The sequence below is a fragment of the Burkholderia lata genome (genome assembly GCF_902499025.1).
In the GTDB taxonomy this organism is placed as follows: Bacteria; Pseudomonadota; Gammaproteobacteria; order Burkholderiales; family Burkholderiaceae; genus Burkholderia; species Burkholderia lata_C.
Genome location: NZ_CABVPW010000004.1, coordinates 227,366 through 284,312, shown reverse-complemented (window position 1 = coordinate 284,312; position 56,947 = coordinate 227,366). Strand labels below are relative to the sequence as shown.

Annotated in this window: 48 protein-coding genes (2 of these 48 cut by a window edge); 16 read left to right on the top strand and 32 right to left on the bottom strand. The window is 68.7% G+C overall.

Features of this window, described 5'->3' with window-relative positions; translation table 11 throughout:
- The 13 genes from tssG to tssJ form a co-directional block, all read right to left on the bottom strand.
- On the bottom strand, positions 1-203 hold the 5' portion of the coding sequence (gene tssG, locus BDI24065_RS06070) for a type VI secretion system baseplate subunit TssG (RefSeq protein WP_254609692.1). Its footprint begins 883 nt before the window's first position; the window shows 203 of its 1,086 coding nt (coding positions 1-203); it begins with the start codon at positions 201-203; its stop codon lies off the left edge, out of view.
- A gap of 8 nt (positions 204-211) precedes the next feature.
- Complete coding sequence (gene tssF, locus BDI24065_RS06065; protein ID WP_175030451.1) at positions 212-2,083, bottom strand: type VI secretion system baseplate subunit TssF; 1,872 nt, start codon at positions 2,081-2,083, stop codon at positions 212-214.
- Between the two features lie 4 nt (positions 2,084-2,087).
- Positions 2,088-2,636 (bottom strand): type VI secretion system baseplate subunit TssE, encoded by a 549-nt coding sequence (gene tssE / locus BDI24065_RS06060; RefSeq protein ID WP_175030450.1) that lies wholly within the window; start codon positions 2,634-2,636, stop codon positions 2,088-2,090.
- Between the two features lie 16 nt (positions 2,637-2,652).
- A complete protein-coding gene (locus BDI24065_RS06055) occupies positions 2,653-3,144 on the bottom strand; it encodes an Hcp family type VI secretion system effector (RefSeq protein ID WP_175030449.1) in 492 nt (163 codons plus the stop codon).
- 71 nt (positions 3,145-3,215) lie between these two features.
- A complete protein-coding gene (gene tssC / locus BDI24065_RS06050; protein WP_175030448.1) occupies positions 3,216-4,724 on the bottom strand; it encodes a type VI secretion system contractile sheath large subunit in 1,509 nt (502 codons plus the stop codon).
- On the bottom strand, positions 4,717-5,271 hold the full coding sequence (gene tssB, locus BDI24065_RS06045) for a type VI secretion system contractile sheath small subunit (RefSeq protein WP_174958369.1): 555 nt from the start codon (positions 5,269-5,271) through the stop codon (positions 4,717-4,719). Before tssB ends, tssC begins: the two co-directional genes overlap by 8 nt.
- 73 nt (positions 5,272-5,344) lie before the next feature.
- On the bottom strand, positions 5,345-6,460 hold the full coding sequence (tssA, locus tag BDI24065_RS06040) for a type VI secretion system protein TssA (RefSeq protein WP_254609691.1): 1,116 nt from the start codon (positions 6,458-6,460) through the stop codon (positions 5,345-5,347).
- Positions 6,447-8,789, bottom strand: a complete 2,343-nt coding sequence (locus BDI24065_RS06035; RefSeq protein ID WP_175030447.1) for a serine/threonine-protein kinase — start codon at positions 8,787-8,789, stop codon at positions 6,447-6,449. Before BDI24065_RS06035 ends, tssA begins: the two co-directional genes overlap by 14 nt.
- A 72-nt stretch (positions 8,790-8,861) precedes the next feature.
- Positions 8,862-9,557 carry a type VI secretion system-associated protein TagF gene (gene tagF, locus BDI24065_RS06030; RefSeq protein ID WP_175030446.1) on the bottom strand — a complete coding sequence of 232 codons (696 nt, stop codon included), beginning with the start codon at positions 9,555-9,557 and terminating at the stop codon, positions 8,862-8,864.
- A complete protein-coding gene (gene tssM / locus BDI24065_RS06025) occupies positions 9,539-13,165 on the bottom strand; it encodes a type VI secretion system membrane subunit TssM (protein WP_175030445.1) in 3,627 nt (1,208 codons plus the stop codon). Before tssM ends, tagF begins: the two co-directional genes overlap by 19 nt.
- A 2-nt stretch (positions 13,166-13,167) precedes the next feature.
- A complete protein-coding gene (locus tag BDI24065_RS06020) occupies positions 13,168-14,490 on the bottom strand; it encodes a DotU family type VI secretion system protein (RefSeq protein WP_175030444.1) in 1,323 nt (440 codons plus the stop codon).
- Between the two features lie 15 nt (positions 14,491-14,505).
- A complete protein-coding gene (gene tssK / locus BDI24065_RS06015) occupies positions 14,506-15,918 on the bottom strand; it encodes a type VI secretion system baseplate subunit TssK (protein WP_175030443.1) in 1,413 nt (470 codons plus the stop codon).
- Entirely contained in the window at positions 15,915-16,430 is a 516-nt protein-coding gene (tssJ, locus tag BDI24065_RS06010; protein WP_175030442.1) for a type VI secretion system lipoprotein TssJ, read from the bottom strand. Before tssJ ends, tssK begins: the two co-directional genes overlap by 4 nt.
- Positions 16,431-17,060: 630 nt before the next feature.
- Between tssJ and BDI24065_RS06005 the strand changes: the two genes are divergently transcribed.
- Together BDI24065_RS06005 and tagH are read left to right on the top strand one after the other, a co-directional pair.
- Positions 17,061-17,447, top strand: a complete 387-nt coding sequence (locus BDI24065_RS06005; RefSeq protein WP_175030486.1) for a TssQ family T6SS-associated lipoprotein — start codon at positions 17,061-17,063, stop codon at positions 17,445-17,447.
- 44 nt (positions 17,448-17,491) lie between these two features.
- Positions 17,492-18,940 (top strand): type VI secretion system-associated FHA domain protein TagH, encoded by a 1,449-nt coding sequence (tagH, locus tag BDI24065_RS06000; protein WP_175030441.1) that lies wholly within the window; start codon positions 17,492-17,494, stop codon positions 18,938-18,940.
- Positions 18,941-19,025: 85 nt separating this feature from the next.
- Here the strand turns inward: tagH and BDI24065_RS05995 are convergent, their stop codons facing one another.
- The 8 genes from BDI24065_RS05995 to BDI24065_RS05960 form a co-directional block, all read right to left on the bottom strand.
- Entirely contained in the window at positions 19,026-20,504 is a 1,479-nt protein-coding gene (locus BDI24065_RS05995; protein ID WP_175030440.1) for a sensor domain-containing diguanylate cyclase, read from the bottom strand.
- A 397-nt stretch (positions 20,505-20,901) separates the two neighbouring features.
- Complete coding sequence (locus BDI24065_RS05990) at positions 20,902-22,347, bottom strand: NAD-dependent succinate-semialdehyde dehydrogenase (RefSeq protein ID WP_175030439.1); 1,446 nt, start codon at positions 22,345-22,347, stop codon at positions 20,902-20,904.
- Positions 22,348-22,498: 151 nt separating this feature from the next.
- Positions 22,499-23,797 carry a cytochrome c gene (locus tag BDI24065_RS05985; protein ID WP_175030438.1) on the bottom strand — a complete coding sequence of 433 codons (1,299 nt, stop codon included), beginning with the start codon at positions 23,795-23,797 and terminating at the stop codon, positions 22,499-22,501.
- Between the two features lie 15 nt (positions 23,798-23,812).
- Complete coding sequence (locus BDI24065_RS05980) at positions 23,813-26,035, bottom strand: xanthine dehydrogenase family protein molybdopterin-binding subunit (protein ID WP_175030437.1); 2,223 nt, start codon at positions 26,033-26,035, stop codon at positions 23,813-23,815.
- Between the two features lies 1 nt (position 26,036).
- Entirely contained in the window at positions 26,037-26,492 is a 456-nt protein-coding gene (locus tag BDI24065_RS05975; RefSeq protein WP_043183740.1) for a (2Fe-2S)-binding protein, read from the bottom strand.
- A 143-nt stretch (positions 26,493-26,635) separates the two neighbouring features.
- A complete protein-coding gene (locus BDI24065_RS05970) occupies positions 26,636-26,935 on the bottom strand; it encodes a putative quinol monooxygenase (protein ID WP_175030436.1) in 300 nt (99 codons plus the stop codon).
- Between the two features lie 107 nt (positions 26,936-27,042).
- Positions 27,043-28,101, bottom strand: a complete 1,059-nt coding sequence (locus BDI24065_RS05965; RefSeq protein ID WP_175030435.1) for an NADP-dependent oxidoreductase — start codon at positions 28,099-28,101, stop codon at positions 27,043-27,045.
- A gap of 234 nt (positions 28,102-28,335) precedes the next feature.
- Complete coding sequence (locus tag BDI24065_RS05960) at positions 28,336-28,956, bottom strand: TetR/AcrR family transcriptional regulator (protein ID WP_175030434.1); 621 nt, start codon at positions 28,954-28,956, stop codon at positions 28,336-28,338.
- A gap of 307 nt (positions 28,957-29,263) precedes the next feature.
- On the opposite strand from BDI24065_RS05960, the gene BDI24065_RS05955 reads away from it, so the two are divergent.
- Positions 29,264-30,835 carry a hypothetical protein gene (locus BDI24065_RS05955; RefSeq protein WP_175030433.1) on the top strand — a complete coding sequence of 524 codons (1,572 nt, stop codon included), beginning with the start codon at positions 29,264-29,266 and terminating at the stop codon, positions 30,833-30,835.
- A 117-nt stretch (positions 30,836-30,952) separates the two neighbouring features.
- Here the strand turns inward: BDI24065_RS05955 and BDI24065_RS05950 are convergent, their stop codons facing one another.
- Complete coding sequence (locus BDI24065_RS05950) at positions 30,953-31,972, bottom strand: DNA-binding protein (RefSeq protein ID WP_175030432.1); 1,020 nt, start codon at positions 31,970-31,972, stop codon at positions 30,953-30,955.
- 309 nt (positions 31,973-32,281) lie between these two features.
- On the opposite strand from BDI24065_RS05950, the gene BDI24065_RS05945 reads away from it, so the two are divergent.
- The 4 genes from BDI24065_RS05945 (at position 32,282) to BDI24065_RS05930 (ending at position 35,180) form a co-directional block, all read left to right on the top strand.
- The gene (locus BDI24065_RS05945) at positions 32,282-33,739 is read left to right on the top strand and encodes a sensor histidine kinase (protein WP_175030431.1); all 1,458 of its coding nucleotides are present in this window, start codon (positions 32,282-32,284) and stop codon (positions 33,737-33,739) included.
- Positions 33,736-34,383, top strand: a complete 648-nt coding sequence (locus tag BDI24065_RS05940; protein WP_175030430.1) for a response regulator — start codon at positions 33,736-33,738, stop codon at positions 34,381-34,383. Before BDI24065_RS05945 ends, BDI24065_RS05940 begins: the two co-directional genes overlap by 4 nt.
- Positions 34,384-34,590: 207 nt before the next feature.
- Positions 34,591-34,962 (top strand): DUF4156 domain-containing protein, encoded by a 372-nt coding sequence (locus tag BDI24065_RS05935; protein WP_175030429.1) that lies wholly within the window; start codon positions 34,591-34,593, stop codon positions 34,960-34,962.
- 2 nt (positions 34,963-34,964) lie between these two features.
- Positions 34,965-35,180, top strand: coding sequence for a hypothetical protein (locus BDI24065_RS05930; protein ID WP_254609689.1), 216 nt, complete (start codon positions 34,965-34,967; stop codon positions 35,178-35,180).
- A 15-nt stretch (positions 35,181-35,195) separates the two neighbouring features.
- Here the strand turns inward: BDI24065_RS05930 and BDI24065_RS05925 are convergent, their stop codons facing one another.
- The 4 genes from BDI24065_RS05925 to BDI24065_RS05910 all read right to left on the bottom strand — a co-directional run bounded on the left by BDI24065_RS05925 (position 35,196) and on the right by BDI24065_RS05910 (position 39,740).
- Positions 35,196-36,524, bottom strand: a complete 1,329-nt coding sequence (locus tag BDI24065_RS05925) for an MFS transporter (RefSeq protein WP_175030428.1) — start codon at positions 36,522-36,524, stop codon at positions 35,196-35,198.
- A 66-nt stretch (positions 36,525-36,590) separates the two neighbouring features.
- Positions 36,591-37,478, bottom strand: a complete 888-nt coding sequence (locus tag BDI24065_RS05920; RefSeq protein ID WP_175030427.1) for an isocitrate lyase/PEP mutase family protein — start codon at positions 37,476-37,478, stop codon at positions 36,591-36,593.
- Between the two features lie 8 nt (positions 37,479-37,486).
- A complete protein-coding gene (locus BDI24065_RS05915) occupies positions 37,487-38,377 on the bottom strand; it encodes an amidohydrolase family protein (protein ID WP_175030426.1) in 891 nt (296 codons plus the stop codon).
- Between the two features lie 67 nt (positions 38,378-38,444).
- Positions 38,445-39,740: an MFS transporter gene (locus BDI24065_RS05910; protein ID WP_175030425.1), complete on the bottom strand. Its 1,296-nt coding sequence runs from the start codon at positions 39,738-39,740 to the stop codon at positions 38,445-38,447.
- 123 nt (positions 39,741-39,863) lie between these two features.
- On the opposite strand from BDI24065_RS05910, the gene BDI24065_RS05905 reads away from it, so the two are divergent.
- Positions 39,864-40,760 (top strand): LysR family transcriptional regulator, encoded by an 897-nt coding sequence (locus BDI24065_RS05905; protein ID WP_175030424.1) that lies wholly within the window; start codon positions 39,864-39,866, stop codon positions 40,758-40,760.
- Positions 40,761-40,853: 93 nt separating this feature from the next.
- Positions 40,854-41,519, top strand: coding sequence for a cation diffusion facilitator family transporter (locus BDI24065_RS05900; RefSeq protein ID WP_175030423.1), 666 nt, complete (start codon positions 40,854-40,856; stop codon positions 41,517-41,519).
- A gap of 196 nt (positions 41,520-41,715) precedes the next feature.
- Here the strand turns inward: BDI24065_RS05900 and BDI24065_RS05895 are convergent, their stop codons facing one another.
- Positions 41,716-42,906: a helix-turn-helix transcriptional regulator gene (locus tag BDI24065_RS05895; protein ID WP_175030422.1), complete on the bottom strand. Its 1,191-nt coding sequence runs from the start codon at positions 42,904-42,906 to the stop codon at positions 41,716-41,718.
- A gap of 281 nt (positions 42,907-43,187) precedes the next feature.
- On the opposite strand from BDI24065_RS05895, the gene BDI24065_RS05890 reads away from it, so the two are divergent.
- The 3 genes from BDI24065_RS05890 to BDI24065_RS05880 all read left to right on the top strand — a co-directional run bounded on the left by BDI24065_RS05890 (position 43,188) and on the right by BDI24065_RS05880 (position 46,733).
- On the top strand, positions 43,188-44,126 hold the full coding sequence (locus BDI24065_RS05890; RefSeq protein WP_175030421.1) for an alpha/beta hydrolase: 939 nt from the start codon (positions 43,188-43,190) through the stop codon (positions 44,124-44,126).
- On the top strand, positions 44,123-45,247 hold the full coding sequence (gene ribBA, locus BDI24065_RS05885) for a bifunctional 3,4-dihydroxy-2-butanone-4-phosphate synthase/GTP cyclohydrolase II (protein WP_175030420.1): 1,125 nt from the start codon (positions 44,123-44,125) through the stop codon (positions 45,245-45,247). Before BDI24065_RS05890 ends, ribBA begins: the two co-directional genes overlap by 4 nt.
- 250 nt (positions 45,248-45,497) lie before the next feature.
- Complete coding sequence (locus BDI24065_RS05880; protein WP_175030419.1) at positions 45,498-46,733, top strand: NADH:flavin oxidoreductase; 1,236 nt, start codon at positions 45,498-45,500, stop codon at positions 46,731-46,733.
- Positions 46,734-46,870: 137 nt separating this feature from the next.
- Here BDI24065_RS05880 and BDI24065_RS05875 read toward each other — a convergent pair whose 3' ends face one another.
- Complete coding sequence (locus BDI24065_RS05875; RefSeq protein WP_175030418.1) at positions 46,871-47,998, bottom strand: 4-hydroxyphenylpyruvate dioxygenase family protein; 1,128 nt, start codon at positions 47,996-47,998, stop codon at positions 46,871-46,873.
- Positions 47,999-48,354: 356 nt separating this feature from the next.
- Here BDI24065_RS05875 and shiA point away from each other — a divergent pair, with 356 nt between their 5' ends.
- Both shiA and BDI24065_RS05865 read left to right on the top strand, forming a co-directional pair.
- Positions 48,355-49,662 carry a shikimate transporter gene (gene shiA, locus BDI24065_RS05870; protein WP_175030417.1) on the top strand — a complete coding sequence of 436 codons (1,308 nt, stop codon included), beginning with the start codon at positions 48,355-48,357 and terminating at the stop codon, positions 49,660-49,662.
- A gap of 217 nt (positions 49,663-49,879) precedes the next feature.
- Positions 49,880-51,181 carry a UDP-N-acetylglucosamine 1-carboxyvinyltransferase gene (locus tag BDI24065_RS05865; RefSeq protein ID WP_175030416.1) on the top strand — a complete coding sequence of 434 codons (1,302 nt, stop codon included), beginning with the start codon at positions 49,880-49,882 and terminating at the stop codon, positions 51,179-51,181.
- Positions 51,182-51,267: 86 nt separating this feature from the next.
- Here BDI24065_RS05865 and BDI24065_RS05860 read toward each other — a convergent pair whose 3' ends face one another.
- Positions 51,268-51,879, bottom strand: coding sequence for a hypothetical protein (locus tag BDI24065_RS05860; RefSeq protein WP_175030415.1), 612 nt, complete (start codon positions 51,877-51,879; stop codon positions 51,268-51,270).
- Between the two features lie 269 nt (positions 51,880-52,148).
- Here BDI24065_RS05860 and BDI24065_RS05855 point away from each other — a divergent pair, with 269 nt between their 5' ends.
- The gene (locus BDI24065_RS05855; protein WP_175030414.1) at positions 52,149-52,532 is read left to right on the top strand and encodes a nuclear transport factor 2 family protein; all 384 of its coding nucleotides are present in this window, start codon (positions 52,149-52,151) and stop codon (positions 52,530-52,532) included.
- Positions 52,533-52,600: 68 nt separating this feature from the next.
- On the opposite strand, the gene BDI24065_RS05850 is transcribed toward BDI24065_RS05855, so the two are convergent.
- The gene (locus BDI24065_RS05850) at positions 52,601-53,542 is read right to left on the bottom strand and encodes an energy transducer TonB family protein (RefSeq protein WP_175030413.1); all 942 of its coding nucleotides are present in this window, start codon (positions 53,540-53,542) and stop codon (positions 52,601-52,603) included.
- 128 nt (positions 53,543-53,670) lie between these two features.
- Between BDI24065_RS05850 and BDI24065_RS05845 the strand changes: the two genes are divergently transcribed.
- A complete protein-coding gene (locus BDI24065_RS05845; protein ID WP_174935308.1) occupies positions 53,671-54,441 on the top strand; it encodes an IclR family transcriptional regulator domain-containing protein in 771 nt (256 codons plus the stop codon).
- A gap of 105 nt (positions 54,442-54,546) precedes the next feature.
- On the opposite strand, the gene BDI24065_RS05840 is transcribed toward BDI24065_RS05845, so the two are convergent.
- Both BDI24065_RS05840 and BDI24065_RS05835 read right to left on the bottom strand, forming a co-directional pair.
- Complete coding sequence (locus tag BDI24065_RS05840; RefSeq protein ID WP_175030412.1) at positions 54,547-56,847, bottom strand: ATP-dependent DNA helicase; 2,301 nt, start codon at positions 56,845-56,847, stop codon at positions 54,547-54,549.
- Positions 56,844-56,947: the final stretch of a VRR-NUC domain-containing protein gene (locus BDI24065_RS05835; protein WP_175030411.1), read on the bottom strand. It continues 1,591 nt past the right edge of the window; the window shows 104 of its 1,695 coding nt (coding positions 1,592-1,695); its start codon lies beyond the right edge, outside the window; it ends in the stop codon at positions 56,844-56,846. The genes BDI24065_RS05840 and BDI24065_RS05835 overlap by 4 nt, the downstream gene beginning before the upstream one ends.

Here is a 56,947-nt window from a genome sequence, read left to right as displayed (position 1 = left end):
AACGCGAGCGACGGCTGCTGCCCGAGCCGCACCGGCTCGTCGCGCGGCCGCGTGGCATGGCCGAGCGGCGCGCGGCCGGGCGACAGCGCATCGAGCCAGCGCAGCGCCTGGAACAGGTCGTAACCGTGCGGCGCGGCACGAAGGCGTGCCCACCACGCGTCGCGGCGTGCGGCTTCGGCGGCGGGCCCGGCACCCGATGACATGTCGCGCTTCATATCGCGGGCCGCCTGCCGATGCGCGCCGGCCAGTGTGCGAGCGTGCCGCGCTGCGCGCTGGTCAGCACGCATTCGGCGAACGCGTTGATCGACACGTGGCGCGCGAAGAACTGTTCGAGCACCGCGCCGAGCAGGAACGGGCTGTCGCCGGAGAATGCATGATCGTCGACGGTCACGTCGACCTGCACGCCGCGCCCGAACATCAGCGGGCCGGACGCCGGCAGCCGGCGGAACACCGGCGAGAACGCCACGCGCAGCACGCCGTCGATCTGCCGGCGCATCGCGGCATCGGCCGGGTCGGCATGCAGGCCGAGCAGTTCGCGCAGCGCATGCGCGCCCTCGTCGTCGTCGAGATCGGTCAGCGTGTGGCGCGCCAGCCCGAGATGGCGGATCAGCCGCCACGCGGTTTGCGCATCGGCGATCGGCGGCCGCGGGCGCGACGGGCCGCGGATCGCGACGATGCTTTCGACCGGGGCCGACACGCGCAGCGTGAACGTGTTCGCATCGCCGGGCGGCTGCAGCAGCACGAGATCGCGGTTCGTGCACAGCGTGTCGGCCGCCAGGTAGCGCATCGTCTCGTCGTACGGCGCGCACTGGCTGTCGACGAGCGACACGTAGGCCTCGCTGCCGACGTAGCCGGTGCGCGTACCGTTCGCGCGCGCCTGCGCGGAGACGAGCCGCGGTTCGCGCCGCACCGTGTAGTACGCGCCGTGGTTGCCGTCGTCACTCGCGAACGACGCATGAAACGGCCGGAATTCGCGCGACTGGCCGTCGTCGCGCTGCTCGCTCGCGAGCCGCTGCACCGCATAGACCTCGTAGTCGAGCGGCCGGCTGCGATCGACGACGACATGGTGTTCGCGCGCGCCCGGCTGCAGCGGAATGCGATCGGCGCGGCGCGCGAACAGGTTCACGGCCGGCGTGCAGTTCAGCGCGAGGTGTTTCGCGCTGACGGCTGCTTCGAGCGCCGCATCGTGGCGGTCGAACAGCACGGTCAATTCGAACTCGTCGCCGGTTGCGCGCGCAAGCGCGGCGCGCAGCCCGCCGATGCTGAAGAACAGGAAGCGCGCCGGAAACGCGAAATACTCGCGCAGCAATCGGTAGCCGTGGAAGCTGCGGCCGTCGTCGGGCAGGATCGCCTGTGCGGGATCGAAGCCCTCGTGGACGATCTCGTCGGCGTCGAGCGTATGCAGCCAGCGCGGCGGCTGTGCCGGATCGTGGCACACGACGCCGAGCGCATGCGCGGCGACCAGTTCGAGCAGGTGCAGCGCGTCGCGCTCGGGGCCCGCGAGATGGAACGTCAGCCGGTCGAGCGGCAACTGGGAGAGTCTGGCACCGCCGCGCGCCTTCAGCCGGATGCGCAGCGCGCCGCGCACGTCCTGCCGCGCAGCGACCGCGCCGCGCGGCAGCCACGACGGCGCGCCGGTGACGGTCGCATCGGTCAGTTCGAGCGGCCACAGCGTCAGGTCGTGCGCGGTGCGGAATTCGCACGCGGTCTGCTCGGACGCGGCCGGCCGCGCACGCAGCGCGGTGCCGGCCGGCAGCCGCCAGCCTTGCGCGAGGCTGCCTTCGTTCAGCAGCGGCGCGAACCGCACGATCGCCATCGACGGCAGCGGCGCGATATAGCCGGGATACACGGCATCGAGGAGCGCCTGCGTGAAGCGCGGAAACTCGGCGTCCATCTTGAGCTGCACGCGCGCGGTGAGGAAGCTGAAGCCTTCGAGCAGCCGCTCGACATACGGGTCGGGCGGCCCCGATTCGTTGAGCCGCAGCCGCGCCGCGACTTTCGGGAACTGCTGCGCGAATTCGCCGCCGAGCTCGCGCAGGTACGCGAGCTCGCGGTTGTAGTAGTCGAGCAGGCGCGTATCCATCGCGTCAGGCCCCCGCCACGGATTGCAGCGACATCGCGCCCGTCTCGAGATCGAGGTCGGAGCGCAGCACGAATTCGAGCGGATGCGGGATCGACCACAGCGTGCCGCGAATCTCGAACAGCAGCACGTTGTGGCGCCGTTCGCCGGCCCGGCCGCCAGCCGCATCGATCACGCTGCGGACGTCGACGCTGTCGGGCGCGATGCGCGGCTCGAAGCGGATGATCGCGTCGCGGATCGACGCCTCGACCGACATCCGCTCGACGCCCGACATCGGCTTGCCGACGAGCGGCCGCATCCCGTAGTTGAGCACCGACGCCTGCGCGTGCGCGAACGCCGACCAGTCGACGAAGCCGTCCTCGGCGTTGCGCGTGTTGAGCAGCCACGCGAGATCGCGCAGCACGGCCGCGCGCAGGCGTTCGGTGCCGATCCACTGCGCGCCGGGCGCTTCGGCGGCGCGCTGCGGCGTGTCGTCGGTGAGGCGGTCGAGCAGCGCGGGCTGGAGCCGGTCGCGCAGGCTGCCCTCCCGGCCGTCGCGGGTTCGCGGGTCGTCCATGGTCATCTCCGCGCCGTCACATCTCGGTGTTTTCCTTGATGTTCCAGCCGACGGTCACCTCCGCGCCCTTGCCGCCGTTGTCGTTCTGCTGCCAGTACTGCTTCTTCACCTTCGCGGCCTGGAAGCCGTAGTGCATCATCAGCCGGTCGGCGACGTCGCCCGGATCGATGCCCGCGACCTGCGCGGACGTGACGAGCACCTCCTGCAGCGTCACGCGCATGAACTCGACCTGCGAGCCGCCCGTCTTGCACGCGGAGATCTCGACCGTCGAAAGGTGCTTGCCGTTCGCGCAGTTCTTGATGATCGCGGGCGCGCCCTTGTCCATGTACGCGGCGACGACGAGATCGTTGAAGCTCGCCTTGCCCGCGTTGCCGCCGCTGCCGCTCGCCATCGCGCCCGGCTGGCTCGCGCCCCACGTGAACGACTGGATGTCGGTCCAGCCCTTGTGCTGTGCGTCCGCCGATTCGCCGGTCACGCCGTCCACCTTCATAAACATTGCCACGCCCATTGCCGTCTCCGTTTCAGTGCGATGTCAGGATGAATGCCGCGTTGAATGCCGATCGTTGCTTGCTTTGCCGCTCACTCGTTGGCCGCCTTCGCGGTCGGCAGCCGCGAGATGAGCCGCAGCGACACGGTGAGCCCCTCGAGCTGGTAGTGCGGCCGCAGGAAGAATTTCGACGTGTAGTAGCCGGGGTTGTCCTCGACTTCGTCGACCACCACCTGCGCGGCCGCGAGCGGCTTGCGCGCCTTGGTTTCCTGCGACGAGTTGATGGGGTCGCCGTCGACGTAGTTCATGATCCAGTCGTTCAGCCAGCGCTCCATGTCGTCGCGTTCGCGGAACGAGCCGATCTTGTCGCGCACGATGCACTTCAGGTAGTGCGCGAAGCGGCAGCACGCGAACAGGTACGGCAGGCGGCCGGACAGCCGTGCGTTCGCGGTCGCGTCGGGATCGTGGTACTCGGCCGGCTGGTACAGCGACTGCGCGCCGATGAATGCCGCGAAATCCGAATTCTTCCGGTGCACGAACGGCATGAAACCGTTCTTGGCAAGTTCGGCCTCGCGGCGGTCGCTGATCGCGATCTCGGTCGGGCATTTCTGGTCGACGCCGCCGTCGTCGGTCGGGAACGTGTGACTCGGCAGCCCTTCGACCGCCCCGCCCGATTCGACACCGCGGATCGACGAACACCAGCCGAACTGCTTGAACGAGCGGTTGATGTTCGCGGCCATCGCGTATGCCGAGTTCGCCCACGTGTAGCGGTCGTGGTTCGCGGAGTCGGTGTCTTCCTCGAAGTCGAATTCGTCGACCGGGTTGGTGCGCGCGCCGTACGGCAGCCGCGCGAGAAAACGCGGCATCGCGAGGCCGATGTAGCGCGAATCCTCCGACTGCCGCAGGCTGCGCCACGCCGCGTATTCGGTGTTCTGGAAGATCTTCGTCAGGTCGCGCGGGTTCGACAGCTCCTGCCACGAATCCATCTGCATCAGCTCCGGCGATGCGCCGGCGATGAACGGCGCGTGCGCGGCCGCCGCGATCTTCGACAGCTCGCCGAGCATCTCGACGTCGGGCGGGCTGTGGTTGAAATGGAAGTCGCCGACCAGGCAGCCGAACGGCTCGCCGCCGAACTGCCCGTATTCCTCTTCGTAGATCTTGCGGAACAGCGGGCTCTGGTCCCACGCGACGCCCTTGTAGCGCTTCAGCATCCGCGCGACCTCGTTGCGCGACGCCGGCAGCGCCTTGATCTTCAGCAGCTCGTCGGTCTCGGTGTGCGTGACGAGGTAATGCAGCCCGCGCCACGCGCCTTCTAGCGTCTGGAATTCGTTGTGATGCAGGATCTGGTTGATCTGCTCGGACAGCTTGCGGTCGATCTCCGCGATGATCTGCTTCACGCTGCCGTACGCATCGGTCGTCATGCCGACCGTATGTTCGAGCGCCTGCTGCGCGAGTGTGCGCACCGCGCGCTCGACCGACTCGCGCGCCTCGGCCGTCTTCGGCTTGAACTCCTTCTGCAGCAGCGCGGCGAATTCGTCGTGCGCGACGGCCGGTTGCGCGGGCTCGCGTGTGTCCGCGCGGGATTGGACGGGATCATTCATCGCGGGCCTCCGGTTGGGTCGCGTCGCTGCCCTGTGCGGGCTCGTGCGGGTTGCGCACAAGCGTCTTCAGCAAGTCGGGATCGTTGATCGCGCGCTCGATCAGCTGCTCGGCGCCGTGCTTGCCGTCCATGTACGACAGCAGGTTCGACAGCTCGGTGCGCGCCTCCAGCAGCCGGCGCAGCGCGTCGACGTTGCGCGCGATCGCGGCCGGCGAGAAATCGTCGATCTGCTCGAACGTCATGTCGACGTTGAGCATCCCCTCGCCGGTCAGCGTGTTCGGCACCTGGAACGCGACGCGCGGCGCGACCGACTTCATCCGCTCGTCGAAGTTATCGACGTCGATCTCGAGGAACTTGCGCTCCGGTAGATCCGGCAACGGCTCGGCGCGCTTGCCCGCCAGGTCCGAAATCACGCCCATCACGAACGGCAACTGCACCTTGCGTTCGGCGCCGTAGGTCTCGACGTCATACTCGATCTGCACGCGCGGCGCCCGATTGCGCGCGATGAACTTCTGTCCGCTGCCTGCCGCCTTGGTTCTGTCCGTCATCGTCCACTCCTTCACATCGATCAGGTTGCGCAGTCCGTCGGCGTCGCCCGCATGGCGGCGCCATTCGTTCGTGTCACTCGCTCCGCTCGCCGCTCAGCAGGTCCAGCTTCGGCAGGCTCTCCGGCGCGAGATCGCGGATGATTTCGTAGAAGTCGAGCGCGAGCAGCCGCTGCGCGCGCCTCAGCAGCAACGGCGCCGGGTGGCTCGGCTCGTGCTGCTCGAAATAGCGGCACATCTTGTCGAGACCGATGCGCACGTCGTCGCGGCTCGTGACCTCGGCATCGCGCCACGCGTGCGCATTCGGCATCGCTGCCGCTGGGGTTGCGGCGATGCCCGGCTGCGATGCATCGCCGGGCGTGGCCTGCTGCCCGTCGGGCGAAACCGGTCGCGGCTCGGGCAGCGGCACTTCGCGCACGATCCGCTGCAGCGCCTTCTCGGCATCGCCTTCGTCGGGCGCCCATTCGCGGCCCAGCTTGTCCGTCACGCCTGCGCGGATCGCATCCAGCGCGTGCAGTGCCGCGCGCGCCGCGTCGAGCGGCGTCGTGCCGTCGCTGCGCGCGGCCGACAGCGCAGCCAGCAGGCTTTCGCGGCTGCCCGCCACGGGGCTGCCGGTATCGTCGCGGCCGTCGAGCAGCCGTTCCGCGTCGCGCACGCTCGGCCCGCCGTCGAACAGCGGCTGGCGGCGCGCCGCGCGCGCGCAGTCGTGCGCACCGGCCACCTCGGCGAGCGCGTTCATCCGCAGCGTCGGGTCCGGTTCGCCGTCCGCGTCGAGCCGCGGATGCAGGTCGTCCCAGCGGCGCTCGAGCAGGTTCGCGACGAGCGCGAGCGCGTCCGCATAGCCGGGAATGCCGTGCTGCTCGGTCCAGCTTCGCGCGAGACAGGCGATGACGCGCAGGTCCTTCGTGCGGGCGGACAGCGCCAGCGCGAGCCGCTCGACCGCACGCCAGTCGGGCGCTTCGGCCGGGATCACGGTGTCACCGTATTGCTGCTCGGCGCGGGGCGTCGCGCGCTCCTGCAGTTGCAGGAACTCGGCGTCGTATTCGAGGTTCGCGCCGCACGGTGCATCGGGTGCGACCTCCGCGAGCAGCTGGCCGATCAGGCCGGCGCGCGGGGTCGCCGGCAGGCCGGGCGGCACCGCGGCATATGCGGCGGCGGCCAGCGCCGCCTGGCTGACGTCATTCGAATGCATAGTCGATGTTGACCGGTTTGCTGCCGAAGTCGATCGCCACGGTGCGGTGCAACGGCGGCAGCGAGCCGTTGCGGATCTCGATCACGTAGACGCCCGGCGTCAGCGATACGGAGCGCAGCGGCGGGCTTGCACCGCGCCGCGCGCCGTTCACGTAGACGTCGCCCCATGGCCGCACGTTGAAACGCACCTGCACGGTTTCCTGCACCTTCGGCGCACGCGGCTGTTGTTCGGCAGGCAGCACGTTCACGGCGGCGATGGCCGTCTGGGTTTCCGGCGGGGGCTTTGGCGCCGGCGCCGGTGTCGTCACCGTCGGTACGGCCGATTCCGACCGTGGCACGTTGACGACGCGTTCCGACGCATCGAGGCTGCCGGCGGGCGCGATGGCCGAACGGGAGCCGGCCGACGACGGAGCCGGGTTCGTCACGGTGGTCGCAACCTGCGGCGCGGGCGTGGCGGCCTCGGCGGGCGGCGTGCTGGCCGGCTCGGCTGCGACGGGTGGCGGCGGAACCTGCGCGGACGATCCGGCCGGCAGGCTGGACGGCGGCACGACGGTCGGTGTCGGCCCCTGCTGGGCCAGCGTGGCAGCCGGCGTGCTCGCGGGCGGTGGCGTGCCGGCCTGCGGCTGGCTCGCGACGGGCGCGGGCTCGTCGGCGACGCGGGCGGGACGCAACAGATACGTCGCCGCGAGGCCGACCGCGATCAGCGCGACGAGCGCGCTGCCGACGTAGACCGGCAGCCGGCGGTTGCGCGACCGGGCGGCGGCCTGGCTGGGTTGCCCGCCGGTCGGCACGGATGCGCCGCCCGAGGACGAAGCCGATGCGGCGGCATACGGGGCGGTCGTACCGGCGTTACCGGCAGCTGCAGAGGTGTTCGCATTCCCGGAACCCGCTGTACCTCGCGCACCGACGTCGGCGTCGGTACGGGTGGATCGCGTACCGGCTTCGTCGTATATGTCAGCTCTTGCAGCGGGCGTTTCGTTCGCGCGTTCGACGTTTCCGTTCGGCGCGTCGGAATCGACCGGTTTCACCGCCGATTGAGATGCATGCGATGCAGACGCGGCGAGCGAGCCCGCAGCCGCAACGGCCGCGCCTTGCGCGGCTATTTGGGCCGTCGAACGCGCATCGGCTTCCGGCCTGGCGCCGGACACACCAGGCGATGCGGACGCCGTATCCGTGGGCGCAGACCCATGGTCCGCGCCGGCGGGCGTCGATGCCCGCCCATCCGGCGCAGCGTTGCCCGCAGCGGCCCCGCCCGCGCCGATCGAAGCCGCAGCGGCAGCCGACGCCGTGCCGGATGCAGCAGAAGCCTCACGCTTCCCTTCCCCGCTCCTGCCTGCTTCCGTCATCGGCGTCACGACCGCCGCGCCATACCCGCCACCCGTCCCGACGTCCCGCAACCCGAGCTCCGCCGCGAACGCCGCGACCGATTCCGGCCGGTCCGGAATCCGCAACTGCAGCGCATGATCGACGGCCGCGAGAAACGCCGGGCTGTACACCTCGCCGGCCGGCAGTTCGCGCGACGCGAGCGGCCGGTACGTGTCCTTGATGCTGCGCACGACGGCCGCGGGCGGCAATTCACCGGTGATCATCGCGTGCATCACCGCGCCGAGCGCATAGAGATCGGTCCACGGCCCCTGGCTGAACGCGGGATCGTCGGTGTATTGCTCGATCGGCGCGTAGCCGGGCTTGATCATCATCGCGCCGTCGTCGACCAGGTCGCCGATCCGTTTGCGCGCCGCACCGAAGTCGAGCAGGATCGCGCTGCCGTTCGGGCGGATCAGCACGTTGTCGAGCGCGACGTCGCGATGGAAGCATTGCGCGCGATGCAGCGTGTCGAGCGCGCCGAGCAGCGCGCCGACGATGTTGCGCAACTGCGTTTCGCTGATCCGCATCCCGCCGTCGAGCAGCTGCTTGAGCGTGCGGCCTTCGTAGAACGGCATCACCATGTACGCGGTGCCGTGGCTTTCCCAGAAATGCAGGACCTTGACGAGGCCCGGATGGTCGAATTGCGCGAGCAGGCGTGCCTCGTTGAGGAACGCGCCGCGCCCGGCGTCGAAGGCCTGCGCGAACCGCTCGGAGCGCAGCGAGACCGTGTAGTCGCCGCCGCGCGTGGCCAGCATCGACGGCATGTACTCCTTGATCGCGACCGCACGCCGCAACGTGCGGTCGAATGCGCGATAGACGATCCCGAAGCCGCCGATGCCCAGCACCTCGTCGAGCTGCAGTTCGCCCAGGCGATGGCCGAGCGGCAGCGGCCGCACCGTGAATTCGGATGCGTCGCCGCGTGTCGCCGTGTCGTGCTCGTTGTCTCTCGATCCAGCGTCCTTCATCTCCACCACCTCTCGAAACCGCGTCCTGTCCGCCCGCCGCGCCCGACGGCCCGCCCTCCCTCTGCCGGGCCGCTAGCTGCCGCCGAACAGCGTCAGGAACAGCGCGTTGTCGGGCGTGCCCGTATGCGCATGCGTGCGCAGCGGCGATCCGTCCGCGCGGTTGGTCCACCAGAAACTGGTGCCGCCGTGCGGATCGAAGTAACCTGACAGCCCCGGCCACGCGGCCGGGGCCGGCCGTTCCGGCGGCGGCGCCGGCATGCCGTCGACGATGTCCGCGTACGTGTCGTCGCCCGGCGTGAGCCGCACGCGCTCCAGCATCTGCTCGAGATCGCCCGGCGCGCGTGCATGGCGGATCGCGTCGAGCAGCGCCTGGCCCACCTGCCAGTAGAACGTGTCGGCGGCATCCGGCAGCTCGTTCCAGTAATCGGCCGCGCGCATCGGCAGCGTGACGATCACCGGGTAGTAGCGCCCCACGCGGTCGCAGCTCGGCGCGAGGCAGCCCGGCTGCACGCACGACGCGCCGGCGCCCGCCGGAATCAGGAAATTCCAGACCGGCGCGACCGTGTAGTGGCGCTCGATCTCATCCGCGCCGCGCTGGCGCATCGCGGCCATGCCCTGCTGGAGCCAGCGCTCCCACCACAGCGCGAGCGCATGCGGCAGCCGGCTGTTCACGAAGTCGCCGGCGCCGGGAATCTTCCCGTACCAGGCCGGCGCATCGCCGTCGGTACGCGTGAACGGCGGTGTCGGGCTCATGGCTTCGGAGGGCATGTAAAGGACTCCATCTGGGGCAGCCTGAACGGGTTGCGGACACTGCCCGCATTCACTTGCAGCACGATCGGTTTGCCGTCGACCGTGAACCGCGCAATCATCTGGTCGGAGCCGCGCCCGGCGGACACGGCCGCGCGGTCGAACAGCCGGTGCAGCGCCCACGGCCCGTCGGTCGTGAAGCCGTCGGTCGCGCCGGCCTGCCCCGATACCTGCAGCCGCACCTGGTTGCTGCCGCGCGGGCCCGGCCAGTCCACCGCGCTCTGCACGAGCGGGCCGTGCGCGTAGCGGACGATCTGCCCGTCGACGTCGAGCACCATCTCCGTGATCGACGGGTCCATTTCGAGCGGCTGGACCTGCACCTTCAGCTGCGCGGTACGCGCGCCGCCGCCGAAATAGACGTCGCGGATCACCGCCGCCTTTTCGAACGACGCAAGCATCGCGGCGGCCGAGGGATCGGCGTCCGCATTGCGGTTCGCGAAGCGCCACGGGTGCGACGTCGTATCGACGATCGACTGCAGGTTCTTCTGGAAGAAGTCGTCCATCAGGCCGCCGGGCGCGAACATCTGCGCGAAATCCGCCGGCGCGACGTCGTGCGACGCGCCGCGCGCGAACGGATAGCGGCCCGCGATCGCCTGCCGGCAGAAGTCGCCGACGTTTGCACCCGCCCGCGTCGCGACGCTGCGCTGCTCGACGGTCGCGACGCTGCCGTTCGCGACGTTCGACAGGTCGTCGAGCACCTCGCGGAACGGCGTCGGCAGGCGGCCGGCCTGCGCGCGCAGCTTGGCAGGCGCGTCGGACGGCGGCGGTTGCGCGCCGCTCCGCAGCGCGTCGTCGGTGGCCGTCAGGTACGTGTACAGCGCGTCGATCGACTTCAGCACCTCGTTGAACGCCTGGGCCTGGTCGCCGCTGCCCGGCGCGAACGCGCGCAGCCCGGCGAAATGGCTGTCGACGACCTGCTCGGCGCTCGCGGGGGCCGCCGCGGACGCGCTCGAGTTGCTGCCCTGGCCCGCGAAGATCTGCGACAGCGAGCTGCGCGCCTCGTCGACCTTGTCCTGCGCACGCGCCGCGAGATTGCGCGCCCCGCCCGGCGCATCGCCGAGCGCCGTGTCCCGCGCGAGCGCCACCATCAGCCGGGTGAGCGGCGAATCGGCGGAGGACAATGCCCGCGCCACCTGGATGCTCTGCGCGAGCGTCGCGGTGCGTTGCAGCTTGATGTCGGCGAGATAGTCGTCCCAGATCTTCAGGTAGTCGTTCAGGTAGAGCTGGCGGATATCTCGGGCCCACGCGGCCGCGTCGTTCGGCCCGGGAATCTCGGACAGCCCGAGGTTCAGCACCCACACTTCCTCGCGCCCGTACGCTTCGACCTCGCCGGCCAGGCGCGGCGCGAACACGTTGCGATAGCCGTTGCGCGTATAGAGCCCCGGCACGCCTTCCGACAACGGCTTGCCGCTCTGGCGGCGGAACACCAGCGACGCGTCGGGGCCGACCGCGCGCGCGACGCTGAAGTCGAACGCGGAAGTGGCCGGCCGCAGCGTGAGCGTGAGCTGACGGTACAGCCGCTGCGAGAACGGCACCTGCCGCAGCCGGTCGCGCACGTCGGCCACGAGCCGCTCGTTCATCGGATACGGCGAAACCGCGACACGGTTGCCGAACAGCGCGGCGAGATGCGCACGCAAAGCGGAGCGTTCGGCCGGCGAGAAATCGGGCGGCAGCGCGCGTTCCATTTCGAGGTCGACGACGGCCTGCACGAACGCGGGATCGTAGTGCGCGCTGTCGTACAGCATCAGGTACGCCTTCAGCGCCGCATACGCGTATTCGGTCTCGTCGGGCCGTGCGTCGCGCAGCGCGGCCTCCATCCGGCTCGCCGCGATCGGCAGCAGCACGTCCTCGAGCGCGCGCCGGTACACGGCGTCGACGGCTTCGTCGATCTTTTCGCCCTGGAACAGCCCCCACCGATACGCGAGCGGCGGATGCTGCAGGTCGACGCCGCCCGCATTCGCGAGGTTGCCGAGCGCGTCGAGCACGGGCAGCAAGCGGGCGACGTCACCTGCATCGGAAAATTTCGCCCCGGCGATCTGTGCATCGACGGCCGGTACGCGCGCGGCGATCTGGTCGAGATACGCGCGATTGTTCGAATAACTGCGCAGCCACGCGAACAGCGCGGCCACGCACACCAGCGCGAGCAGCACGTAGCCGGCGATCTGCAGCACGCGCCGCTTCTGATGCCAGCGCAGGTCGCTGCCGGCGAGCGCGGCTTCGCGGAAGATGTGCTCCTGCAGCAGCGACTTCAGGAAGAAGCTGCGCCCGGTCGAGCCGACCTGCGCGACCGGCGGCACGCCCTCGATCTTCAGGAAGCGCTTGATGCCGCTCATCACGCGATCGAACGCGGTGCCCTCCTGCGTGCCGCTCGTCAGGTAGACGCCGCGCAGCATCGGCATCGGCTCGTAGCTCGACACGGAAAACACTTCGGCGACGAACTGGCCGAGCATGTCCTGCAGGTCGGCGATCTGCTGCGGCAGCAGGTACGTCATCTCGCGCTGGCGCGCGTCGGTCTGTGCGGCGAGCAGTTCGGGCAGCCCGTCGTTCAGCCGCTGGTGCAGCAGCCGGTATTCGCGATCGAATGCCGCGCGCAGGTCGAAGCCCGGCGCTTCGCTTTGCGCGAGCGGGAACGTGAACCCCCACACCTGCGCGCATTCCGTGCGGCCGTAGCTGCTGAAATACTCGGCAAAGCCCGCAAGCAGGTCGGCTTTCGTCACGAGCAGGTACACCGGAAAACGAATGCCGAGCTGCGCGCGCAGTTCGAGCAGCCGCTTGCGCAGCACCATCGCGTGCTGCGTGCGTTCGGCCTCCGACGCGCCGAGCAGGTCGGCCACGCTGATCGTCAGCATCGCGCCGTTCAGCGGCTGGCGCGTGCGGTATTTCTTCAGCAGGTCGACGAAGCCTTTCCACTCGGCCTCGTCGAGCGCGCGGTTGCCCTCGTGCGTCGTATAGCGGCCGGCCGTGTCGATCAGCACCGCGTCGTTCGTGAACCACCAGTCGCAATGCCGCGTGCCGCCCACGCCGCGAATCGCCGCGCGGCCGAACTGCTCGGCGAGCGGAAAGCTGAGCCCGGAATTCACGAGCGCAGTGGTCTTGCCCGAGCCCGGCGCGCCGATGAACACGTACCACGGCAACTGATACAGATACTGGCGCGACATCCGGTCGAACCACTGCGTCACGCCCTTGCGCGCGGTGTCGGCCTGCCCGAAGCGGACCTTCTTCAGCAGCGTCGCGGCTTCGTCGAAGCGGCTGCGCAACTCGTCGAGCTGCGCTTTCGCCGGATCGTCGGCGGTGGCCGGCCCGGGAGCGGCCTCGCGCAGCTGGTTCAGCAACTGCGCGTTGAGCCGGCCGGCGCGCCAGCTGTGCCACGCGACGCGTGCGCCCCACGCGATGAACAGCACTGCGATCGTGAGCCCGCGCGCCCAGCCGCTTTCGAGCGGCCGGACCTCGGCGAACGCGAACAGCGGGCCCGCGAGCCACACGAAGCAGGCGAGCACGACGAGACCCGCGAAGGTCCAGATCTCCCGCGACGGCAACGGCCGGACGAAACGCGCGACAGCCTGGTTCATGGTCAGTTGGCTCCCTGCGTGACGCTCGCGCCGACGGCGGCGCTGCCCGGCGCCGGCAGCAGCGTGATCTCGACGCGCCGGTTCAGTGCGCGGTTCGCGGGCGAATCGTTCGGCGCGACCGGGTCGAGCGTGCCGCGCCCTTCCGCCGCGAGCCGTTCCGGATGGTCGAGCCGCGCGGCGATCATCCCGCGCACGGCTTCCGCGCGTTCGCGCGACAGGTCCCAGTTCGACGCGAAGCGCGCCGTATGCACGGGTGTGTCGTCGGTATAGCCGGTCACGCGCACGTTGCCGGGCACCTTGTTCAGCGCATCGGCCACGCGCGCGAGCACCGGCACGTAGCGGTCGATCACCGACGTCGAGCCGGACTTGAACAACCCGTCGCCGCGCAGCACGATCACGCTGCGATCGGCGTCGTCGCGCACCGACACGAGGCCGGCCGCGATCTCCGGCTCCAGGAACTTCGCGATCCGCGGCGCCTGCGCCGGGCGCGGCGGCGCCTGCGCGGGCTGCAGCTTCGGCACGTGCAGCGCGTCGATCGACGCGAACAGCCGATCCGAATGCCCGGCGAGCGCGATCCGCAGCCCGACGAACACGCCGAAGCCGATCAGCAGCGCGAGCGCCACGCATACCCACAGCGGCACGACGAACCGGCGCGCGACATCGCGCGTGACGACGTCGCGCCAGTGCGGCGACAGCGCCGGTTCGAATTCGCCGCGCACCGAGCGGATCGTCAGCGCGAGCTGGTGGCGCAGCGCGTCGAGCTGCGCATGGCCGTTGTCGAGCACGCGATAGCGGCCCTCGAAGCCGAGCGCGAGACAGAAATACAACAGCTCGAGCAGGTCGAGATGCTGGCGCGGCTGCTGTGACAGGCGCTCCAGCAGGTGGAAGAATTTCTCGCCGCCCCAGGTCTCGTTGTGAAACGACACGAGCAGGCTGTGCGACGACCACACGCTGCCGCCCCACGGCGTCAGCGCGGCCGCCTCGTCGAGCGCCGTGCACAGGCAGTAGCGCGCGCCGATGATCGCTTCCGACGGCACGCCGGCCTCCTGCGCCCGTGCTTCGAACTGCCGGATCTCGACGACCAGATGCTCGCGCAACCAGGCCGGATTCGGGTGATGGACGGTCGAGCGGATCTGCGGCACCAGGTTCAGCAATGGATTCGCCGCCGCGACGAGCGGGTTCGTGCCGCTCGCGGCCCAGCGCCCGGGGCGCGGCTGCGTCGCGGTCGGACCGGTCGCGCCCGCCGTGGCCGGATGCATGCCGCCCGGATTCGGCGGCACGAATCCGCCGGCGCCCGGAGAGATCGAATCGGAGGAGGAATTCATCGCGTCGCCCCGCCCTTATCCGCGTATCGCCCAGAACTCCATCGAGAGCCCAGGGAATTCACCGGCGAAATGGAAAGCGAGACCGCCGGAGCGCGCCAGTTGCTTCCACAGGTCGCTGCCCTTGTCGATCTCGAAGTACGTATGGCCCGCGTGATACGGGATCTGTCGCGGCGCGACCGGCAACTGGCGCATCGTGATCCCCGGCAACTGCAGCTGCACGAGGTCGCGGATCCGCTCGACCGGCCCGAGCTTCGCCTGTGCGGGGAAACGCGTGCGCAGGCTGTCGGCCGGCACGTCCGCGCGCACGGCGAGCACGAAGCCGGCCGTGTCGCGCAGCGCCGGGTCGGCCAGCGTCGCGACGCGGATGCCGTTGCCCGCATCGCGCAGCTCGATCTGGATCGCGTTCTGCTCGAGCACCGTCGACAGCGACCGGCGCAGCTCGGTCATCAGCTCCGCGAAGCTCGTGCGCAGGTCGTCGTGCACGTAGACCGCGAGCGACTGCGGGCGCCGGCCGGCTGCCGTGAACGTGCTCAGGTCGCACGCGAGCTTGAGCCAGTCGCAGAACAACGTCTCCGGATGCGTCGACACGTGCTGTTGCGCGTGCCAGGTCAGCGCGAGATAGCGGTTCACGAGCTGCAGCAGCAGGAAATCCGCGACTTCCGACACGCCGCCGCGGCCAGGCTCCGACAGCCGTGCCGCGAGCGCTTCGCTGCGTTGCGTGAGCAGCCCGTGCAGCTCGCGCGCATAGGCCAGCAGCACGGCGTCGTGCTGCGCGACGAGGCGCGGCGGAATGTAGCCGTCGTCGACGAGCAGCCGCGCGTCGGTGCGCCGCTCGACGATCCGCGCGACGCCGAGCGCGTGCCAGTCGCCGGTCAGCTCGGCTTCGAGCATCAGCCGCACGTTCAGGCGGCCCGTCTGCAGCAGCGCGGGGCCGAGCGCGACTGCGTTCGCGTCGGCCACTTCGTATTCGCGCACGACGTAGCGCGCGACATCGGCACCGCCGTTCACGCCGTTCGCCCCCTTCGCGGCATTGCCGCCGCCTGCGCCTGCACCGAACGACACCTCCTCGCCGCCGCCGCGCCACAGCGGCAGCGCGAGCACGACGAGCTGGTCCTTCGCATCGGCCGGCACGTCGAGCGGTTCGGGGAGATCGTCCGGATGGGACAGGTCGAACGGCGTGCCGTCCCGCATCACGCCCGACGCGGTGCGCAGCGCGACCTTGCCGAGCGCCAGTTGCTCGCGATCGAGCGCCAGCGTGTCGAAGCCCCAGTAGAAGCCTTGCAGCGGCAGGCAGCGCAGCGCGACGTAGCGCTCCCAGTGCCGTTCGAGCTGCTGGAAATGCTGCGGCCGCAGGAACATCCCCTCGGTCCACACCACCCGCTGGCGGAGCGCCGCGACCGGCGTCGCGGACATCGTCGGTTCGGTCATGGGCGCCCCTTCGCATCGTTCAGCGCGATGCCGCCGTTGCGGACTGCAATCGACAGCTTCAGTTCGCCCGGCGACGTCTGCCAGAACTTGTAGAGATTGAGCTGCTTCGCGCGCGGCAGCGGCACCGTCAGCCGCCAGCGGTTCTTTTCGAGCATCCGGTATTCGGCGACCACGCCGATCGCGCCGGCCTCGACGTTGCCGCGATAGTGCAGCGTGCGCGATTCGCCCGGCCGCAGGATCACGCGGTCGGTGCCGAGTAGGTCCCCGCCGAGCACGTTCTCCGGCTTGTCCTGCAGCGAGAAGAAATCCGCGCTGTCGAACGACGACGACGCGCGAAGCTGGAACACCTTCAGCACGATCGGCGAAGGCTTGCGGTTCATGTCCGGGTTGACGTCGGGCGCAACGTCAACCGTGATCGCATACGGCACCGCCGCGGCGTGCTCCGTCGCGCCGCATCCCGGCAACAGCACCACGCATCCCCATACGATGAAACTGCTCGACCGCCATTGCATATTCCACCCTCGCCACCCAATAGCCTCGCGCCGGTTTTCAACTTCGAAACCGGATGACCTGATTGAAAAAGGGACAATTAATTGATCGGTAATTGTGTAGCCTGCATATCCATCCATTGCAATCCGTATCGGCAAATTGTTCTTGTAAAAAGCCGGGTCATATCAATCAGGGTTTTTGAAAGTCGCTTTGGTGAAATGATGGGTAATTGAATTGTGGTTGGTAAATTAATGGCAAAAGTTAATCCGACCGGTGCGCCTGGGCGGCCCGGTTCTATGGCGTGGACACCTGTCGGATGGGCGCGGGGCGCACGCCGGCCGGCCGCCGGGCAAGGGACGCTCGCGACGCTGGTGGTGTGCCAGGCTATTCGTTTCGCACGAACGGATGGTCCCGTTTTTCGTGCATTGACGTGCGCTGACCAAACAACTGATGAATCCGAAAAACACAGCGAACTATAGGCCGTTTTTCCGGTTTCACAAGCACTGAAATTCGTAGTCGATTCTGCATTCAGGTAGAAGCGGATTGGCTAAATGAAACAAAACGTAACAGCCGGTTTGGTGCCGATGATTGGCACTAGAATCCAACAGCGCTTGTGTGCCACCTTCCAATTACGCCAATTTTTAATTTCAATAATGAAAGGTCGTTCATCGCTCGTTCTTTTCCTCGGCGCATGGTTGCTGGGGGCCGGCGGGTGCAGTACGTCCCCGCCACAGTCGGCTGCACGCACGACGATCGATAGCGCGCGCGCTGCGTACGACAGCGGCGACTACGGGCGCACGATCGCGCTGCTGAGCCACGCGAAGGAGATCGACGGCGCCGACACCGACACGCAGGTGGCCGCGCACAAGCTCCTCGCGTTCAGCTATTGCGTGACGAACCGCATCACGCCGTGCCGCGCCGAGTTCTCGAAAATTCTCGACCTCAACCCGCGCTTCGACTTGTCCCCTGCCGAGAAGGGGCATCCGATCTGGGGGCCCGCGTTCGAATTCGCGCGCCGCAGGCATGCGTCGTCATCCTGAACGAACCGGCTGCCACGCGAGCGCTTCACCGAGCGACGTATGACATGCAACTGATCGTGATCGAACATGCCGGCGAGCCGGTCGAAAACGACTCCTACGACGCCGTCGTGTTTCATCCGCCCGGCGGCACCATCGGCCGGGCCAGCGACAACCATCTCGTGTTGCGCGACGACACGCGGCAGATTTCACGGCTGCAGGCGCTGCTGCAGGTGGGCGACGACGCGTGCCTGCTGAAGAACCTGAGCAGCGTCTCGACGATCGAGGTGAACCGCGAACCGGTCGGCTATGCGCAGGAGCGCCCGCTCAACACCGGCGACATCATCCGCATCGGGCCGTACGTGCTGCGCGCCGAACGTGACGACGGCGGCGATGGCGACGATGCACCGGTCATCGACATGGCGACCGATACCGGCAGGCCCGTCGATACGCCGGCGCAGCCGCGAGCTTCAGCGGCGCCCGCGCAAGCATCGCCGTCACGTATCGATACGAAAGGCGCCGGCAACCGGCTGTGGGGGCTCCTGCAGGATCGTCTCGCTCCGCGCGGCAAGGCGGCGGACGGCGGTACGCGGCCGGGTGGCCCCGCCCGTGCCGATGCGCCGCAGCCGGCGAACCGCGCGGCGCAGGCCGACCCGCCCTCGCCGTCGCAGCGCGACCTGAACCAGCTGTCGATCGATCCGCTCGACCTGTTCGCGCAGTCGGCGGGCGATATCGGCGCGTCGGGCACGGCGCCGCAAGCCGCTCGCGGCTACGCGGATCGCGAAGCGTCGTTTGCGACGCAGGCGGATCATGCGCCCGAATGGACGCAGCACGTGCGCGTGCAGCCGGCCGCCGCGCGCACCGCCGATACGCAGCCGCCCGACGAACCGGCGCCGCACGCGACGCGTGCGCCGACGCCCGATGAACTGCTGAACGCGTTCTTCGAAGGCGCGGGGCTCGATACGGCCGCCGAATCGCATCAGTGGTCGGCCGAACAGCTGTACATCGCGGGCCAGTTGCTGGCGCTGTTCGCGAACGGCACGGTCGAGCTGCTGTCGTCGCGCAGCATCCTGAAGCGCGAGGTGAAGGCGCACATGACGATGCTGCTCGATCGCGAGAACAACCCGCTGAAGCTGCTGCCGGATGGCGGCGCCGTGCTGCGGCAGATGTTCGGGCTGCCGCTGCCGGGCTTCATGTCGCCGCAGAGCGCGGTCAGCGACGCATTTCAGGATCTGCATGCGCACCAGATCGGCATGGTCGCCGGCATGCGCGCCGCGTTGATGGACCTGCTGACGCGCTTTTCGCCGCAACGGCTGCGCGAGCGGGACGATGCGATGCGCTGGTACGAGAAGCGCGTGCCTGCGCTGTACAAGGCGAGGATGTGGGATCGCTACGCGGCGACCCATCGCGACACGGTGTTCGCGATCGAGGACGATTTCGCGTCGGTGTTCGGCAAGGCGTTCCTGGCGGCATACGACGCGGAAGTGGAAAGCTATCGCGGCAGCGGCCGGCACTGAGCCCGGAGCCCCGAGCCCCGAGCCCCGAGTGGCGTGCGCGCCATCGCCCGCCATCGGCATCAGGCGACACGCGCCGGCGATCGCGTCAGGCTCCCGTTTCGTGCGAGGCGACCTTGTTTCGCCCCGTTTCCTTCGCCTGATACAGCGCCTCGTCGGCCGCCTTGATCACCGACTCGACCTCCCCTTCCTGTTCGGGCACCCAGCTGGCCACGCCGATGCTCGCGGTGACGCGCCCGAATTCGCTTTCCGCGTGTTCGATCGCGAGCCCGTCGATGGCCGCGCGAATCCGTTCGGCGATCTCGGTCGCGCCCGTCGTCGGCGTGTCGGGCAGGATCACGACGAATTCCTCGCCGCCATAGCGGGCCGCGGTATCCGCGGGGCGCCGGATGTTGTCGCCGATGCACCGTGCAACCGCGGCCAGCGCATCGTCGCCGGCCTGGTGGCCATACGTGTCGTTGTAGGACTTGAAACGGTCGACGTCGACGAACAGCAGCGAAAACACCGAATGGGCCCGGCGTGCGCGGCGCCATTCCAGATCCAGCACTTCCCCGAACGAGCGGCGATTGTTGAGCCCGGTGAGGCCATCGGTGCGCGCGAGCATCACCAGCTCGGATTCGGCCCGCATCCTGCGCCGCAGCTGGGTGCCCAGCAGGAACGACAGCACGATGAACGCCGCGCCGAAGGTCGCCACCAGCGCGCCGATCGTGATCGCCCGGCGCCGCCATGCGGCATAGATGTCCTGCTCCGCTTCGGCGACCATGATGATCAGCGGCAGGTGCGGCAGCGTCTTGAAGTAGTACAGGCGGCGCACGTGGTCGATCGTCGAGGTGTCGAGGAACGAGCCTTCCGGCGCCGTCAGGAAATGACGAAACGTCGCCGCCTGGCTGATGTCGCGACCGATGGTATGCACGTCGTACGGCTGGCGCATGAACATGACGCCGTCCTGGCCGATCAGCGAAATCGCACCGTGCGAGCCGAGCGCGAGGCCGGCGAACAGCGTGTGGAAATACTCGAGATTGACCGCGATCATCACGATGCCGCCGAACGAGCCGTCCGGATTCGACACGCGGCGCGTCAGCGCCATGCTGAGCGAGCCGCCGCGCAGGCGTGACGCATAGGGATCGCTGATGTAGAGCCCGGCGTTCGGATTGTCGCGGTGAACCGTAAAGTACTTGCGGTCGCCGAAGTTGCCCTGTCGCGGCGCGTCGTTCGCCGAATCGAGGATGATGTTGCCGGCCGCATCCAGTACGAGCATCGAGCCGAGAAATTTCGCCGTCATCGCGTGATCGAACAGGACGCCGCGCCGCAATGCCGGCGACGCCGCCATGACGTCCGGCCGCTGCAGGCCCTGGATCACCGCTTCCAGCGACAGGCCGTACAGCTCGATATTGCGTTCGATGTCGCGCTCGGCGACGAGCGCCAGATTCCGCGACGTATCGCGCGCGCGCTCGAGCGCGTCGTGACGGCTCTGAAACAACTGCAACACGCAGAGGCCCATCAGCGCGCACGCTATCAAGGTCCCCGCCAGCACAACGTAGTACGGCGCTGCCGACCGCGGATGCATCCGTTTCCTCTCAGGTTGGGCCGACGCTGATGCACCGGTTGTTATGGTTTCGTATGAATAACCTATACCAAAAAGTGTGGCGCGCGGGTACGAGGTGCTGTCCGTACTTGTCAGATGGCTGACGACGTGAGCTGAGCGGTGTCGAGCGGATCATGTGCCGTTCGAGCGGGCATCGGGTGCCGGCATCGATTCACCGAGGGGCGCGGCGTGTGTCGTTGCCGATGACCGAATTGAAACAATCCATGTGCAGTGGTACGCACATTGAAATGCCGGGCGGGTTGCCGTTCGAATGGACGGCGGGAGGGAAAAACCGGCGCGAGACCAGGCGTATCGCCCGGCCCGCGCCGATCGCAAGCACGGCGCCAACGGCGCCGCGCACGCGATCGATCGACGACCGTCAGACGGCCATCACCGTCACCGACTTCGTGACGAGGTACGGCTCGAGCGCTTCCGGCCCGCCTTCCGACCCGTAGCCCGAATCCTTCACGCCGCCGAACGGCATTTCCGGCCACGGCGTTGCCGGCTGGTTGATCCACAGCATCCCGACTTCGAGGCGCTGCGTGAGCAGGTGCACGTTCGCGAACGAACGCGTGAACGCGTAGCCGGCCAGACCGAACGGCAAACGGTTCGCTTCCGCGATCGCGTCTTCGAGCTTGTCGAAACCGCGGACAGCCGCGACCGGGCCGAACGGTTCGTTGTTGAACACGTCCGCTTCGAGCGGCACGTTCGCGATCACGGTCGGCGCGAAGAAGTTGCCTTCCGAGCCGATCCGCTCGCCGCCGGTTTCGATGCTCGCGCCAACCTTGCGCGCGTTGTCGACGACCGACGCCATCGCGGTCAGCCGGCGCGGGTTCGCGAGCGCGCCGAGCGTCGTGCCTTCCTCGAGGCCGTTGCCGACCTTCAGCCCTTCGGCATGCTTGACCAGCGCGCGCGTGAATTCGTCGCGGATGCTGTTGTGCACGAGAAAGCGCGTCGGCGAAATGCAGACCTGCCCCGCGTTGCGGAACTTCGCGCCGCCGGCGGCCTTCACCGCGAGCGCGACGTCGGCGTCCTCGGCCACGATCACCGGCGCGTGCCCGCCCAGTTCCATCGTTGCGCGCTTCATGTGCAGGCCGGCCATCGCGGCGAGCTGCTTGCCGACCGGCGTCGAACCCGTGAACGTGACCTTGCGGATCACCGGGTGCGGGATCAGGTACGACGAGATTTCAGCCGGATCGCCGTACACGAGGCCGATCACGCCCGCCGGCACGCCCGCGTCGACGAAGGCGCGCAGCAACGCGGCCGGCGATGCGGGGGTTTCTTCCGGTGCCTTCACGAGGAACGAGCAGCCGGTGGCCAGCGCAGCGCTCAGCTTGCGTACGACCTGGTTGACCGGGAAATTCCACGGCGTGAAGGCGGCGACCGGGCCGACCGGCTCTTTCACGACCGTCTGCTGTGCGCCGAGGTTGCGCGGCGGCACGATCCGGCCGTACACGCGGCGGCCTTCGTCCGCGAACCATTCGATGATGTCCGCTGCCGACAGCACTTCGACGCGCGCTTCGGTGAGCGGCTTGCCCTGTTCCTGCGTCATCAGCTGCGCGATCGCGTCGGCGCGTTCGCGCACCAGCGCGGCCGCCTTGCGCATCGTCGCCGCGCGCTCGTGCGCAGGCACCTTGCGCCATGCTTCGAAGCCGCGTTGCGCGGCGGCGAGCGCACGGTCGAGATCGGCGATGCCCGCGTGGGCCACCTTGCCGATCGGCTTGCCGGTCGCCGGGTTCACGACGTCGATCGTCTTGCCGCTCGCAGCATCGACCCACTCGCCGTCGATCAGCAGTTGCGTATCCGTATAAGTCACGTTAGCCATCCAGACACCCCTACATTGCGTCGATAAACGCGCGCTGCCGCGAACGGCCGCGCGCCGGTTGACAGAAAAATCCAGGCCGCCGGGCAGGCACGCACCCGGCGGCATCGACGGCGGGCACGCCGGCCCGCCATCGTTCCGCATGGGGCCGCGCTCAGCGCGCGGCCGCCGTCGCCTTGCGGAGTTTCGCGACGTCCGCCGCCTGCACGGCCGGCGCGCCGTTGTTCCAGCCGGCGCGCATGAAGGTCAGCACGTCGGCGATCTGCCGGTCGTTCAACTGGTTCGAGAACGCCGGCATCGGATACGCGGACGGCACGCCATCGATCACGAGCGTCTCGCTGCCGTTCAGCGTCACGTTGATCAGCGACGCGGCATCGGCTTCGAGCACGTTCGGATTGCCGGCGAGCGGCGCGAGCAGCGGCGCATAACCGCGCCCGTCCGCGCCGTGGCAATGCAGGCAGTAAGCGTTATACACCTTCGCGCCCGGATCGGCTGCCGGCCGGCCCAGCACGACCTGCGTCGCCTTCGGATCGTAGCTGTACGGCGGCGCGCCCGTGCCGCCCGCGGCCGGCAGCGATTTCAGGTAACGGGAAATCGCCGCCAGATCGTCGTCGGAGAGCGCCTGCGTGCTGTGGTTGATCACGCTGACCATCGAGCCGAACGCGGTCGCATGGCGGTTCGCGCCGGTCTTCAGGAACTGCGCGACCTCGGCCTCGTTCCAGCGGCCGAGCCCCGTGTTGGGCTCGCCGGTCAGGTTCGACGCAAACCAGTTGTCGATCGGCGCGCCCGACAGGAACGCCGCGCCGCCTTCGTCGAGCGCCTTCTCCTGGAAGCCGACACCGCGCGGCGTGTGGCACGACCCGCAGTGCCCGAGCCCCTGCACGAGATACGCGCCGCGGTTCCACACCACGTCCTTGGCCGGCTTGTCGGCATAAGGCGTCGTGTCGAGGAACACCAGGTTCCACAACGCGAGCGGCCAGCGCATGTTGAGCGGCCACGGGATGTCCGACGGCCGGTTCGCCTGCTTCACCGGTTCGACGCCGTGCATGAAGTACGCATACAGCGCCTTCACGTCGTCGTCCTTCAGCTTCGCGTACGACGGGTACGGCATCGCCGGATACAGGTTGTGACCGTCCTTCGCGACGCCCTTGCGCAGCGCGCTTGCGAAGTCGGCTTCGGTATAGCCGCCGATGCCTGTCTCCGGATCGGGCGTGATGTTGGTCGTGTAGATCGCGCCCATCGGCGTGACCATCTTCAGGCCGCCGGCGAACGGCGTGCCGCGCGGCGCGGTGTGGCACGCGACGCAGTCGCCCGCTTTCGCGAGATAGGCACCGCGTGCGACGAGCGCGCTGTCGGCGGGCGCCGTCTGCGCGGCATGCGCAAACGTGCCGGCCAGCAGCGCGGACACGGTGAGCAACGACGTGCCGAGCATTTTCAGGGTGAGGTTTTGCATGTTCGTCGCCTCCCCTCAAGCCGTCTTCAGCTGGTCGCCGACCGGCAGCTTGCGCAGCCGCTTGCCGGTCGCCGCGAAGATCGCGTTCGCCACGGCCGCGGCCGTCGCGGCCGTACCCGGCTCGCCGATCCCGCCCGGCGCTTCACCGCTTTTCACCAGATGCACGTCGATCGGCGGCGTCTCGTTGATCCGCAGCATCCGGTAATCGGTGAAGTTGCTCTGCACGACACGGCCGTCCTCGATCGTGATCTCGCCGTACAGCGCGCCCGTGATCCCGAAGATGATGCCGCCCTGCACCTGTGCCTCGATCGTGTTCGGGTTCACAACCATCCCGCAATCGACCGCACAGACGACACGCTTCACCTGCACCTCGCCGTTATCCACCGCGACATCGACGACGATCGAGAAGAAGCTGCCGAACGCGTGCATCACCGATACGCCGCGCCCTTGCCCCGTCGGCAACGCCGGGCCGCCCCAGCCGGCCGCCTTCGTCGCGACGTCGAGCACGTTGCGGGCGCGCGGCGTCTTGTCGAGCAGCGCACGGCGGTATTGCACCGGATCGGTCTTGGTCTGCGCGGCCAGTTCGTCGATGAAGCTTTCGACCACGAACGTGCCGCGCGTCGGGCCGACGCCGCGCCAGAACGCGGTCGGCACGTGGCGCGGCTCCTGGCGCACGTAGTCGACCAGCTGGTTCGGCAGGTCATACGGCAGCTCGGCCGCGACCTCGACCGCATCGGGATCGACGCCGTGCTGGAACGCCGGCGGCGCGAAGCGCGCGATGATCGACGAGCCGACGATCCGGTGCTGCCACGCGACCGGCTTGCCGTTCGCGTCGAGGCCGGCCGAGATCCTGTCGTAGTAGCACGGCCGGTACATGTCGTGCTGCACGTCTTCCTCGCGCGTCCAGACCACCTTCACCGGTGCATTGACCTGTTTGCCGACCTTCACGGCCTGCCCGATCATGTCCGTCTCGAGCCGCCGGCCGAACCCGCCGCCGAGCAGGTGGTTGTGCACGACGATCCGGTCGGGCGCGAGGCCTGTGAGCTGCTGCACGGTATCGCGCGCCCGCGTCGGCACCTGCGTGCCGACCCAGATCTCGCAGCCGTCGCCGCGCACGTGCACCGTGCAGTTCACCGGTTCCATCGTCGCGTGGGCAAGCAGCGGCTGCTCGTAGACGGCGTCGACGCGCGTCTTCGCATTCGCGAATGCCTTGTCGACGTCGCCGTCCTTGCGGGCGACCGCGCCCTTGCCGTTCGCCGCCGCCTGCGCGAGATCGGCGAACAGGTCCTTCGTCGAGACCTTGGCGCCCGCACCCTCGTTCCACTTCACGACCAGTGCCGACGCGCCGCGCTTCGCGGCCCACGTGTGATCGCCGACCACCGCCACCGCGTTGTCGACGCGCACCACCTGGCGCACGCCGGGGATCTTCTTCGCAGCCGTGTCGTCGACGCTCGCGACCGTGCCGCCGAACACCGGGCTGTTCACGATCACCGCGTACAGCATGCCGGGCAGGCGCACGTCGAGCCCGAACTGCGCGGTGCCGTCGACCTTCTCCGGCGAATCGAGCCGCTTCGCGGGCGTGCCGATCAGCTTGAAATCCGCCGGCTTCTTCAGCGCGACGTCCTTCGGCACCGGCAGCCTGGCCGCCGCATCGGCGAGCTGGCCGTACGACGCGCGCCGGCCGCTCGGCGGATGCTGCACTTCGCCGTTCGCGGCGCGGCAGGATGCCGGATCGACGTTCCATTGCTTCGCGGCGGCCGCGACCAGCAGCGTCCGTGCGGTCGCGCCTGCACGGCGCAGCGGTTCCCACGCATAGCGCACCGACGTCGAGCCGCCAGTGAGCTGGCCGCCGAGCAGCGGATCGAGGAACAGCTTCTCGTTCGGCGGCGCATGGTCGAGCGTCACGCTCGACAGCGGCACTTCGAGCTCTTCCGCGATCAGCATCGGCAGCGCCGTATAGACGCCTTGCCCCATCTCGACCTTCGGCATCACCAGCGTGACCTTGCCGGCGCGGTCGATCTGCACGAACGCATTCGGTGCGAACACGCCCGCGCGCGCGGTTTCATCGCCGTCGCCGCCGATTACCGAACGGCGCGCATCGTCGCCCGCGGCCGGCAGGCTGAAGCCGAGCAGCAGGCCGCCGCCGGCCGCCGCGCCCAGCGACATGCCGAGCTTGAGGAACGAACGGCGCGACACGCCCGCGCCGGCCCGACCTGCTTCTATCAGTCCTCGGGACATGTCAGGCCTCCTTCGCGGCTTGCTTCACGGCCGCGCGAATCCGGTTGTACGTGCCGCAGCGGCAGATATTGCCGGCCATCGCCGCGTCGATGTCGGCGTCGCTCGGGTTCGGGTTCGACGCGATCAGCGCGGTGGCGGCCATCACCTGTCCCGACTGGCAGTAGCCGCACTGGACGACGTCGAGCTCGCGCCACGCCTGCTGGACCTTGTGGCCGGCCGGCGTCGCGCCGACGGCTTCGATCGTCGTGATCTTGCGGCCCGCGACGGCCGCGACCGGCAGCACGCACGAGCGCGCGGCGACGCCGTCGAGATGCACGGTGCACGCGCCGCACTGGGCGATCCCGCAGCCGAACTTCGTGCCGGTCAGGCCGACGACGTCGCGCAGCACCCAGAGCAAGGGCATGTCGTCGGGGGCGTCGACCGAGCGGGTTTCGCCGTTGATGTTGAGGGTGATCATTCAGCCTCCGGGGCCGGTGTATTGGGGAAGCGACGCGAACGATGCGCCGCGTGGTGTCGTCATGTTGTCATCGCCGCCGCACGCCGTGCGGCGGGTGCCGTGCGGCCCGGGTGGGGGCGAGCCGCGACGGTGCTGCTGCTTGCTTACTCGGCGACGTCGATACCCGACAGCACCTTGATGACCGGCGGCGCGGTGAACCAGTCGGCCGACTTCGCACGGAATTCGCCGAAATACGGGCTCGCGAGGTGCGCGTCGAAAGCCGCCTGGTCGTCGTAGATCTCGTACAGGTGCAGGTTCGGCGAGCCGTCCTGCTCGCGGAACAGGTCGTAGCGCCGGTTGCCCGGTTCGGTACGCGTCTTCGCGACCATGCTGCGCAGTTCCGCCTCGGCGGCCTCCGCGTGTTCGGGTTTCAGGAACAGGGAAGCAATCACGTGCAGCGCCATCTTGTCACTCCTATCGAAACGGAATCGGGAAAGCCGCCCGCCGGCGTCATGCAACGCATGTCACGCCGGCGGGCGGCCGGTCAATGCTGCAAGCCGGTACCGTCGTGTCAGGCCAGTTCGTCCGGGCCCACGCGCACGACGACCTTGCCGAAGTTCTTGCCGGCAAGCAAGCCGATCAGCGCGTCAGGCGCATCGGCGAGATCGGGGACGACGTCCTCGAGCGTCTTCACCTTGCCCTGCGCGACCCATTCGCTCATTTCCTTCATGAACGGCGCATAGCCGGTCGCATAGTGATCCAGGATGATGAAACCCTGCATCCGGATGCGCTTGCGCAGGATCGTGCCCATCAGTGCCGGCACGCGGTCGCGGCCGGTCGACACGGCCTTGTCGTCGTAGGCCGCGTCGTTGTAGTGCGCGATGATCCCGCATACCGGCACGCGCGCATGGTCGTTGAGCAGCGGCCACACCGCGTCGAACACGGCCCCGCCGACGTTCTCGAAATAGATGTCGATGCCGTTCGGGCACGCGTCCTTCAGCTTCGCGGCAAACGCCGGGTCGCGATGGTCGACGCACGCGTCGAAACCGAGCGTGTCGGTCACGTACGCGCACTTGTCGGCACCGCCCGCGACGCCGACCACGCGGCAGCCCTTCAGCTTCGCGATCTGGCCGACCACCGCGCCGACTGCCCCGCTCGCCGCCGCGACGACCACGGTTTCACCGGCTTTCGGCTCGCCGATCTTCAGCAGCCCCGTATAGGCGGTGAAGCCCGGCATGCCGAGCACGCCGAGTGCGTAAGAAGGATGGGCGAAGTCGCGGCCGAGCGGAATCAGGTCGCGTCCGTCGGACAGCGCATAGTCTTGCCAGCCGGCCCCGGCGACGACGAGATCGCCTTCGCGGAACGCCGGCAGGTTCGACGCCACGACGCGGCTGACCGTGCCGCCGACCATCGGCTGGCCGAGTTCGGCCGGCGGCGCATAGGACGGCGCGTCGCTCATCCGGCCGCGCATGTACGGGTCGAGCGACAACCAGACCGTGCGCAGCAGCACCTGGCCGGCGCCGGGCGTCGGCACGTCAGCGGATTCGGTGCGGAAGTTGTCCGGCGTCGGCGCGCCGACCGGGCGCGAATTCAGGATGATCTGGCGGTTTGCGGTCTTGCTTTGCGGCATGTGAGCCTCCGTCAACAGGAATGGACGTGCTTCGTGGGCACGATCGGATCAGGAATGGACCAGCGGGAGACGCACGCGGGCGGCAGCATCGGCGCTCAGGCCGTCGCGGCTGCATACGTGCGGTTGAATCAATCGGGACAGCGTAACGCGGCGTGGCACGTTCGTCATGCGTATTTGAGTAGACCAGTCGTCTAGAATCAGGGTAAAAACAAGGCGCGCCGATGCGCGCCCAGGTTACGACTGCGCACCGCTCGGCTCGAGCGGCGGCAGGTTCAGCATGCGCCGCGTTTCGACCATCGCCCTTTCGAGCGGCTTGCGGTTGCGGTGAATCTTTTCCAGCAGCGTCGCGCCCAGCCACAGCTCGTAGAGGATCGCGGCCGTATGCGCCGGATCGGCGACCCCGCTCAGCGAACCGTCGGCCAGCCCGGCCTCGATACCGCCCGCGAGCCGCTCGATGATCTGGCTCGTGCCCTGCCGCAGCACTGCGCGCATCGCCTCCGACAGATCCGACACTTCCGCGCCGAGCTTCACCGCGAGGCACTTGCCTTCCGGATCGTCCGCGCATTGCGTGTGCAGCCAGTTGCGCCAGTACGTCATCAGGCGCTCGGCGCCGGTGCCGGCCTGGTGCTTGAGCAGGTTGTCGAGATGCGCGAGATAGCCGTCGAAATACGATTCGAGCAGCGCTTCGCCGAATGCCTCTTTCGAGCCGAAGTAATGGTAGAACGAGCCCTTCGGGATGCCCGCCGCGGCGAGAATCTCGTTCAGACCGACCGCCGAAAACCCCTTGTGGAGCATGATCGGCTTCGCGATATCCAGGATGTGCTGGCGGACTTCCGCGCCTGAAGATGCATTCATGATGGCGTATGTTAGCAACGATTAGACCGGTCGTCTAGTAACGTCGATCCGGCATGTTGAGCGGCACTTTACCCGATCCCCGCCAAGCGCCCAAACGTCGCGCCGGCATTCCTCCCGCTTTTCCCGCTCCGGCGCATGTGGGGCGTCACACGCACGACTCGGTTTCGTCGCGGGCGTTTCATCGATCTCCCGCATAAATACGCGCGGCGCATGTGCCGGCGATCGGGTCTTTCCGGCCGGCATTGCACACGTGTGCAATGCGCCGGATCGTCGTTGACGCCTCCCGAACCCGTGACCAGGAACGCCCATGACCGCTTCGAAACCCGCACGCCCGTCCGCGCCGAACCGCCGGCGCTTCATCCAGCGCGGCGCCGCGCTGACCCTGTCGCCGCTCGTCGGCACGCTGGCCGCCTGCGGCGGCGACGGCAGCCCGACGTCCGCGTCGTCGTTCGCCGCCGCCGGCGCAGCGGATGCATCCACGCGCAACTACGGCATCGCCGACCGCTCGATCACGATCAACGTCGTCAACGCGATTCCGTCGACGACGCTCGCGTACGGCAACGCGGCGAGCCAGAGCGGCTCGCTGCCGCAGGCGTCACAAACGCAGGTTGCGACCGGGCAATCGACCGCCGTCAGCGCGTCGAACAGCTGGGGCGACTGCACGGGCTCGTTCAGCCTTGCCGGCGGCGACGCATCGTTTGCGGTCGCGTACACGCATCCGTTCGGGTCGCAACCGACCACGGTCAGCGTCACGCCGTCGGCCGGCTACGTGTCGGGCGCCGATGCCGCGACGTTTCCCGGTCACGACTCGGTCGCGAATCTCACGCTGTATCGCGGTGTGCCGACCGCGAACGGCGCGTGGGTCGTCCCGCTCTCGCAACTCGCGACGCCGCCGGCCAACAACTGCCAGGATTTCGCGAACAGCATGTTCGGCAGCAACGTGCGCACGGCCGCGGCCATCCAGTCCGCGTACCAAAGCACCGGCCCGCTCGGCTATGTGCCGCCTGCCGACTTCACCGGCGGCCAGCTCGCAGGCTTCGTCGCGCAATGGGTGCAGCGCTGGCAGAACGGCGCGGCGTATGGCGTGCTGCCCGCTGCCGATGCGCAGCTCATCGACGCGTTGAACCAGTACGTGTCCGGCGCATCGAGCGCCGGCCCGCTGACGATGTGGGTGCCGCAGATCGCGTGGCAGGCCGGCACCGATCCGGCGGTGTTCGCGCTGACGGGCTATCGCGCGTTTCCGTTCGCCGATGCGCAGGGCAACTGGATCCCGGGCACGCTGTCCGCGTTCCTGACGCTGCTCGCGGCCGGCTCGCATATCGTCGCGATCAGCGCGGCGAGCGACCTGCCGGCGGGTGTCACGATGCAGGCGTTCGACAGCTTCATGGGCGCGAGCGGGCTGACGACGTCGACGGATATCGGCAACTCGCACTACGCGTCGGTCCTGAACACGACCGGCCGCTATTACCTGAGCGTCGGCAGTGATTTCGCGCCGGCGAACTGCGGGCTGTTCCTGTCGTTCCTGTACGGGCGCACGGTGAACAACCTGCTCGCGGGTGCCGGCACGTACAACACGTTCATCCAGCTCGAAGGCTGGCAGGCCGGCGGGTCGCGGCACAACGCCGACTATGCGACGTATCAACAGACGCTGTGGAACATCTCGACGTATGGGGCATCCGCGTATAGCGAAAAGCGCGCGACGTCGATCTTCCTCGCGCCCGCCGGGTGGACGCCGCAGGTCTATCAGACGACGCGGATGATGCCGTACGTCGGCGCCTATGCGCAGTCGAACGGGTCGCCGCAGGGCTGGCTGAACACGTCGCTCGTCACGATTCCGGCGGACGCGCCGGCGCTGCCTTCGCGGTATGTGTCGAGCTGATTGGTATCGGTGGGTGGGCGAGCGGTTGAAGGTGTAGCCATACCCGCTGCTTGCTTCCCCGCTTTCGGGCTCACGGCGTGCGTCACCATCTGCTGACGCACGCTTGCGGTTTCGCCGTCAGCGCGGCGCTTCGTCGGCGCGCTTTCGCGTGCGCGCCCGCCGCTCGTCCCGTTGAGTGGCCGGCGCTGCCTTGGCGCCACGCAGCGGCGACCGACGCGCGAGCACCGTCATCTCACGTCGCAGCGCATCGAGTTCCTTGCTCCGTGCCGCATCGGTCGCCTGCGCGCCGTCGAGCTGCCCCTGCAGCACGCCGCATCGATGCAGCGCGTCGCCCAGCTGCGCCTGCAGCGCGCCCACGTCCTTGCGCTGCTGCGCATCGCGTTGCTCCGCGCGCGATGCCATCGCATCGAGTTCCTTTTGCAGCCGCGCGGCCGCGAGCCGCTCGCGATCGATTTCCTGAAGCGCCCGCTTCTCCGACGCGCGCAAGCGTTCCTCGGCCCGGCCGGCGTCGTCGCGCAGCCGGTCGAGCTGCGTCGTGAAATCCGCGCGTGCCTGCGCGAGTGCGCGGTCGCCTTCCGCGTTGTCGGCCGTGAGGCGTTCGATATCCGCTTGCAGCGCTTGCCGCGATGCGTCGTCGGCCGCCCTCGCCTGCTCCAGTTCCTGAATGCGCACCTGCGCGGCCAGCAGCGCGGCCGTGCGTTGCTCCAGCGCGGTTTCGGTACGGGCCAGCTCGGCCTGCAGCGCCGCGACTTCCGCTTTCGCGGCCGCCCGCTCGGCTTCGACCTCCGCGCGCAGGGCATCGAGTGCGGCGGCCGCGTCGGTGCTCGACCGACTCCAGAGCGCCGCGACCAGTTCACCGGCGGCCGCCTGCAGATCGGCCGGCAGGTCGGGATGTTCGATGCGGACACGACTCTTTTCCCGCAACTCGGCCCAGAACTCGCCGAGGACGGCCGTCGGCGTGCTCATGCTGCCCTTGCGGACAAGCTGGTACAGGCGGTTCGCGGTGGGCGTGATGCCGAAGCGGAAGAACAGCAGCGCGCAGGCTTCGCGATACAGCTCGCGGGTTTTCGGGAAGTCGGCCTTGAGGCGCTCGATTTCGGCGGTCAGGCGGGCGTCGTCGGTAGCGAGATCGGACATGACGGGGTTGGGTCGGTAATTTCGTAAATAATATAACGTAAACCGTTAAATATCCAATTTTTCAGGGCGTGAGATTTGACATTATTTCTATAATGTCGAGATGGTGGGGCTCGGTTCCGCGCATGAAATCGTCGAGCGCAATGCCCCGCCTCTCGTCCCCGCCCCAGCCCGCCTGCGCACAAAAACGCCTCTGCAGTCACCGTAAAAAACCGTCACCATTGCCCGATTGAAAGCCGGCCGCCCTGCTTCGCGGCGCCGTCGGTATCCCTCCGCTGCGTCAGCGAACAACAGAAGGACGAGGAGCCCGCGTTGCGCACATTCCGGATCGGCTTCCGTGGCTTGTTCATCAAGCTCGTGCCGACGTTCATCGTCGTGGGGTTCGTGGCGATGGTGCTGTCGTCGGTGCTGACGAGCGTGCTATGGCGCGCGCATGCCGAAAGCGATATCCGCCGGTTTCTCGGCAACCTCGACCGCCCTGCACTGGCCGCCGCAGCCGGCGCCGTCGACCTGCGCGACCCGGTTGCATGCCGCGCGGCGGCCGACGCGCTGTTCTGGCAGATCGCGCGGGTCGGCGCGCGCGACGTGATGGACTTCGCGCCGATGATGGGCTTCTTCGGCGCCGGCCGGCTGCAGGTGCGCATTGCGCGACCGGATGGCACCGGATGTGCAACCGCGCCGGCCGCGTCGGCGTTGCTGGCCGACACGTTCGCAGCCGCACCGGCCGATCCGGCTGTGCCCGACACGATGCTGCGCCGCGACGGCGACTGGGCCATCGTCACGCCCGTCGCGCTGGCGGGCGGCGCCATCGCGCGGATCGGCGTCCATTACTGGCCGGGCTGGCAGTTGCACTACGAGATCGCGGACGATGCGTCCGCGTACGACCTGATGCGCACCGTGCTGTATCTGGGCGCGATGGGCGCGAGCTTCGCGGGGCTGCTGGTCTGGTTGCTGGTGCGGCGCGTCCGGCGGATGACGGCCGCGGCCGATCGCTGGGCGGCCGGCGACCTGTCGGCACGGATCGCCGACACGTCGCGCGACGAACTCGGCGCACTGGCCGCGCATTTCAACCGGATGGCCGATGCGCTCGCGCGTGCGTTCGGGATGCAGAAGGCGCTCGCGGTGTCGGTCGAGCGCACGCGGATCGCGCGCGACCTGCACGACACCGCGAAGCAGCGCAGCTTCGTGCTCGGCCTCAAGCTGACCGAGCTGGAGTACGAGGCGCAGCGCCACCCCGACCTGTTGCCGACCGTCGGCGCGGCGCGGCGTCTGGCCGATCACCTGCAGCAGGATCTCGACAACGTGGTGACCGGCTTCAGCCTGCCCGCGATTGCCGAGGATGGCCTGCGCACGGCCGTTTCTCAGGCGGTGCACGACCTGCTGGCCGGCTCGGGCATCGACTGGTCGCTCGATCTGCCGGAAGGCGCTGCGCATGCGCTCGACGCCCATCCGGCAGCCGCACACGAACTGCTGATGATCACCCACGAGGCCGCCGCGAATGCATTGCGCCATAGCGGCTGCCGGCGTATCGACATCGTGTGCGAACCGGGCGATGCCGTGCGTGCGCCTTCCGGCGCACCGGCGTCGTGCTGGCGCTGGGTCGTGCGCGACGACGGCAGCGGCTTCGACCCGGCCGCCGTGCCGGTCGGCATGGGGCTTGGCAACCTGCGCTGGCGCGCCGATGCGCTGCCCGGCGGCATGCTCGACATCGCGTCGGGCGCGGACGGCACGTGCGTGACCGTCCATTTCAATCCGTTGGAGATGGCATGACCACCATCCTGATTGCCGACGACCACGCGGTCGTGCGCGAAGGCATCCGCGGGCTGCTGCGGCTCGATGCGTCGTTCGAGATCGTCGCGGAAACGGACGACGGCGCGTCGACGATCGAGCAGGTGCGCGCGCATCGCCCCGACGTGCTGCTGCTCGACCTGATGATGCCCGGCATGGGGCACGCCGGCGTGCCGGCCGCCATTCGTGCGATCCGGGCAGCGAGCGCCGATACGCACATCATGGTGCTGACTTCGTCGGACGACGATGCGCTGGCCGTCGCCGCGATCGACGCCGGCGCCGATTCGTTCCTGCTGAAATCGATGCGCGGCGAGCGTCTGCTGCAGGCGATCCATGCGGCCGTCCACGGCGAACCGACGCTGCACCCCGGCATCGCGCAGCGCATGATCGGCGCGTTGCGCAAGCCCCCGCGCAGCCCGTTTGCCGCACTGACCGCGCGCGAACTGGAAGTGCTGCGCTGCCTCGCCGAAGGCGGCAGCAATGCGCGCATCGCCGCGACGCTCGGCATTACGGAAAAGACCGTCAAGACGCATCTCGGCAACGTGATGTCGAAGCTGCATCTGTCCGATCGCACGCAAGCCGTCGCGCTCGCGTGGCGGGAAGGACTGATGGCGCCGAAGTCCTGATTTCCGCTGCCGGCAGCGCGTCGGCGACGCTTCCCGCTTCCCGTCCGGCATGGCCGTGCCGTGCGCTCGCCCGGACGATACGCACCGTCTGCGACTTTGGTCGCATGTTTCCCGCTCGAGCACACGACCTTCGCCCGATGTGCCGGCGCGGCAGCATCTCTAAAGTGGCGCTGTCGCGCGATCGAGCGCATTCGTTTCGGCGGAAACATGAGACCGGTCTGGCTGCTGCTCCTCCCTGTCGTGCTGGCGGCGTGCGCGCCGCTCGAGCTTTCCGCCGCCGGCCGCGACGTGCGCATCGTCATGCGCGACCCCGGCGGAAACTGCCGTCACCTCGGCGACGTGACGGGCAGCCGCGGCAACTTCCTGACCGGCGGCTTCATCCCGGACGCGACGCTCGAGACCGGCGCGCGCAACGACCTGAAGAACCGCGCGGCCGCGCTGGGCGGCAACGTCGTGGTGCTGCTCACGCAACGCGGCGTGCAGAGCGGGAGTTTCGACGGCAGCGAAGGCGGCTATCTGCGGCAGACGGGCGTCACGCTGACCGGCAGCGTCTATCGCTGCCCGGGCGCCGGAGCGTGACGATGCGCCTCTTTGCGACCTTGATCTGGAGCCTCGGCGTGTCCGGCTGGTTGCCCGGCTGCGGCCGCGACGGCAACGAAGCCGTCATGCCGGGCGGCTTGCCGGCGCCGCCGCCCGGGATGCAGTGCGCCGCGTCCTGGCCGGACGACATGCCGGAAACGGTCGCTGCCGGCACCGGGACGCCCGTCGCGCCATTCCCGGCGCAACGGACACCGTAGCGCGCCGGCGCCGATTCAGCGCGACGCCGGCGCGGCGACCGCCGCCCGTGACGCGCGTTCGCGCTTCGCCGGGTGCGTCTCCGGCATCCGCCAGTACACGAGCAGCGAAATCGCCGCGCACGCGGCGACGTACCAGAAGAACATCGTCTCGTTGCCGTTCGCCTTCAGCCGCAGTGCGACGAACTCGGTCGTGCCGCCGAGGATCGCCGTCGTCAGCGCATAAGGCAGCCCGACTGCCAGCGCGCGGATTTGCGGCGGAAACAGCTCGGCCTTGACCAGCATGTGCACCGACGTGAAGCCGCTCAGCACGACCAGCCCCGCGAACACCAGCGCGAACGCGGCGAGCGGCTCGTGCACGTGCCCGAGCGTCGTGAAGATCGGCACGGACAGCAGCGTGCCGCCGATCCCGAACCACAGCAGCACCGGCCGGCGGCCGACGCGATCCGACACGAGGCCGAACAGCGGCTGCAGCGGCATGTACAGCAGCAGCGCGGCGGTGCAGATCCAGGTCGCCGTTTCCTTGTGCAGCCCGACCGAGTTGACGAGGTATTTCTGCATGTAGACCGTGTACGTGTAGAACGCGACGGTGCCGCCGACCGTGATGCCGATCGCGAGCAGCAGTTCGCGCCAGTGCGCCGCGAGGTCGGCCGTGATGCGCGTCTTCGCCGCGCGCGCCCGGCTGGCGATGAACGCGTCGCTCTCGACGACGTTGCGGCGCATGTAGAGCGCGAACAGCGCGAGCACGCCGCCGACGAAGAATGGAATCCGCCAGCCCCAGCGTTCGAGGTCGTGCGTGCCGGCGAAGATCCGCTGCATCGCGAGCATCAGGCCGAGCGCGACGAGCTGGCCGGCGACCACGCTCACCTGCAGGAAGCCGACGTAGAAGCCGCGCCGGTTCGGCGGCGCGATCTCGCTCAGGTAGGTCGCGCTGGTGCCGTATTCGCCGCCCATGCTGAGCCCCTGCAGCAGCCGCGCGGCGACGAGCAGCGCCGGTGCGAGCACGCCGATCGTCGCGTAGCCGGGCGTGACGGCGATCAGCATCGATCCCGCGCACATCGCGAGCACCGATTTCGTCAGCGCGGCCTTGCGTCCGCGCCGGTCCGCATACAGGCCGACGAGCCAGCTGCCCGCCGGCCGCGCGATGTATCCGACGGCAGCGATCGCCGCGGTGTTCATCAGTTGCACGGTCGGCCGGTCGGCCGGAAAGAACGCCGGCGCGAAGTAGATCGAGAAGATGCTGTATGCGAGAAAGTCGTACCACTCGATCAGGTTGCCGGCCAGGCCGCCGACGATCGAACCGATGCGCGGCGGCTCGCCGGCCGCTCCGGTAGGGGAAGTTGCCACGGGTTGTCTCCTGTCCTGGCGAAGGTGTGCCGGGCGGTCGTCCTTGCCGCCCGTGCGCCGGCGCGCTTACGCGCGATCTGCCCCGTAGCGGGCGTCGAGTGCGTCGAAGCGCGCCTTGTCGACGAGCCGCTGCCGTTCGGCGAACGGTGCGACGAGCGCGGGATCCTCGTCGAGCCGCCCCGTATCGCGCAGCACCGTCAGCGCGGCCTGCATCCCGCGCACCGCGCCCTGCAGCGCCGCGTTCGCGTACAGCACCACGCCGTAGCCGAGGCGCGCCAGGTCGTCGCGCGAGCGCGTCGGCGTCTTGCCGCCGATCACGATGTTGATGAGCTGAGGCGTGTCGAACAGTGCCGGCAGCCGCTCGACGTCCTCCGGCGTGTCCATCGCCTCGATGAACAGCACGTCGGCCCCCGCTTCCGCGTAACGGTGCGCACGCTCGATCGCGTCGTCGATGCCGTGGACCGCGGCCGCATCGGTACGCGCGACGATCAGCAGGTTGGGATCCACGCGCGCGTCGACCGCCGCCTGCAGCTTGCCGACCATCTCGCCGGCCGGAATCACTTCCTTGCCCGCGAAATGGCCGCATTTCTTCGGCAGCACCTGATCCTCGAGCTGGATCGCGTCGGCGCCGCTGCGCTCGAGCGTGCGCACGGTGTGCAGCACGTTCAGCGCATTGCCGAAGCCCGTATCGGCATCGACCATCAGCGGCAGGTCGACCGCATCGCGCACGCGTGCGGTGTGCTCGGCCAGCTCGCCGAGCCCGACAAAGCCGAGATCGGGCAAACCGAGCGACATGTTGGTGACGCCGGCGCCGCTCAGGTACAGCGCGCCGAAGCCGAGATCGGCCGCGACCCTGGCGCTGAGCGCGTTGAACGTGCCGGCGACGAGCAGCCCCTGGCGGGCGGCGATGCTGCGCCGGAACCCGGCGCGACGAAGTGCGGTGTGATCTGACATGCGGGGCCTCATTGGTCGAAACGAAACAGGGTGCGCGGCGTATCGCGGAGCACGCGCATGCGCTCGCCCGGGTCGGGCAGCCAGCGCTCGAGCGCTGCCACCGACGCGTCGAAATCGACGCGCTCGCGATGCTGCGTGTGCGGCCAGTCGCTGCCCCACACCAGCCGCTCGGCCGTGAACGCGGTACGCAGCGCGCGCGCGGCGCCAAACGCGTCGATCGCGCCGTCGCCGGCCACGCTGTTGCGATACGCGGCCGACAGCTTGACCCAGACGCGGCCGGTATCCGCGAGCAGCAGCAGGCGGCGGAAGCTGGGCGCGCGCTCGCCGAGCGCGGGCGACGGGCGGCCGAAATGGTCGATCACCAGCGTGCACGACTGCGCGAGCAGCGGTGCGGTGATCGCGTGCAGATCTTCGATGCCGCGATGGATCTCGACATGCCAGCCGAGTGCGTTGATGCGGGCGAACAGCGCGCGCCAGACGGGCGCACCGAAATCCGGGATCGGCAGCCCGACGAGGTTCAGCCGCATCCCCACCACGCCAGCCTGGTCGAGTGCGTCGAGATCGCTGTCGGAAATCGCCGGATCGACCATCGCGACACCGCGGAAGCGGCGCGGGTAACGGCGCAGCACGTCGACGAAGTACGCGTTGTCGGTGCCGAGGAAGCTCGGCTGCACCAGCACCGCGTGCGTGATGCCGTGTGCGGCGAGATGCGCGACGTACGTATCGAGCGACGCGTCGTAGTCGGGTGCGTGCCGGACCACGGGCGCGAGCGGCAGGCCGCGCGCGAACACGTGCGCATGCGCATCGACGGCGACGACGGCGGGGTCCCCGGCGTACCACGCGTCCACTGACGGCGCGGCCCGAACCTGTTCGACGAGGTGATTCACGAGGCAATCCATGACAAGTGGGCAACAGGCACCCGGCCGATGCTCCGCCGGGCGATTCGATGGCGTGAAGCGGCGAAACCTATAGCGACGCCTCGGCGCGTGGCTGGCTTTCGGCATCCGCGTCGCCGCCCGGCGCCGCGCCGGACAGCCGGCGGCTGCCCGTTTCGGGCAGGAACCACACCGCGATCACGACCAGCCCGTAGGCGATGCCCGCGTCGATGCCGAGTGCCGTGCCGAGCGGCAGCGATTCACCCATCCGCCCGACCAGCACCGGGAAGCCGGCCGACACGATGCGGCCGAAGTTGTAGCAAAAGCCGACGCCGCGGCCGCGCACGTTGCGCGGGTAAAGCTCGTTGAACAGCGTGCCGAGCGTCGCCGGGATGCCGGCCGAGAACAGGCCGAGCGGGAAACCGAGCAGCAGCATCGCGACGTCGTTCAGCGGCAGGAACACGTACAGGTTCACCATCACCGCACAGCACGCGGCGAACAGCATCACGTTGCGGCGGCGGCCGATCTTGTCCTGCAGGTACGCGCTGAGGAAGCAGCCGCAGATGAACGCGACGATCACGACCGCGAGATACGCACCGGTGCCGAGCACCGACAGGTGACGCTCGGTCTTCAGGTAGGTCGGCAGCCAGATCGTGATCGCGTGATAGCCGCCGTGCGCGCCGACGCCGATCAGCCCGCCGACCACCGTCGCGCGCACCACGGAGCGATCGAAGATGCCGATCGTCGGCCCGTCGTCGGCGCTGGCCGTTGCCTGAACCGACGCATCGACCGGCGTCGCGCGCGGCGGCTCCGGAATCGCGCGGCGGATATACAGCACCAGCAACGCGGGCAGCGCACCGATCGCGAACAGCACGCGCCACGCCCATTCGGCCGGCAGCCAGGCGAACACCAGCATGTACAGCAGCACGGCCCCGCCCCAGCCGAAGCCCCATGCACTCTGCACGATGCCCATCGCCTTGCCGCGATGGCGCGCGCCGACCGTTTCGGCGAGCAAGACGGCGCCGGCGGTCCATTCGCCGCCGAATCCGAGCCCCTGCAGCGCCTTCAGCACCAGCAACTGTTCGAAGTTCTGCGCGAACGCACTCAGGAACGTGAACAGCGAGAACCAGCACACGGTGATCTGCAGCGCCCGCACGCGCCCGTAGCGGTCGGCGATCATGCCGGCCAGCAGCCCGCCGAGCGCACCCGCCACGAGCGTCGCGCCGCCGATCAGGCCGGCCTGCCCCTTGCCGATGCCCCAGGTCGTGAGCAGCGCGGGGATCACGAGGCTGAACATCTGCGTGTCGAGCCCGTCGAGTGCCCAGCCGGCAAAGCAGCCGCGCAACGTGCGCCGTTCGGTCGTCGATAGCTCGCGGGTCCAGTTCAATGCAGGTCTCCTCGTGTAGTCGTTCCGTCGTCGGGCGCCGGATGTGGTGGCTCGATGAGCATCCTATGAAGCGTGGAGATAATTCGCTACTATGTTTTGAATAATTATTCATAACGCAAGCTTATGGAAATCAGGCACGTTCGCTACTTCCTCGCGATCGTCGATACGGGCAGCTTCACGCGCGCGGCCAACGAGCTCGGCATTGCGCAGCCGGCGCTCAGCCAGGCGCTGAACCGGATGGAGAAGGAACTCGGTGTCCGGCTGTTCGATCGCTCGCGGCGCGGGGCCACGCTGACGGCGGCCGGCCTCGCGATGGTCGACGACCTGCGCCTCAGCCTCGCGCGCCTCGACGCGGCCGCGCACCGGGCCGGCGAGATCGGCGCGCAGCGCGCCGGACGCCTGACGATCGGGTTCGTCAGCGCCGCGCTGTTCGACACGCTGCCGCGCACGATCCGCGCGCTGCGCGAAAGCACGCCCGACGTCGAACTCGTGATGCGCGAGATGAGCAATGCCGAGCAGGCGATCGCGCTCGAGCGCGGCGAGATCGATATCGGCCTGCTGCATACGCCGGTCCCCGTCAACGGCCGGATGCGCGAGAAGCTGATCCGGCGCGACCCGCTCGTTGCCGTGCTGCCGAACGATTTCCGGCGCCAGCCCGACGGCACGGTCACGCTGCAGGATCTCGCCGGCGCCGGCCTCGTATGGTTTCCGCACGACCAGTTGCCGCTGATCCGCGCGGGCATCCTGAGTGCGTTCCGGCAGGCCGGCCACCCGGTCGACATCGTGCTCGACGTGAACCGCACGCTCACCGTGGTCTCGTGCGTCGCCGCCGGATGCGGCGTGTCGCTGCTGCCGCATTCGATCCATACGTTCGCGTTCGAAGGCGTCGCCTACAGCACCATCCGCGACGGCGGTGCGCTGCCGCTGTTCGAACTCAGCGCGATCTGGCCCGCGCGGTCGCGCCCGACGCTCGCGGATCGCTTCGCCGCGCTGCTGCCGTCGGCGGACGTGCCGCGCTGACCGGCCGGGCCGCGCCCGGCACCTGTCATGGATCTGCCACCGTCGACCGGTAGCGTTCGGGTCTGACCCACGCTATCGACAGACGAATCCGCCATGCAGCGCACGTCGCGCGCCACGCCCCACGTTTATGCGGCCACGTCCCGCGCCCTCGCCGTCAGCCTCGCGATCAACCTGCTGCTGCTCACCGTCGAAATGGTCGCCGCATGGTCCGCGCATTCGTCGGGGTTGCTCGCGGACGTCGCACACGCGGCAATCGATCTCGCGGCCGACGCGCTGATCCTCGTCGCATGCCGGCTCGACGCGCGCCTGCCGCCGGAGCGGCGCCCGACCTACGAGCCGCTCGCGCTCGCGGGCCTCGGCACGTTGCTCGTCGTGACCGGCGCGCAAATGATCTGGCACGCGGCGAACCGTTTCGCCGCGCCGCCCGTCGTGCAGCCGGGCGCGACGACGCTCGCGCTCGTCGCCGTCACGCTCGCCGGCAAGGCCGGGCTGTCGCACTGGATGCTGCGCAAGGCGCGCGAGACGGGCTCCGCGCTGCTCGAGGCGAGCGGCTGGCATGTCCGGACCGATGCGCTGTCGTCGTTGCTGGCGGCGCTCGCGATGAGCGCGGCGCTGGCCGGTTTCGGCCGTCTCGACGATCTGGCCGCGCTCGCGATCGGCGCGCTCGTGATCCGCACGGGCGCCGGTTTCATCCGGCGCGGCTGTGCGCAATGGCCGGCGTTGTCGGCATGGGCGGGTCGGTCGACGCGCGGCTCGTGAATGCGGGCGGCATCGCCGTGCATCGGGCGGGTAGCGACTGCCGCTAGCAGCCCCGCTGAACGAAAAAGAGGCTCGCGCCGTGCGAGCCTCTTTTGCATGATGTCGCCGCGATCCTGCGGCGCGCGCCACGTCGACCCATGTCGATGTATCGCCAGACGAATGCGACCGGTTCCGATGCATCGACCTCGGTTGTCGCTTAGCCGAGCGGCACGACGCTCCCGAGCAGAATCCGTACGAGCGTCGCCTGGCGCGTGACGCCCGTCTTCGAAAAGATCGCGCGCAGATGCGTACGCGCCGTGTTCTTGCTGATCCCCGATTCCTCCGCGGCCTCTTCGAGCGTCAGCCCGTTCGTCAGCAGCAGCGCGAGCGACGTCTCCGCAGGCGTCAGGTCGAACAGCTTGCGGATGATTTCCTGCGCACCCTGCGGCTTGCGGTCGGGGTCGCGCAGGAACAGCGTGACGGCCGGCCGCCGCTTGTTGTCCTCCGACCAGTCGGACAGCAGCACCGTGCGCACCAGCAGCCCGAGACGCGGCTTGTCGAAGCTGCGCGTGATCGGCATCGCCTCGACGGTCGCCGCGGCCGTGCCGTGGTGCCCCATCACCGCGTGGCGAATCAACCGCTTCAGCGTGCGGTTCTCTTGCGCGTCGGTCGCCTCGATCGTGCCGCGTGCAATCGTCAGACCGTTGTTCTGCTTGAGGATCTCGTCGGCGACGCTGTTCAGGTCGATGATCGCGCCGTTCTCGTCGAGCGTGATCGTGCCGATCTGCATCCGGTTGATCGCGTTCGCATAGATCGAGCGCTCGACCTCGGCCGTGTCGAGCCGCGAATGCAGTTCCACCGCGCGCTTCAGGTGCGGCAGCAGCAACGCGCAGATCGCCTTGTCGCGCGCGGAAAACTGCTTCGACGCATGGTTGCGGCACACGCGGAAGCGGCACTCGACGCCCGACGACGTGCGCAGGTCGGCGCCGAGGATATAGCGCACGTCCTGCGGCTTCAGGAACTGCTTGTACAACTCGCTCGACAGCCAGCCCGTGTCGCCGAACACGTCGTCGACCGTGACCACGCGATCCGCCGGCAGGCCGACGAACGGGTCGAGCGAATAGTAGTAGTTGTTGTACGACGCCTCGCCGTCGCCCGGGACGACCGGGCCGAATTCCGATGCGTGCACGGACAGCGGCGCGCGACGGTCGCTCGCGGCCGCGCGCAGGATCAGCGTCACGTAGTTCGCCTGCAGCCAGCGGCGGACCAGTTCGAGCGCACCGGCCCACGGCGGCGTCTCCAGCGGCCCCTGGTAGATGCGCGCCATCAGCTCGCTGAAATCCGCGACGCCGATGTCGGCCTCGTCACTGGTTGCCTGGCTCTCTTGCGGAGCCCATCTCGTCTCCATCAGCACGCTCCATCCTCCATACGACATGTTTCCGACGCGACTCAACCGCGCCGCCATGATTAAGACGCGTCTAAATTCCGGCGTCATCGGGAGATTTACTGAATGGTGAGAATTGGCCATCCGGGCGAACGAACCATCGTCCGATCGGATGATGTGGCGCCCTGTCCGCTGCGCTGGAATGCCCGTCAGGCCGTGCCGGCAAGCGTCCGGCTCGGACTCAGGGAAAACCGCGACACGGGTTTACCTGATTCAACCCGCATCCGATTCAGACAGGAGTCCCCATGCCGCTCGACCCACAGGCGCAGGCGCTGCTCGCCGCGTTCGCCCAGGCACCCGCGATCGATTTCGCGCAGCTCACCGTTCCCGCGTATCGCGCGAGTCTTGCCGCCGGCGGCGCGTTCGCCCCGGGCGATGCCGTCGCCGCCGAAGAGGACTGGCAGATTCCCGCGTCGGGCCGTCAGTTGTCCGCACGGTTGTATCGCCCCGCTGCCGACGGGCCGTTGCCGCTGACCGTGTTCTTCCACGGCGGCGGCTTCGTGGCGTGCGGCATCGATTCGCACGCGAACCTGTGCCGCAGCCTCGCGGCCCGTGCGCGCACGCTCGTGCTGTCCGTCGACTACCGGCTTGCGCCCGAGGCGCGTTTCCCGGCCGCCGCGCATGACGCATGCGACGCCGTGCGCTGGGCCGCCGCCAGTGCGCGCGATCTCGGTGCGCGCGCCGGCGCGGTGGCGGTCGCCGGCGACAGCGCCGGCGGCAATCTCGCGGCGGTCGCCGCGCTGCAGTTGCGGGGCTCGGGCATCGCGATCGCGCACCAGTTGCTGCTGTATCCGGTCGTCGATTGCGCGACCGAGCATCCGTCGTACGAAACGCTCGGCGACGGCTATTTCCTGACGGCGGACATGATGCGCTGGTTCAAGCAGCACTATTTCGACGACGGCGCCGATCGCGCGTCGCCGCTCGCCAGCCCGCTCGCCGCGCCGGACGTCGCGGGCGCCGCACCGGCGACGATCGTCAGCGCCGAATTCGATCCGCTGCGCGACGAGGCCGAAGCGTATGCGCTGCGTCTTGCGCAGGCCGGCACGCCGGTGACGCTCGTGCGTTGGCCCGGCCAGCTTCATGGTTTCGCGAGCATGCTCGGCGCGATCGATGCGGCCGACCGCGTGCTGACCTTCGGCGCGGACGCACTGCGCCGCGCGTTCGATGCGACGGAGGCACCATGACGCTCGCCGGCACGCTGGAGATTGTCGACGAGCTGCGGGTGGGCCGGATGGTCCTGCTCGTCGACGAAGAGGATCGCGAGAACGAAGGCGATCTCGTGATCGCGGCCGATCACGTGACACCCGACGCGATCAATTTCATGGCGCGCTTCGGGCGCGGGCTGATCTGCCTGACGCTGACCGCCGAGCGTTGCGAGCAACTGAAGCTGCCGCCGATGGCCGATCACAACGGCACGCCGTTCGGCACCGCGTTCACCGTCAGCATCGAGGCGGCCGAAGGCGTGACGACCGGCATTTCGGCGGCCGATCGCGCACACACGATCCGCGCGGCGGTGCGTGCCGGTGCCCGCCCGGACGATCTCGTGCAGCCCGGCCACGTATTCCCGATCGCCGCGCGCCCGGGCGGCGTGCTCGTGCGTGCGGGGCATACCGAGGCGGGCTGCGATCTCGCGGCGCTTGCCGGGCTCACGCCCGCGTCGGTGATCTGCGAGGTGATGAACGACGACGGCACGATGGCGCGGCTGCCCGAGCTGAAGGCGTTCGCCGAGCACCACGGGCTGAAGATCGGCACGATCGCCGACCTGATCCACTACCGCCGCGAGCACGAATCGCTCGTCGAACGCGTCGGCGAGCGGCCGCTGCATACGCCGTGGGGACGATTCCGCGCGATCGAGTATCGCGACACCGTGCACGGAGCGCCGCATCTCGCGCTCGTGCGCGGCGAGCCCGATCCGTCGACGCCGGTGCTGACGCGCGTGCACGAATGCCATTCGCTGCTCGACCTGCTCGATGCGGAGCCGTCCGCGCACTCGTGGCCGCTGCATGCCGCGCTGCAACGGATCGACGCGGCCGGCTGCGGGGTGGCCGTGCTGCTCGACTGCGACATGCGCGGTGACGCCATGCGGGTGCCGGCCGGCCATGCGCGCCGCGACGGACGCGTGACGGGGATCGGCTCGCAGATCCTGCGCGAGCTCGGCGTGCGGCGGCTGAACGTGCTGTCGAGCCCGTTCCGGCTGCCCGCGTTGTCGGGGCACGACCTGGAGATCATGGCGTTCATTCCGCTCGGCGACGACGATCCGGAAAGCGTGCGGGGTGGGCACGCGAACCCGCTGCGGGCGGCGTGAGGTTCGGGCGCCGGGTGACGCGCGGCACCGGTGCCCGAGGGGTCATCGGGTACGACATGACAAGCAATCGCTTGCTTTCAGGAGATACAGCCCCGGGGCTGTATCTCGTCGACGCATGCCGCCGTTCTTGTCCAACTGGATGGCGACCCTCCTCCGCCCTTGTATGACGGCTCGTCCACCCGGACGATGCGCGCCCGCGCCACCGCCGCACAATGGTCGCTGTGTCCATTCCCGACGCCCGCCCCCAAACATGGAATCCGCCGATCTCACGACCGCGTTCAGCCCGCTGCAGATCGGCCCGCTGACGCTGCGCAACCGCCTGATCAAGTCCGCCACCAACGAGGGCATGACGCCGAACGGTGTGCCGTCGCGCGCGCTCGTCCGCTTTCACGAACGCATCGCCGAAGGCGGTGCCGCGCTGACGACCGTCGCGTACTGCGCGATCAGCGACGACGGCCGCACGTTCGTCGATCAGGCGCAGCTCGACGTGCCGACGGTCCGCCAGTTCCGCGCGCTGACCGACGCCGTCCATCGCCACGGCGCCGCCGCGTCCGCGCAGATCACGCATGGCGGCTGCTTCACGTTCCTGCCGTCGCTATCGACCAAACGGCCGTTGAGCGCATCGGGCGGCTTCAACAAGGTCGGCGTGATGAGCGGCCGCTTCCTGAAGCAGGCAATGACGCGCGACCAGATGTCGGCCATCGCCGCTGAATTTGCGCAGGCCGCACGCCATGCGCGCGACGCCGGCTTCGATGCGGTCGAGATCCACATGGGGCACGGCTATCTGCTCAGCCAGTTCCTGTCGCCGCTGTACAACCGCCGCCGCGATGCATACGGCGGCGACGCGGCACGGCGCGCTACGTTCCCGGTCGAGGTACTGCGCAGCGTGCTCGATGCGGTGGGCCGCGATCTCGCCGTCGTCTGCAAGATCGGCGTGACCGAAGGCGTGCGCGGCGGTGGGACGGCCGAAGATGCATCCGAAATCGCGCGGCGGCTCGAGGCCGAAGGTGCGCACCTGCTCGTGCTGAGCGGCGGGATGAACGTCGAATCGGTGTGGCAGCTGTTCGGCAGCCCGTTGCCCGGCGATGCGCGCGCGAACGCCGACAACGCGATCGTGCGCACGGCAATGGCTCTGCAGAAGCTCACCGAGCCGAAGATGGGCGCGTTTCGCGAGATGTATTTCCTCGAGCACTCGAAGAAGGTGCGCGCGGCCGTCAGGATGCCGCTCGCTTACCTCGGCGGCGTACGGTCGCGCGAGAACGTCGAGCTGGCGATGCGCGAGGGCTTCGACGCGGTCGCGCTCGCACGGGCGCTCGTGTTCGAGCCGGATTTCGTCAACGGGTTGCGCGACGGCCGGCTCGCGCAGTCGGGCTGCACGTCGTGCAACCGCTGCGTCGTGTCGATGTACACGCCGGGCGGCACCGCGTGCGTGCTGCGCGAGCCGAACGACCCCGCGCCGAACCGTGTGCCGGCCGTGGGCGCGTGACGCTTGCCGTGCAACGCGTGATGCCCGAGGCCCGACGCTTGATGCCCGACGCTTGATGCCCGACGCTTGATGCCTGATGCCTGATGCCTGATGCCCGATGCCTGATGCCTGATGCCTGATGCGGGCGCCGCGGCCGCTCAGCCGGCGTCGCGCGCGCGGGCGAGCGCCGCGAGATTCCCTTCCCCGAACCCGTGGTGCCCCTTGCGCTGCACGATTTCGAAGAAGATCTCGCCCGGCCGGCGCTTGACGAAGGTCTGGAAGAACAGGCGCGGTACGCCGTCGCTGCCGATCTCGCCGTCGACCAGCACCGCGCGGCGGCGCAGCGCGTCGAGATCGGCGCCGTGCCCCGGCAGCCGTGCGTCGACGTCGTCGTAATAACGGGCCGGCGGCTCGATGAATTCGACGCCGTTCGCACGCAGCGCATCGACGCAGGACAGGATGTCGTCGGTGGCCAGCGCGACGTGCTGCACGCCCTCGCCCGGATGGTCGGGCAAATACGCGTGCATCAGCTCGGTGCGCCGCGTGCCTTCCTCGTAGACCGGAATTCGCACCGCGCCGCACGGCGACACCATCACGCGCGATTCCTCCGACACATGCCAGTGCGCATCGATTTCGTGGATCTCGCGAAAATGCAGCAGGTCGTGGTAGAAATCCAGCCACTCCCGCATGCGCCCCGCGCCGACGGTCTGCGTGAAATGGTCGACCTGCTGCAGCCCGACGCCCACGCAGTCGAGATCGGTGTGCGCGGTCGCGATGTCGATCGGCCGGAAATCGATGTCGAAGATCGAGATGTCGCCGACGCCGCCACGCTGGCCATCGCGCCCGCGCCAGCGGTCGACGAAATAGAGGTGCGAATCGCCGATGCCCTGGATCGCCGGGATCTTCAGCTCGCCGACCCCGACCTTCTCGCCCTCGAACGCCCACGCGCCCAGCTCGATCGCCCGCTCGAACGCGCGCCGGGCGCTCGCCACGCGCAGCCCGATCGCGCAGACCCCCATCCCGTATTCCTCCGCGTAGCGCGCGGCGAACGAATCGGGCTCGGCGTTGATCAGGAAATGCATCTGCCCCTGCCGGTACAGCGTGACGTTCTTGCTGACGTGCCGCGCGATCGCCTTGAACCCGAGCTGCTCGAAGCGCTGCGCGAGCGCTTCCGGCACGGGCGCCGCGAATTCGACGAATTCGAGGCCGGCCATCCCGAGCGGATTGGCAGCCGGATCGGCAACGGGCGGCGTATCGCTGGACATGGGGTGGGAATTGCCGGGCATTCCAGTCTCCGGGGGCATGCGTCGATGGGGATGGCGCTCGTCGCGTGCGGCATGCGCGGCCAGGATGGCGACCGCGCATCCGCCTCGAACGGGCGAGTTATCAATGCAGCAGATTTTAACCAGATCGTTCACGGCGGCACACCCTGGCCAAACGGGATATCGTCACGCCGCCTAGTGCAAACCCGGAAAGCGTTCGATAATCGCACGGACTTGAACGATAATCGCGCATTCTGTCCGATTGGCCAATTGCCGCCGTGCGGCGCGCGCCCTATTCTCCGTTCACTCATCGACTTCAATGCAGCATCGGACGCGGCACCGCCACGATTCCTCGATGCGCCGTGCCAGGAGACACCGCCATGACCCCAACCTTCGACACCCTCGACGCCGCCGCCAGTGCCCGCATACGCAGCCAGGCCCGCAAGGCCGCGATCGGCAGCTTCGTCGGCGCCGTCGTCGACTGGTACGACTTCCTGCTGTACGGGATCGTCGCCGCGCTGGTATTCAATTCCGAATTCTTCCCGAAAGTCAGCCCGACGATGGGCACGCTCGCGGCGTTCGCGACCTTCGGCGTCGGCTTCCTGTTCCGGCCGCTCGGCGGCGTCGTGTTCGGCCACTACGGCGACCGGCTCGGCCGCAAGCGGATGCTGGTGCTGACCGTGATGCTGATGGGGCTGTCGACGGTCGCGATCGGGCTGCTGCCGGCGTTCGCGACGATCGGCTGGTGGGCGCCCGTGCTGCTGGTGCTGATGCGTGCGATCCAGGGTTTCGCGGTCGGCGGCGAATGGGGCGGCGCGGCGCTGATGGCGGTCGAAAGCGCGCCGAAACAAAAGAAGGCGTTCTACAGCAGCGGCGTGCAGGTCGGCTACGGCGTCGGCCTCGTGCTCGCCACCGGCATCGTGTCGATCCTGAGCCACACGCTCGGCGAGGCCGCGTTCAAGTCGTGGGGCTGGCGCCTGCCGTTCGTGTTCAGCATCGTGCTCGTGCTGATCGGGCTGTGGGTGCGCAAGAACATGGACGAATCGCAGGAGTTCGTCGAGAAGGTCGAACACGGCAACCGCAAGCTGCGCCTGCCGGTGCTGGAAGCGCTCACGCGCCATCCGAAGGCGTTCCTCTTGATCATCGCGCTGCGCCTCGCCGAGCTGTTCACGATGTACATCGTCACCGCGTTCGCACTCAGCTATTCGACGACCAACCTCGGCATGTCGCGCGACCTGTTCCTGAACATCGGCCTGCTGGTCGGCGCGGTGAGCTGCGTGACGATCCCGTGTTTCGCGTGGCTGGCCGACCGCTACGGCCTGCGCCGCATCTACCTGATCGGTGCGCTGATCGGCGTTGCGTCGGCGGTACCGTTCTTCGTCGCGCTGGAGGCGCGGTCGATCGCGTGGATCGTGATCTTCTCGATCCTGCTCGCGAATGCCGCACACGACATGGTCGTGAGCGTCCAGCAGCCGCTGTTCACCGAGTTGTTCGGCGCCGAATACCGCTATAGCGGCGCGGGCGTCGGCTACCAGTTCGCGAGCGTGGTCGGCGGCGGGTTCACGCCGTTCATCGCGGTCGGCCTCGTCAGCGTGGCTGGCGGTTCGTGGCACCTCGTCGCCGGTTATCTCGCGGTGGGCTGCCTGATCTCGCTGGTGGTCGCCGCGCGGATGCGGGCGGCGCAGTAACCACCTGACCGGATGGCCGGCCCGACGCGCGGCCGGCCATCGCGCATTGTTCGACGGTGGCCGGCAACGGCGCCACTGCGTCGCGCTTGTGCTCGCGACGTCAAACACTGTCAATCACACGCTGCGATTCCCCCATTTCCCCTCTGAACATTCCACGCCGCCCGCCGACCAATGGCATCATATGGGCCTACGTCAGTCACCGATACGCCCCCATATCATGTCGAATCTCATCGTCCACGGCGGCACTCCGCTGCGCGGGGACATCAAGCCGTCCGCGAACAAGAACGCCGTCCTGCCGATTCTGTGCGCCACCCTGTTGACCGATCAGCCGCTGCGCCTCATCGGCGTGCCGGACATCACCGACGTGCGCAAGATCCTCGACATCTTCCGCACGCTCGGCAGCGACGTGTCGGTCGACTTCACGACGGGCCTGCTTGAACTCCACCATCGCAACACGACATTCGATCCGGCCGTCCACCGGCTGCCGGAAGCGATGCGCTCGTCGATCATGCTGATCCCGCCGCTGCTCGCGCGCTTTGGCGTCGCGCGCCTCGAGAACGACGTGAAGGGCTGCACGCTCGGCGTGCGCGAGATCGATCCGCACGTCGAGGTGTTCGAGCGCTTCGGCGCGCACATCGAGCGCACGCCCGATTCGCTGATCGTCCGCACCGACGGCCCGCTGACGGCCAACGACCACTGGCTCGACTACGCGTCGGTGACGACCACCGAGAACTTCGCGCTGTGCGCGACGACCGCGAACGGTACGTCGACGCTGATGAACGCCGCGTCCGAGCCGCACGTGCAGGAGTTCTGCCAGTTCCTCGCGATGATCGGTGTCGCGATCGAGGGCATCGGCACGTCGCGGCTGTGCGTGACGGGCGGCCAAAAGCTCGGCGGCGGCGAGTTCCGCTTCGCCGAGGATTTCCACGAGATCGCGACGTTCCTCGCGCTCGGCGCGATCACGGGCGGCGACATCACGGTGCGCAACTCGTCGCCCGAACATTTCCCGCTGATCGACCGCACGTTCGCGAAGTTCGGCGTCAACGTCACGCACCGCGACGGCTGGTCGCGCGCGGAACGCGACGGCCCGCTGCGCGTGCGCCGGCCGTTCACGCAGAACATCCTCACCAAGGTCGAAGCCGCGCCGTGGCCGTACCTGCCGGTCGACCTGCTGCCGATCTTCATCGCGCTCGGCGTGCGCGCGGAAGGCAGCGCGATGTTCTGGAACAAGGTCTACGACGGTGCGCTCGGCTGGTCCGGCGAACTGTCGAAGTTCGGCGCGCACGTGCTGCTGTCCGATCCGCATCGTCTGATCACGTTCGGCGGGCTGCAGCTGACGCCGGCGCGCGTCGAGAGCCCGTACATCATTCGCGTCGCGATCGCGTTGCTGATGGTGGCCGCGAGCATCGAAGGCCGCTCGGAAATCATGAACGCGCTGCCGATCCGTCGCGCGCATCCCCACTTCGTCGAGAACCTGCGTTCGGTCGGCGCGAACGTCGAGTGGACGAGCAGCGAGTAACGCCCTGACGGTACGGCGCACCCGCTGCGAGCGGCCGTACCACCCTCCGCATGCGGTCGGCGGCCGCGTCGGCCGCCCCTCCCGCGTTACTCGCCTCCCCCGCAATCGACGTCGCCGCCGCCCATGTGGTCGAACCCGTAGAGCATCACGGCCGTCGTGCCGCGCGCGGGGTTACTCGGACGTTTCGCCAGGCTTTCGTTGATTGGATCCGACGGATACTGGACGCTCGTGTCCATCAGGTTGCCCGGCTCCGACCGCAACTCCGTTTCGGTCAGCTTGCTCCCTTCCGCGCGCGGCAGCCCGAACGCTTTGCGCACGTCCGCTTCGTTCCACGTCCCCTTGAGCGTAACGGTCACCATTTGCAGCCTGCCTTGCTCCCAGTCGAGATCGACCTTCGTCGCGAGCGGATGCACGCTGGCCGCGAGCCGGTCGGGGAACGCCGGGCCTTCGTAGTACGCTTTCGTGTTCTTGCACGCATCGCCGGTGTTCCGGTACGTCTTCAGCGAGCAATTGAAGCGCTTGTCGCGGTAGCCGAAGGTCCTTTCGAGCATGCAACCGAAAGCCGGCGATGACTTGCGCGGCCACGCACGTACATCGACGGTCGGGCGCGACAGCGCCGCGTCGGACGAGGGGTTGGCTGCGGCAAGCCACGGTACAAACGCGACGTACGCGACAAACAGAGCTTGGCGAATTTTCATGTCCGGTTCCAGTCGATGCGGCGCTCGGTCCGGTTTCAAGTGTGCCTGCACGGGCAGGTGCGCGGGGCAGACCCGCCGGAAACCCTGGGGCGGCAAGCGGCCCGACTCAAATTCATACACGTCCCATTGCCCGAATGCGCCGAGCCGGGGGATTCTAACGCCCTGTTTCCGATTCCGCGATTCCGCACCCGGCTTCGAGCAGTCGAAACGACAACGCCCCTGGATTCCAGCCCGGAATCGATCGGTTCACCCGCTCCCCCCTAAACCGCATGAAACCGAAATTCGACCTGCTGTCGATGCGCGAAGTATGGATAGACGCCTACCTCACCGGCGACGTCGAGCAATTGGCCTACGTGGAAAGCTCTCACTTCTTCGTCAAGCACGGCGAGCTGACGAAGACGAAACAACAGCAGCTTGCCCGCCTGCGGGCCTTCGCGGCCGAGTATGTTGCGCGCATGTCGGGCGTGACGTACGTGGACGAATCGAGGTGCATCACCGAGCACGGCGAATGGGCCACGATATCCGGGGTCGGCGCGATGCGGAAAAACGGCCAGGTCCGGGAGCGGAACGCCTTCACCGAACTCTGGGTCATCAACGACGGACGCTGGCAAGTCGCCGCCCTGTGCTACCGACACATCGACATCGATGACTGACGCACGATCCCGCCGGCATTGACGCGCCCTGGACGCGGCGCACCTTGCCCCGAGGTCATGACTGCCGCTCAGTGCGACTTCCCCAACGCCATCGTTCTGGCAATGCTGCGGAACAGCGGCAAGGCCTTCGGCATGTCTTCGACATAGGTCGCGCACGTCAGGCTGACCCGGTAATTCGGCGTATCGCCGAGCGCCATGTACAGCCTGACGCGCTCATGATCGGGCCCGATCTTCGGCGAATACACGGTTTCCTGCCCCTTCACGCCGCCGCCGAACTCGATCGGCATCACACGCTCGATCACGCCGAGGATCGAAATCGTCGACTCGATCGACGCCTTCAGGTTGGCGATCGCCTCCGGTGAATTCAGCTCGCGCTGCGGTACGTCGGCCATCGCGGACGATTGCGACTTCAGCGCCACCGCGCACAGGCTGTCCGATTTCCCCGCATAGCGCGGCACCGGCTCGGGATTCGTCACGTCGACGATCAGCGGCATCGACGGCCGCGTATGCCGTTCCCCCACCTGCAGCGGCACCGGCACCGAGAACGACAGCCCCGTCATCGCATCGCTGAACCGCCGCCCGTTGCCGGCATCCGGTTGCGCCGGGCCGAGATCGAAGACGATCGGCACATTCAGCAGCATCGAATCCTGGGGCATGTCCGGCGAGAACGCCGGCACGTTCCCGCGCCGGAACGCGGCCACCGCCGCCTGATCCAGATCCGCATAGCCCGACGACTGCCCGATTTCCACGTGCGTCACTGAGCCGTCGCGGCCGATTCGCGCGCTCAGGCGCGCCGTGTAAGTGCCGGACGACGGATGGCCCGACCCGGCCGGGATCTGCAGCCGCTGCAGGATGGCCTGCCTGGCCGCCACGGTCCATGCGTCCTGCGTGGCCGGCGCCTCCGCCCAAGCCGGCGCCGCCGGCAACGACGCCAACGTCAGCAGCACCGCGCAGCGGGCGATACGGCGGGCGATCGGCATGAGGAGATAGCGGTGGTCATCGACGGTCATGTTCAGGGCTCGGGGCACGCATCCAGCGTCGAATCATACAAGCCCGGCCATGCGTCGCGGCAGATCGGATTTGCGCGATAATCGCCCAATTAAGCGCGATTACCGCGCATCCTGCCCCTCTCCCGACGATGAAAAAGCCCGAACTCGACCGACGCGACTGGATTGCCGGCCTCGAAAAAGGCCTGGCGATCCTCGAGGCGTTCGACAGCCAGCACGCGCGCATGACGCCCACTCAGGCCGCCGCGCGCACCGGCCTCACGCGCACGGCCGCGCGGCGCTACCTGCTGACGCTCGAATCGCTCGGCTACGTGTACACCGACGGCAAGCTGTACGGCCTCACGCCGCGCGTGCTGCGGGTCGGCTGGTCGTACTTCGATTCGGCACGCCTGCCGCGCACGGTCCAGCCCTATCTGCAGCAATTGAGCGCATCGCTGAACGAATCGGCGTACGTGAGCGTGCTCGACGGCTGGGAACTCGTGTTCATCGCGCGCAACGGCGTGTCGCGCGTGATGACGACCGGCTTCGTGCTCGGCGCGCGCGTGCCGGCGCCGCTCACGTCGCCGGGTGTCGTGCTGCTCGCTCATCATCCCGATCGCGAAGCCGTGCGCACGTGGCTCGACGACACCGAACTGCCGCCCTTCACGCCGCACACGATCACCAACAAGGCGCGCCTGCTCGAACAGGTCGACCAGGCACGCGACGCCGGTTTCGCGGCGATCGAACAGCAATTGCAGGTCGGCGTGCGCGGGATCGCGGTGCCGCTGAAAAACCGTCATGGTGAAGTGGTCGCCGCGCTGAGCACGAACATGCCGATCGGCGCGGAGACGACCGACGCGGCCGTGCGGCGCGTCCTGCCGCACCTGCAGGAAGCCGCGCTCGCGATGCTGAATGTGCTGTAGCGGCAGCACCCGCGCAGGCCGCGTCCGCGGCCGCCCGATCTCGCTACGCGACGGATGGCGCCCACTTGCCGGAATCGGCAGTCTGCCGGCAGCGTTTCTTCCGTCTCACCCGATCCGCCACCACCGCGGCAGCAGATCGCGCACTTCGCGCCGCCGGTAACGGTCGTCGATCAGGTGCACGACGCCTTCGTCGTGCTCGGTGCGGATTACGCGCCCGGCCGCCTGCACGACCTTCTGCAAGCCGGGATACAGGTACATGTAGTCGTAGCCGTTGCCGAAGCGCGCCTCCATCGCACGCCGCATCTGCTCGTTGACGTCGTTGACCTGCGGCAGCCCGAGCGTCGCGATGAACGCGCCGATCAGCCGCTCGCCGACCAGATCCACGCCTTCCGAGAACGCCCCGCCGAGCACCGCGAAGCCGACGCCGCGCCCGCCTGCGTCGAAGCGTGCGAGAAACGCATCGCGCTCGCTTTCGGCCATGCCGGGCGCCTGCGCCCAGACGGGCACGTCCGGGTGCCGCGTCTGCATCAACGCGACCACGCGCCCCAGGTAGTCGAAGCTGCTCAGGAAGCCGAGATAGTTGCCGGGCCGCGTCGCGTATTGCGCGGCGATCAGGTCCACGATCGGTTCGAGCGAACGGTCGCGGTCACGCCAGCGCGTCGACACATGGCTCGCGACGCGTACCGTCAGTTGCTCGGCACGGAACGGCCCGTCGACGTCGAGCCAGTCCGTGTCGCCCGGCAACCCGAGTGTGTCGCGATAGAAATGAAACGGGCTCAACGTGCCCGAGAACAGCACGGTCGCGCACGCGGCTTCGTAGCGCGATGCGAGAAAACCGGCCGGAATCACGTTGCGCACGCACAGCGTCGACTGGACTCGGCGCCGGCGGCCGGCCGACGCAACGCCGTCGAGCGCCGGCTGGCGCGGCATCGGTTCGCCGTGCAGCGTCGCGTCGAAGATCGACGCGCTGTCGAACGCGTCGGCAAGCACGCCGAACTGGATCGCCTCGAAATGAAACCTCAGCAGCGCGTCGCCGTTCGCGCGCGGCGCATCGGTCAGGTGTTCGCCGATCGCCGCGACGAGGTTCTGCACGGCCGTCACGATCGGGCCCGGTATCTCCGGATACGCGGCATAGCGTTCCGCCTGCGCACGATTGACCGAGCCCCAGGCGCGGGCGAGGCGGTCGAAGGCTTTGCGCAGCGCCGTGGGCGCGGCCTCGCGCGCGGCCGCGAATGCGAACGGATCGAGCGACGCGCTGTACATCTTGCGCGCACGATCGAGCAGGTTGTGCGCTTCGTCGACGAGCACGCCGACGCGCCACTGGTTCTGCTGCGCGAGCGTGTGCAGCATCGCGCTGCCGTCGTAGTAGTAGTTGTAGTCGCCGATCATCATGTCCGACCAGCGCGCGAGCTCTTGCGACAGGTAGTACGGACAGACGTCGTGCGCGAGCGCGGCCGCACGCACGGTGTCGCGGTCGAGCAGACCGGCCTCGATCGCCGCATCGCGCGCGGCCGGCAGCCGGTCGTAGAAACCTTTCGCAAGCGGGCACGATTCGCCGTGGCACGCGCTGTCCGGATGCTCGCACGCCTTGTCGCGCGCGACGAGTTCCAGCACGCGCAGCGGCAGCGCGGGCGTGCCGGCGCCGAGCGTCGTCGCCGCTTCGAGCGCGAGCGCGCGGCCGGGTGTTTTCGCGGTCAGGAAATACACGTGGTCGAGTTCGCCTTCGCCGCAGGCCTTCAGCAGCGGAAACACGGTGCCGAGCGTCTTGCCGATGCCGGTCGGCGCCTGCGCCATCAGGCAACGCTCGTCGCGTGCCGCGCGATACACGGCCACCGCCAGCTCGCGCTGGCCACTACGGAACTGCCCGTGCGGAAACGCCAGCGCGCGCAGCGCCGTGTCGCGCGCCGCACGGTGGGCCGTCTCGCGCTCGGCCCAACCGACGAAGCACGCGCACTGCTCGGCGAAGAACGTCGCGAGCTCGGCCGCCCCCAGCGTTTGCGTCAGCGTCGTCTCGCGCTCGGACACGATGTCGAAATAGACGAGCGCGACGTCGATTTCCGCGAAGCCGCGCGCGTCGCACATCAGGTGCGCATAGACCTTCGCCTGCGCCCAGTGCAGCGCGCGGTGGTTGTCGGGCATCGCATCGAGGCTGCCGCGATAGGTCTTGATCTCCTCGAGACGGTTCGCCACCGGGTCGTAGCCGTCCGCGCGGCCGCGCACGGTGAGCGTGCCCCAGGTGCCCGTCAGCGCGATCTCGGTTTCGTAGCGTGCGCCACGCTTCGACGTGACCGCACCGTGGCCGGCGATGCCTTCGAGCGCGGTCGGCGCGGGCGTGAAGCGCAGGTCGAGATCGCCGCGTCGCGCGGTGAACTCGCACATCGCCCGCACCGCGACGACGTAGCTCATGCGGACACACCTGCCGCTTCGGCTTGCGCGACGCCCTCACCGGCCCACTCGACATCGATCACGCGCACCGGCATGCCGTGCGCGACGCAGTACGCGAGCC

What these genes read in the sequence shown, in the direction of transcription:
- tssF (WP_175030451.1), bottom strand. Translation starts at nt 2,083, where the DNA reads ATGGATACGCGCCTGCTCGACTACTACAACCGCGAGCTCGCGTACCTG.
- tssE (WP_175030450.1), bottom strand. Translation starts at nt 2,636, where the DNA reads ATGGACGACCCGCGAACCCGCGACGGCCGGGAGGGCAGCCTGCGCGAC.
- BDI24065_RS06055 (WP_175030449.1), bottom strand. Translation starts at nt 3,144, where the DNA reads ATGGGCGTGGCAATGTTTATGAAGGTGGACGGCGTGACCGGCGAATCG.
- tssC (WP_175030448.1), bottom strand. Translation starts at nt 4,724, where the DNA reads ATGAATGATCCCGTCCAATCCCGCGCGGACACACGCGAGCCCGCGCAA.
- tssB (WP_174958369.1), bottom strand. Translation starts at nt 5,271, where the DNA reads ATGACGGACAGAACCAAGGCGGCAGGCAGCGGACAGAAGTTCATCGCG.
- tssA (WP_254609691.1), bottom strand. Translation starts at nt 6,460, where the DNA reads ATGCATTCGAATGACGTCAGCCAGGCGGCGCTGGCCGCCGCCGCATAT.
- BDI24065_RS06035 (WP_175030447.1), bottom strand. Translation starts at nt 8,789, where the DNA reads ATGAAGGACGCTGGATCGAGAGACAACGAGCACGACACGGCGACACGC.
- tagF (WP_175030446.1), bottom strand. Translation starts at nt 9,557, where the DNA reads ATGCCCTCCGAAGCCATGAGCCCGACACCGCCGTTCACGCGTACCGAC.
- tssM (WP_175030445.1), bottom strand. Translation starts at nt 13,165, where the DNA reads ATGAACCAGGCTGTCGCGCGTTTCGTCCGGCCGTTGCCGTCGCGGGAG.
- BDI24065_RS06020 (WP_175030444.1), bottom strand. Translation starts at nt 14,490, where the DNA reads ATGAATTCCTCCTCCGATTCGATCTCTCCGGGCGCCGGCGGATTCGTG.
- tssK (WP_175030443.1), bottom strand. Translation starts at nt 15,918, where the DNA reads ATGACCGAACCGACGATGTCCGCGACGCCGGTCGCGGCGCTCCGCCAG.
- tssJ (WP_175030442.1), bottom strand. Translation starts at nt 16,430, where the DNA reads ATGCAATGGCGGTCGAGCAGTTTCATCGTATGGGGATGCGTGGTGCTG.
- BDI24065_RS06005 (WP_175030486.1), top strand. Translation starts at nt 17,061, where the DNA reads ATGAAAGGTCGTTCATCGCTCGTTCTTTTCCTCGGCGCATGGTTGCTG.
- tagH (WP_175030441.1), top strand. Translation starts at nt 17,492, where the DNA reads ATGCAACTGATCGTGATCGAACATGCCGGCGAGCCGGTCGAAAACGAC.
- BDI24065_RS05995 (WP_175030440.1), bottom strand. Translation starts at nt 20,504, where the DNA reads ATGCATCCGCGGTCGGCAGCGCCGTACTACGTTGTGCTGGCGGGGACC.
- BDI24065_RS05990 (WP_175030439.1), bottom strand. Translation starts at nt 22,347, where the DNA reads ATGGCTAACGTGACTTATACGGATACGCAACTGCTGATCGACGGCGAG.
- BDI24065_RS05985 (WP_175030438.1), bottom strand. Translation starts at nt 23,797, where the DNA reads ATGCAAAACCTCACCCTGAAAATGCTCGGCACGTCGTTGCTCACCGTG.
- BDI24065_RS05980 (WP_175030437.1), bottom strand. Translation starts at nt 26,035, where the DNA reads ATGTCCCGAGGACTGATAGAAGCAGGTCGGGCCGGCGCGGGCGTGTCG.
- BDI24065_RS05975 (WP_043183740.1), bottom strand. Translation starts at nt 26,492, where the DNA reads ATGATCACCCTCAACATCAACGGCGAAACCCGCTCGGTCGACGCCCCC.
- BDI24065_RS05970 (WP_175030436.1), bottom strand. Translation starts at nt 26,935, where the DNA reads ATGGCGCTGCACGTGATTGCTTCCCTGTTCCTGAAACCCGAACACGCG.
- BDI24065_RS05965 (WP_175030435.1), bottom strand. Translation starts at nt 28,101, where the DNA reads ATGCCGCAAAGCAAGACCGCAAACCGCCAGATCATCCTGAATTCGCGC.
- BDI24065_RS05960 (WP_175030434.1), bottom strand. Translation starts at nt 28,956, where the DNA reads ATGAATGCATCTTCAGGCGCGGAAGTCCGCCAGCACATCCTGGATATC.
- BDI24065_RS05955 (WP_175030433.1), top strand. Translation starts at nt 29,264, where the DNA reads ATGACCGCTTCGAAACCCGCACGCCCGTCCGCGCCGAACCGCCGGCGC.
- BDI24065_RS05950 (WP_175030432.1), bottom strand. Translation starts at nt 31,972, where the DNA reads ATGTCCGATCTCGCTACCGACGACGCCCGCCTGACCGCCGAAATCGAG.
- BDI24065_RS05940 (WP_175030430.1), top strand. Translation starts at nt 33,736, where the DNA reads ATGACCACCATCCTGATTGCCGACGACCACGCGGTCGTGCGCGAAGGC.
- BDI24065_RS05935 (WP_175030429.1), top strand. Translation starts at nt 34,591, where the DNA reads ATGAGACCGGTCTGGCTGCTGCTCCTCCCTGTCGTGCTGGCGGCGTGC.
- BDI24065_RS05930 (WP_254609689.1), top strand. Translation starts at nt 34,965, where the DNA reads ATGCGCCTCTTTGCGACCTTGATCTGGAGCCTCGGCGTGTCCGGCTGG.
- BDI24065_RS05920 (WP_175030427.1), bottom strand. Translation starts at nt 37,478, where the DNA reads ATGTCAGATCACACCGCACTTCGTCGCGCCGGGTTCCGGCGCAGCATC.
- BDI24065_RS05915 (WP_175030426.1), bottom strand. Translation starts at nt 38,377, where the DNA reads ATGGATTGCCTCGTGAATCACCTCGTCGAACAGGTTCGGGCCGCGCCG.
- BDI24065_RS05905 (WP_175030424.1), top strand. Translation starts at nt 39,864, where the DNA reads ATGGAAATCAGGCACGTTCGCTACTTCCTCGCGATCGTCGATACGGGC.
- BDI24065_RS05900 (WP_175030423.1), top strand. Translation starts at nt 40,854, where the DNA reads ATGCAGCGCACGTCGCGCGCCACGCCCCACGTTTATGCGGCCACGTCC.
- BDI24065_RS05895 (WP_175030422.1), bottom strand. Translation starts at nt 42,906, where the DNA reads ATGGAGACGAGATGGGCTCCGCAAGAGAGCCAGGCAACCAGTGACGAG.
- BDI24065_RS05890 (WP_175030421.1), top strand. Translation starts at nt 43,188, where the DNA reads ATGCCGCTCGACCCACAGGCGCAGGCGCTGCTCGCCGCGTTCGCCCAG.
- ribBA (WP_175030420.1), top strand. Translation starts at nt 44,123, where the DNA reads ATGACGCTCGCCGGCACGCTGGAGATTGTCGACGAGCTGCGGGTGGGC.
- BDI24065_RS05880 (WP_175030419.1), top strand. Translation starts at nt 45,498, where the DNA reads ATGGAATCCGCCGATCTCACGACCGCGTTCAGCCCGCTGCAGATCGGC.
- BDI24065_RS05875 (WP_175030418.1), bottom strand. Translation starts at nt 47,998, where the DNA reads ATGCCCGGCAATTCCCACCCCATGTCCAGCGATACGCCGCCCGTTGCC.
- shiA (WP_175030417.1), top strand. Translation starts at nt 48,355, where the DNA reads ATGACCCCAACCTTCGACACCCTCGACGCCGCCGCCAGTGCCCGCATA.
- BDI24065_RS05865 (WP_175030416.1), top strand. Translation starts at nt 49,880, where the DNA reads ATGTCGAATCTCATCGTCCACGGCGGCACTCCGCTGCGCGGGGACATC.
- BDI24065_RS05860 (WP_175030415.1), bottom strand. Translation starts at nt 51,879, where the DNA reads ATGAAAATTCGCCAAGCTCTGTTTGTCGCGTACGTCGCGTTTGTACCG.
- BDI24065_RS05855 (WP_175030414.1), top strand. Translation starts at nt 52,149, where the DNA reads ATGAAACCGAAATTCGACCTGCTGTCGATGCGCGAAGTATGGATAGAC.
- BDI24065_RS05850 (WP_175030413.1), bottom strand. Translation starts at nt 53,542, where the DNA reads ATGACCGTCGATGACCACCGCTATCTCCTCATGCCGATCGCCCGCCGT.
- BDI24065_RS05845 (WP_174935308.1), top strand. Translation starts at nt 53,671, where the DNA reads ATGAAAAAGCCCGAACTCGACCGACGCGACTGGATTGCCGGCCTCGAA.
- BDI24065_RS05840 (WP_175030412.1), bottom strand. Translation starts at nt 56,847, where the DNA reads ATGAGCTACGTCGTCGCGGTGCGGGCGATGTGCGAGTTCACCGCGCGA.